A 57,671-nucleotide genomic window follows, 5' to 3' on the forward strand; every position below is an offset into this window, starting at 1 on the left:
TTGTATGATTCATGGTCCAGGTAATAAAGGAAATTTAAATTTATTGTATAAAGTAGTTTCTAAGGGAATTCCATATCCACTAGCATCTTTTGATAATAAGAGATCTTTTGTTTCTGTTACCACTATTACTGAGGTAATAGAGAATTTGTTAACTAGACTACCTAATTCTGACGTATTTAATATGGCAGACGATTATTCAATTTCTACCAATGAATTAATAAAAGTAATGGCTATAGCAATTGATAAGAAACCTAAATTGATTTCTATAAATTCTACTTTCATAAAATGGATGGCTAGTGTAGGTACTTTATTGAGATTACCTTTTAATAAAGAACGATTACAAAAGCTGACAGAATCATATGAAGTAAGTAATAAAAAGATGAAGACTGTTTTAAAAATTGATACACCTTTTGATACTAAATACGGTTTAACAACTACTATACAATCTTTTAAAACTATATAATGATCTATATTCTCGTTTTTATAGTATTAGCTATACTATCTTTTATTTATTATAAGCTAGCAGATAGATTTAATATAATCGATAAGCCTAACCACAGAAGTTCACATACTCAAATTACAATTAGAGGAGGCGGAATTATCTTTTATATAGCTTTAGTTATATATTTTATCACTAGTGGTTTTTTGTACCCTTATTTATTTATAGGAACAACGATTATAGCTTTAGTTAGTTTTGTCGATGATTTAAAACCACTACCACCATCGGTTAGGCTACCTGTACAATTTATCGCTGCAGCCATGGCTATCTATCAAGTGAGTATTGATTTTCCAGTTTTATCCCTGATTTTATTACTTATAGTAGGAGTAGGCTTTATAAATGCCTATAATTTTATGGATGGGATCAATGCTTTAACGGGAGTTTACTCGATAATAATTGTTGGTTTTTTGTATTTCTTCAATAGTAAAGAGATTTCGTTTGTTGATCCTGATTTGTTAATGTATCTATTATTTTCTTTAGTTATTTTCGGATATTATAACTTTAGAAAAAAGGCACTTTTTTTCTCGGGAGATGTAGGGAGTATTTCTATAGCAGTTATTATGCTTTTTCTAGTGTATAAATTTTATGTAGTCTTAAACGCACCAGTAGCTTTATTGTTAGTGGCAGTATATGGAGTGGATAGTGTTCTCACTATCGTGAGAAGAATTAAAATGAAAGAAAAAATATCTGAAGCGCACAGACACCATTTATATCAGATGTTTGTAGATTCAAAAAAGTATTCTCATATAAAAACATCTTTGATTTACGGTGGTACTCAACTATTATGTTGCGTGATTGTTTATTATACTTATTCCTTAGAGATGTGGACTCAAATATTAATAACACTAACGACATTAGTTTTCCTTGCTTTAAGCTATTTTTTACTGGTGCGTTATTTTTTAAACTTACGATCGAGAACTATTTAACTTCATGAAAAAACGCATTCATTTATCGCCACCTGTTTATGAACAGGGCGTTGCACTTCCGATGTCTATAGACGGTGGTGTTTATGAAGCTATTAATAAAGATATATTAACTTTTGAAAATAGGATTAAAGAATATTTAAATACAGATAAAGAGGTTGTTGCGTTAAATTCAGGTACCTCGTCCATTCATATGGCGTTAATTCTTGCAGGTGTTCAAAAAGGCGATGTAGTTTTTTGCCAGTCTATGACTTTTGTAGCTTCTGCAAATCCTATTTTATATCAAGGTGCTGTACCTGTGTTTGTTGATAGTGAAGTAGGTACATGGAATATGTCTCTTGAATTTTTAAAAGAAGCATTTTATGAATGTTGTAAAAAAGGAAAGACCCCTAAGGCAATAATAGTAACTAGTTTATATGGAATTTCTAGTAATATGGATGCTATTCTCGCTTTCGCGAAAGCGAAACAAATACCAATTATAGAAGATAGTGCAGAGGCTCTAGGCGGTAGTTATCAAGGACAAAAATTATCAACCATAGGTGATTATGGTATTCTATCTTTTAATTTGAATAAAATTGTAACTACTGCTGGTGGTGGAATATTGGTGGTAAAAACGATAGAAGAAAAAGAAAAGGCTATATCTCTAGCAACCCAAGCTAAGGAAAACTTGAATTATTATCACCATGAAACAGTAGGATACAATTACAGGATAGGTCATTTAAACGCAGGATTAGGGATAGTTCAGTTAAAAAAAATAGGAAGTAACCTGAAAAGTAAAAAAGTTAATTTTCATTTTTATAGTTCTCTTTTTGAAGATATTGATGGTGTTATTTTGCATAAAGAGCCAAGTGATGATTTTGTATCTAACCACTGGTTAAGTGCTATTCTAGTAGACGCATCAAAAACAGGTGGTATCACTAGAGAAGATATAAGACTCGCTCTAGAAAAGGATAACATAGAATCTAGACCCTTATGGAAGCCTATGCACATGCAACCACTTTATAAGGACTATCCTTATTATGGTAATAAAGTTTGTGAAACTTTATTTGAAAATGGATTGTGCTTGCCGTCTGGTTCTAATTTAACTGATGCAGATAGAGATAGAATCTCTGTTTCCATAAAGACTTTATTCAGCAAATAAAACGCTTATATTTTTTACATATGAATATAGCCGGTGTTTCAAAACACCGGCTGTATTGCTTTTACGTCGGATCAATAGTTAAAAGCATCTTTTTGTACGACAAAGAGATGTTGCTATATAGATTCTTGATCCATTTTTTTTGCAGGCATATTTCATATCTTAACGAAGAGTTAATCTAAGTAAATTCCTATAAAAAGATAATGGAATTACTTTTACGACCTTAAATAAATATTATGAAAAAAATATTACTATTAGTGGCGTTTATCGTATCAAATCTGACGATTGCGCAAACTGTTTTAAATCAAGGCGATTTGGCTTTGATAGGTTTAGATACCAATGATGAAGTTTTTTCATTTGTATCATTGGTTGATATGCTCCCAGGTACGGAAATATATTTTACTGATGAAGAATTCGGAGGAACTACTTTTTCTACAAATGAAGGTACAGTTTTGTATACTGTGCCGAGTACAGGTTATATTGCAGGAACAGTCATTATAGGAGATAGTAACGGAACGGAGGTTAATTTCTCGTCAACTTCTGATGGTGCCATGGTTTTAGGTAATAGTGGTGATGGTGTAACAGCCTATCAGGGTACTTTATCATCTCCAACTATGATTTTATTTGCTATTGGAGAAGATAGTGGAGATATTGGTAACTTTTATTCTGGACCGCAATTGTTAATTGGAGCAGATAATGGAGATTACCAAGGTGTTAGATCTGGTGATTCGGTTACATTATTTCAATTATTTCAAGACGCAGCTAATTATAACACAAACGGTAACTCGTTAGGTGGATTAAATAGTACTTCGCTAACGATTAATAATGGCCCGGCAACGACATCACTGCAGTTTGATCCTAACTCTTTAACGGTAAATGAAGATGCTGGTACTGTAGATCTTACGGTTTCTATTTCTAATGAGTCTACAAGTAATGCTACCACGGCAGATGTTGTTCTTACATCTGGTACGGCTAGTAGTATCAATAACTATACTGCTCAATCCGTTACATTTCCTGCAGGTAGTTCAATGAATCAAATCGTGACGGTAACGGTTACTGATGATATGATTGAAGAACTAGATAAAGATTTTACTTTTGAGATTCAAAATATAGTGGGTGGCGATATGGCTGCTACTGGTACAAATAATACATTTACACTAACCGTATTAGAAGATGATATTGCACCTATTTCTTTACCTTATACAGAGAGTTTTGATGATTGTGCTGATAATAAATGGGTCGCTTTTGATCAAGCTGGTGATGATGTATGGGTTTGTAGTTCTGGAGCTTATACTATGAATGGTTTTGGTGGTACGGAAGATATAGATTGGTTAATTACAGAAGTACCAGTTGATTTTCCTACGGCGGCAAGTCTTAATCAAATAGAGGTAACCACTTCAGAGCGTTATGGTAATGCTACAAATGAAGCAGGAGAATTCTTATTGAGATATTCTACAGATTATGATGGATCGGGAGATCCAACTATGGCTACTTGGACAGAACTAGTTTTTGATCCTAATAATACTTCTTCAAGTAATTCAGCTTCTGCATCTTCTACAACAATGGTTGATGCTTCTGCTATTCAAGGTCAGGCTTATATAGCATTTTTATATGATAACACAGGATTAGGTGCTGAAGAATGGGTAGTGGAAGAAATAGAGATTACTACCTTACCAGCCAGTGCAAATCTTGCACCTTCAATAGCAAATATCTCAAATAGTCCAGTTGCTCCAACTTCTACAGATGTGGTGACGGTAAATGTAGATGTTACTGATGCAGATGGTTTGAATAGTGTAGAACTGCAATATGGTTTTGCTTCTGGTGTTTATGATCAGACTCCTGTAGCTATGGTATTGTCTAGTGGTGATACTTATCAAGCAAATATCCCAGCGCAATTAGATGGGACAACTGTGTATTATCAAATAGTTGCTATAGATGCAAACGCTTCACCAGAAACAGCAACTAGTACAGAGCAGAATTACATAGTTTTAGATCCGCAACTTCAAGGTCTTCAAATAGATGTTGTAGATACAGCTTATTTAATTGATTTTGATAATACGGTTGCAAATGTGAATAACGGACCTTTTGATGGTTCAGGATTTGTAACTGTACCTTCAGTTGGACAACTAGATGCAGATGCTTTTGCAATAAATGGTTTACAAGATGCGACAACTGACTTCGGAGATGAGCAGTCAGGCAATGATTTCGGAAAAGGAGTTTCTGACGGTGGCGTTTCAAGTGGTGGTATATATGCATTTGAAGTAGCTGCAGGAGATTATGCATTAGGAGTGCAACCTACAGGTAGTGACTTTACACCTGGTACTATCTTCTTTCAGTTTACTAACAACACGGGAGCTGTAGTTACCGATTTATCTGTAGCTTATGATTTTTATGTTTTTGATAATGAGAATAGAGCAAATGATTTTAGATTTTCTCATGGTTCAGATACATCTTCTCTTACTGAGGTGACTGATGCGGCACTTTCTTCAATGCTAGGGCAAGATGCGATTGAAGAATGGAAACGCAATGCAGTAGCAATGGATCTAACAGGTTTGAATATAGCCGCAGGCGATACTTATGTGTTAGCATGGTCTTCTGCAGATAGTGGAAGTAATTCTTCTGATGAGATAGCGTTAGATAATATCCAGTTAATTGCAAATCCTTCTAGTCAAAAAATCGCTCTAAGTGGATTTTTAGAATCATTAACTTTATTAGGTGATGTGAATTTGAACAATACGACTGAATTGAATGGTTTCTTAAAATTAGTTTCAGGAGATTTAGCAACAAATGATAATTTGACTCTGAAATCTATTGATAGTAAAAGCGCTGTAGTAAGAGAGGTGATCGCTGGTACAGTAACTGGAGACGTAAAAGTAGAGCAGTTTTATCCAGCTCAAAGAGCGTTTAGATTTATAGGTTCTTCTGTGGATATGACAGGAAGTGTTTATGATAATTGGCAGCAAGCTGGCCTAAATGTAGATGATGCAGGTTATATAGCAGGAAATGGTACACATATTACAGGTGGATCAATGGCTGACGGTTTTGATGTGTCTGGTTCTAATAATCCATCTGCATTTAGCTTTAATGAAGATACACAGCTTTGGGAAAGTACTTCTGCTACAAATTCTACTAGTTTAACTGCAGGTGATGCTATACGTGTATTAATTAGAGGAGATCGCAGTGTTTCTTTAACAACAGCTGGTGCTTTACCATCTAGTACTACATTGATCTCTAACGGATCTTTGTCTTTGGGAGATTTTACAACATCAAATTTATCCACTACAGAAGGTGGTTTTAACTTTGTAGGTAATCCATACCAAGCACAAGTGAATTTAAATAGCGTTTTAAATGATGCTGCTACAGAGGATATCGATGTAAGTGAATATTATGCTTGGGATCCAACTATTGGGGCTAGAGGTGCTTATGTGACTCATAATTTTGTACTAGGAAATAGTAATGCAACATCTGAAGTTAGTGAGTTCGTACAACCAGGTCAGGCATTTTTTGTTACTACTGCCGAAGATGGAAGTAATGCTGCTGCACTTGCACCAAGTATTACTTTTAAAGAATCTTATAAGTCAACAAGCTTTGAAACGACTAATACCTATCGTAATTCTAATGTAAATGAGCAGATATCTGTTTCTCTATATACAGATCAAGAATTGGCTTCAGGTAAAGCTAGAGATGGTGTTTTAATATCATTTAATTTGAATGCATCTAGTGCAGTTAGTGCAAACGGTGCTGTAAAACTTCAGAATCCTGATGAGAACTTGTCTGTTGAGACATTAAACTCGTCATTAAGTATTGTGGAGCGTTCGGAGCCAGTAGATAATGAGTTAATACCGTTGAAATTAAATGGTTTAACTTCTACTGATTACACATTTGATATCAATACTACATTAACTAATCTACAGACTTTATTTGTAGATCATTTCTTAGGTACTGAGACTTTAATGGCAAATGGTAGTAATCTTGTCTCTGTTAGTTTTGATACTACAAACGCGGCAAGTGTGGATGAGAATAGATTTGAATTAAAGTTTTTAAACAGCACATTGTCTGTTGGTGATATCGCTTTCGCGGAAGCGGTACAAGTATATCCTAATCCAGTAAACGGAGATAGTGTTACTATCGGAAACCTAATCGCAGGTGAGTCTGTGAAAATTTCTATTTATAATACATTAGGTCAACTTATTGTTTCTTATCAAAAAGAATCGACTAACGGTAATGAAACAGTTGCAAATATGAATAGTCTAACAAATGGAATTTACTTGTTAAAAGTAGAACAAGATAAAGTAGCGACCACTAAGAGAATTATAAAAAACTAAAGATGAAAACAAATAAAATTTTACTTACAATTTTTGTAATCGTCACATTTTCAGTTGTAATAAATGCTCAAGCAGCGTTTGATCCTGAAGTAGAGGACGTGGCAGCATTACCAGGGCTATTAGCTGCTGCTATTGCAGGTTTATTGATAGGCGGTAAAAAATTGTTACGCAAATAGTAAGCTGTAAAACTTATGTAAATTAAGGGCAATGTTTAACGCATTGCCCTTTTTTTTGTGCTATTTTTGCGCCAAGGGAAAATGAAAATAGAATATTTTAAAAATAGATTGGCTCAAATCTTTTGGAATGGAGATAATTCTCTACAATTAAAAAATTTGAGGTATTTGCCACGTTGGATGGTAATCGCAATAGATGTTTTTCTAGTTGTGATATCTTTCTGTATCTCATTTTTAGTAGTAGAAAATATTGCTACTAGCTTTTATCAAGTGCTTTCTATCTTTCAACAAGCAGTATTCTTCACGCTTGTTTATTTAGCTTCTTTTTTTGTTTTTAGTACATATTCTGGGCTTATAAGGCACAGTACTTTTGTAGATATTTTTAAAATAGCATTTGCTTGTGTAGCCAGTACTGCGGTAATAGTAGTTGTGAATTATGGCTATTATCTTATATATGATCAGAAAATATTTTTAATGCCATTTTTGATTATCAACATGACAACTACCTTTGTTGCTTTGTTGTTATTTAGGGTAATGGTTAAGAGATTGTATTCTTTTGTGTCTCATGGAAAACAGAAAATTTATGATGTTTTAATAGTTGGGGTAAATGATGATAGCATTGCTCTAGCTGAAGCATTAACGACTTCTAAGACACAAAGTTTTAATCTAGCTGGTTTTATCTCTTTTAAAAACGATCATCAACGTATCAAGATTTTGGGAAAACCTATTGTTAAATATGGTAGTAAGTTTTATGATAAAATCGCACCTATGAAGGTGAATGGTCTTATTATCGCTGGCTCTCAATTATCCATAGCTCAAAAAAATGAGTTGGTGGATAAGGCGCTGGCAAATGATTTGAAAATATTTAATGTTCCTGATATTACACAGTGGACAGATAAGGAAGATGTTAGTACAAAGATTAAAGAAATTCAAATAGAAGACCTTTTAGAGAGAGAGGCTATTCATCTCGATGATAGTCAGATTTCTAATTATTTAGAAGATAGAGTTGTTTTGATAACTGGTGGAGCAGGTTCTATAGGAAGTGAGATCGTAAGACAAGTTTCTGATTATAATCCGAAGTGTGTACTTATATTAGATCAAGCCGAGTCTCCTTTATATGATCTAGAGTTAGAGTTAAAAGAAAAGTTTCCTGATGTAGCCTATAAATTTATCCTTGCAGATGTAAGGCGTAGGGAGAGGTTAGAAAGTATATTTGAAGCTAATGATATTTCGGTTGTTTTTCATGCTGCAGCATATAAACATGTCCCAATGATTGAATCCAATCCTAGGGAAGCTGTATTTGTTAATATATTAGGTACTGTTAATTTAGCAAACCTTGCAGTAAGTAAAGGAATAGATCGATTTGTAATGGTGAGTACAGATAAGGCTGTGAATCCAACTAATGTGATGGGTGCTAGTAAAAGAGCAGCAGAGATTTATGTACAATCCTTACAGCAACATTCTACTGGTACTACTAAGTTTATTACCACAAGATTCGGTAATGTGTTAGGTTCGAATGGGTCTGTAATTCCTTATTTTAAGAAGCAAATAGAAAGCGGTGGGCCTGTTACCGTGACTCATCAAGATATTATTAGGTATTTCATGACTATACCAGAAGCTTGTCAACTAGTGTTACAAGCTGGTACCATGGGTAATGGAGGTGAGATATTTGTATTTGATATGGGAAAACCTGTACGCATCATGGATCTTGCAGAACGTATGATCAAGTTATCAGGCTTTAAACCATATGACGAGATAGATATCAAAATAATAGGTCTAAGACCTGGAGAGAAATTATATGAAGAATTATTAAGTGATGATTCTAAGACCTTACCGACACATCATCAAAAGATTATGGTAGCTAAGGATGAACCTTATGGTTATGAAAATGTAACTCGTTATTTAAAAGAAATTGAGATAGCAACTCAAGATTTCAATGATGATTTAGTAGTCATGAAAATAAAGCAAATGGTGCCTGAATTTATTAGTAAAAACAGTGTATTTGAATTGCTAGACAAGAAAGTAAAATTATAGAAATAAGTATCTTTGCAAAATGAAAAATATCTTAATTAAATCATCTTTAATATTAATCTTTGTAGCTTTAGTCACCTCTTGTGTATCTAAAGATAAGATTCTTTATGTTCAAGATATTGACTCTGCGTTAACAGAAAGAGAATTGAATTACGAGTCCATTATAAAAAAGGATGATATTCTTAGAATTATTGTAACTAGCGAGAACATGAAACTAGTACAGCCTTTTAATCAAGTAGTTAACCCAACGGCTAATAACGATTTGACGATCACTTCTCAAAATAAACTACTTGGTTACCTTGTTAATAATGAAGGTAATATTTCATTCCCTTTATTAGGTGATATAAAGGCTGCAGGAATAAGCCGAAAAGACTTAACTGATACTATTCAAAATAGATTGAGAGCAGAATATGTTAAGGATGCAACAGTAGACTTGAGAGTTGTTAATTTTAAGATCACCGTATTAGGTGAGGTGACTCGACCAGGAAATTATAATTTTGATTACAACCGTATTACTTTACTTCAAGCTATAGGTATGGCTGGGGATTTAACTATTTATGGTAATAGAAATAATGTTACCGTATGGAGAGATGTGGATGGAGTTCAAAAGGTTCATAAATTGGATCTTACTAAATCTGATTTTATAGACTCAGAATATTACTACCTTCAACAAAATGATGTGATCATAGTGGAACCTAATAATGCACAAGTACAAGCAGCAGGTTTTAATAGAAACGCCTCTCTTTACGTATCGATAGCATCGGTGTTGCTATCCTTAATAGTTGTTCTTTCAAGAAATTAATTTATGAGTACTACAAATATGGAGGCTAATCAGGCTCTTTCACTTAAAGATCAGATTAATCAATACTTAAGGTATTGGCCATGGTTTATAATCAGTGTTTTCATCTTTTTATTATTGGGTTTCGTTTATTTAAGATACGCTAGTAAGGAATATGTAGCATCAACAAAAATTTTAATAAAAGATACTCAGAGTGGTGGTGGATTATCTGAGCTTTCTGCATTAGGAGATATAGATGTATTGGGAGGCTCTTTCAATACAGTAGAAAACGAGATGGAAATCTTAAATTCTAACAAGCTTATTAATGATGTGGTGTCTAATCTGGATTTGAATATTGTTTATACGCGAACAGGAAATATTAAGTCTACCAATATCTATAAGAATAGTCCTATTAAACTATCGATTTTAATTGATTCATTATCTAATACAATTTCTGAGTCGATAGATTTAATGATTAGATATGTAGATGATAATAAGTTTGAAATTAAGTATAAGGAGGACTTAAATTATGTAGTTCATGAATATGGCGCATCGTTTAAAATGAATGATTTAGACTTATTAGTCGTTCCAGATTTTAACCATTCAAGAAATGCTTCTCGATCTAATGATGTAGAACACGAAAACTGGAAAGACTTATTTATTTCTATTAAATCGATTAATGATGTTACCAAATCTCTAAAGTCTGAATTAAACATTACTAAAGCAGATAAAAGAGGTAGTGTTCTAGAAATTACTTTAGTAGATCCAGTAAAGGAGAAAGCTGAAGATATTCTTAATAATCTGGTAGTTGTTTTTAATGAAGATGCTATAAAAGATAAGAATCAAGTGGCTCAAAATACGGCCAAATTCATTGATGAACGCCTTGCCGATATTCAAAAAGACCTCGATAGTTTGGAACGTGGCATACAAAATTTTAAGACTACTGAGAAATTAACAGATTTGGTAGCTGAATCTGCCTTGAACTTACAATCCTCTGCAGGGATTACTCGAGAATTGATTGAATCTAGGACGCAGTTAGAAATAGCTAGGCTAATTAAGAATAAACTGAATAAAGAGAGTTATAACTTTATTCCTGAAAATATTGGTTTAGAAAATTTAAACATTCAACAAGCGTCTAATAGTTATAATTCATTGGTTCAAGAATATAATAGATATAAGGACAATGCTACAGCTGATAACCCAATTCTTAAAAGATTGAAAGATGAAATAGATAGTTTAAAACAAGCTATTCTTTTATCTCTGAACAATACTATTAATTCTATAGAAATTCAAAAACAAAGTCTGACTAGAGAGTTAGGTTCTGTTTCTGGTAAAATTTCTACAGTTCCTGAAAACGAACGAATAGCTAGATATATAGAAAGAGACAGAGAAGTTGTCGAAGCTATTTATTTATTATTAAATGAGAAGAAAGAAACAACTGCGATTTCTTTAGCAGTTACTGCACCTAAAGCGAAGATTGTTGATTTTGCACTTGCTTCTAAGGATCCAGTATCACCTAAACCAAAGATTGTTTATTTAGCTATGATGTTGATAGGTTTCATTCTTCCTGGTGCGATAATTTATGGAAGGTCCATTTTCTATAATAAAATTGAGTCTAGAAATGATGTAGAGAGAGGATTACCTAATGCTAATATTTTAGGTGAAGTACCTAAGTTAGATAAGGATAGTGTCGATTATATTGTGTCTAACGATAGATCTGTCTTAGCTGAGTCTTTTAGAATTATAAGAACGAACCTTCAATATAAGTTGAATGCTTTAAATCATGATGGTACTAAAATCATTTTGGTAACTTCTACCATCAAGGGTGAAGGGAAGACACTTGTTTCTTATAACATTTCAAATACATTTGCATACTCTGGGAAGAAAGTATTGCTTATAGGTGGTGACATTAGAAACCCTCAATTACATAGGTATTTACCTAACGTATCAAAGAGAACAAAAGGGGTTACAGAATACCTTACAAATGATCAACTGACTGTAGAAGAGTTAGCAATGACCTCTAAGGTTAATCCTAACCTTGATATCATTCTTTCGGGAGCTATACCACCTAATCCTGCAGAATTGTGGATGCAAGATAGAACTAAGGACTTATTTGAAGAAGCTAAGTCTTTATATGATCTGGTAATTATTGATAGTGCACCTACTATATTGGTAACCGATACATTATTGATTAATAAGTATGCTGATGTTACAACTTATGTTACAAGAGCAAATTATACAGACACTTCATTATTAGAATTTGTTGCAGATACTATTGAAGATGGAAAATTGAGTAATGTAGCGGTAGTTGTAAACAACGTTAAGTTAGCTAACTTCGGTTATGGTAATAAGTATGGATATGCTTATGGAGAGGAAAAGAAAACTTGGTTAGATCTCTTGAAAAAGAAATTTTCAAAAGGAAAATCTTTCGAATAAGATTTTCCTATATTAAATATTAAATATAAGCTTGTGGTTTTCCACAAGCTTTTTTATTGAATCAATTTGATTCTTTTTAATTTTTATAGTTTTTATTTTTTTTAGGTGTGATGGCTTGTGAGCGTCTGTTCCTATGAACTCATACATCCCTTTATCTAGAAGTGATTTTGCTTTTTGAAAAGAATCTTCTCCATAATGTTCTGTTAAGGAAAGTAAATTGAGTTGCAACTCAAATCCTCTATCTTTTAAGTCTTGATAGGCGTCTATTGATTTAATATATCGGTATCTCTCTGGGTGGGCTAGTATAGGTTTTAAATTTTTTTGACACATTTTAAAAACTAACTCCTCAAGGTTGTTAGGTTTTTGAAAATAAGATAACTCCGTCAGGATGTAGTTCTTATGGATACATAAATAATTATTAGTATCAATTAGGTTTTCAAATTCACCATCCATCATGTATTCGGAAGCAGTAGAAATAATAAAACCTCTATGATTGCTTGCATCTAAGGCTAATTTGGTTTGATTAAATTTCTCAGTAATCCCAATTGCATCATTCCCATAATAATCTTCCATGGTATGAGGTGTTGCAATACAACTTCTAAAACCTAATTCTTTAAAAGCTCCTATCATTTCTAAGGTGGTTTCTAGGTCTTTTGATCCATCATCTATACCTGGTAGTATGTGATTGTGAATATCAACGACGTCTTCTAAGAAATCGACTAAAAAAACAGATTTGTTAAAGAAAAACATAATTTAATTATTTAATAATTTTTGAACATCAAGAAGTAGGTATTCATTAGGGAATAGCTCCTCTAGAATAGTTTTGTATTCCGCATTATTTTTTAAAGCATTTTGTAAATGAAACTTTCCTTTTATTAAATCACCACTTTTTAAATAAAGGCCAGCGATTCTGTAAAGAAGTCCTGCTTCTTGTGGGTAAAATTCTAATCCATTTTCGACATTTACTATTGCGGTATCTAACTCGCCTAAAAATAATAGAAGGTCACATCTATCAATCCATGTAGAGAGTTCATAATTACCTAATTCAATAGCTTTCCTGAAGCCGTATTCTGCCTCTTCAATAAAATTGAGCCTTCTGTTTATTGATGCATACTTCGTCCAATACAAAGCATTGTCGCTGTCTACTTCTGTTGCTTTTTCAATATAAGTTAATGCTTTTTGAAAATCGAGACGTTGGGTGTAAAAATTTACTATGGCTAACCATCCCTTATCTAGCAAAGGATCTTCTTTAACGGTTTCTTTAAAATAATGTATGGCTTTTTCATCTACGCCTAGTTTTTCAAAGCATTTACCTAATCGCAAGTAAGCAAATGATGTTGGGTCATCGAGTTTTAAAGTAATTTGATAATTTTCTATTGCTTCATTATACCTGCCTAGTTTTTCAAGAACCTTTCCTTTTTCTAAATAAGCACCCACAAAATGATCATCTGATATGATAGCAAATTCAAAAGCAGCTAGTGATTTCTCATACATTTTTATGTCAAAATACTGTTTACCTACTTGGTGCCAGGCCACCTCACTATATGGGTTTTTATTTAAGAATAAGTTTAAAAAATCTATAGCCTGTTGATGTTCTTGTAAAAAATCAAAACAATAAATGATGTTGTAAAGAGCAGAGTAATCTGTGTCATCTAGCTCGAGACATTTCATAAAATTAACCTTAGCATTTGAATAATCTTCTATAAAAAGAAATTCCATCCCTATAAGATTATAGACATCTGCTTGATCTAGTGTTAAATCTAGAGCTATCTTGAGTAGATGTATCGCTTTATCATGTCTTTCTGTTTTAGAAAAAATATTAGCTTTTTGTATGTAAACTTCGGCATTTTGAGGTTCTAGTTCAAATAACTCATTAAGAACCTCTTCGGCTTGAGAGAATTGATCGTCAAAAATATACATCTCTGCTTTGAATAGCTTCAAATTTGCAGAAGATGGATGCTGTGATATACCTAAACTAATAGCTTTTCGGGCTAGAACCATTTTTCCTTCATCGAGATAATGTTCTATTATCTCTTCAAATTCTCCACTGTCAAAGAATCCAACTTCATTGGACTTTAACATGAGTTCAAACTTTTTTATGCTCAAACCTTCATCACCATTTAAATCAAAATGCATACATAGAATATTAAAAATTCTTGTTTTACTAAGTTCAATTTTTTTGCCAAATTATAGGCAAAAACAAGATTTCTCTTGTCAACAACTTATAAACAGAGTCTTTTAGGGTTAATTGGAATAGAAGTTTTCAGTAACTTCTATAAGTGTTTTACATGCAAATTCTATTTCTGAATTTGTTATAGTATACGGTGGAGTGATCCTGATAGCTCGTTTTTCAAATAATAATAAGAAAAAAATCACACCGCGATTTCTACATTCCTCTACTATTTGAGTTGTAAACTTATCATCGGGCAATAAAGCTATAAGCATAAGGCCTTTACCTCTTACTTCCTTAATGTTTTTGTGTGTTAAGCTTTCGCGAAAGCGTAACTCTTTATCTAACATTTCTAACATGTACCCACCATGTTCAACTTCTTGTAAAGTGGCTAGTGCAGCCGCTGCGATTACAGGATGTCCTCCGAATGTGGTAATGTGTCCTAACATGGGTGAGTTTGATAATTGTGACATATGTTCTCTACTCGCAGTTAATGCGCCAATGGGAAGGCCTCCTGCGAGTCCTTTGCCGGTCACGACAATATCTGGTACAATGTCTAACTGAGTGAAGTAAAACATGCTACCTGTGCGGCCTATACCAGGTTGTATCTCGTCTATAATGAGCAAGGTATTTGTTGCTTTACAGCGTTTACTTAGTTCTTGTGCCCATATTTTATTAGGTATTTTAAAGCCAGCACCGCCTTGAATACTTTCTATAATAACAGCTGCGGTATTTTTATTAATCTTCTTTAAATCTTGAAGGCAATTAAAATTGATATGTGATATACCTGGAAGTAAAGGTCTGAAAGGTGCTTTGCGCTCTTCAAAATCCATTAGGCTCAGTGACCCTAACGTATTACCGTGATAGGCGTTTCTCATAGCGATGATTTGAGATTTTCCAGTTACTTTTCGGGCTAGTTTTATAGCGGCCTCTATCGCCTCGGTACCGCTATTTACCAGATAAGTGGTTTCTAATGGAGCCGGTAGGAGAGAGGCTAGTTTTTTACACAATAATACAGCTGGTTCTTGAGCATACTCTCCATAAACCATGACATGCATATATTGATCTACTTGTTGTTTTATCGCTTTTACAACGACAGGGTGACAATGTCCTAATGGTAGTGCACTTACACCTGCAACCATATCTAAATATTTCTTGCCAGATTTATCATAGATATAATTTCCCTTTGCACTGGATATCTCTACTCCTGGTGCATAGGGTGTGGTTTGTGCTTGGTATTTATAAAAATCATCCTTCATTTTCTTTCTCTTCCTTTATAGCATCAGGAGTATCTGTAGATCTGGTTTTAAGATCTTCTTCTTTTAATCTTGAGTTCTTATTGATGTTAAATGGTGTTTCTTTTTTGAAGAAATCCTCTTCGATATCAGGTAATGGTATCCCTTGAATTGGGGTTAAAATAGGTTTTGGTTTGCCTCTGAAAAGATCTTCTTTTGATATTATTCTTTCATCGCCTCGCCATTTAAAGCCTCTTAAAGTTCGAGCATTTTCAGGTAATTCTTCTGGAGGGTATGTCTTATCGTCTGGATCATCATAATTTGTGATAACGGTCATTTCTTTATTTTGAAAAAGAATCTCCATCCTACCGCTAGTACCTTTGTTTATACCTATTAATTCTTGTTTGTCATTGCGTGAATAGATTAAATTTTCAACATTCTTATTAATATTGACGACTTCTAATTGACTAGAATCATTAAATTTACCAATAAGTTCTTTTCCTTTTATTTGATTAAAACCACCGCTACTATCTTGGTCTACTATAAATGCATTATAGAAGACGTGCAAACTGTCCAGACGCTCTGTTAAGGTGTTGCTTTGAATATGTATGCTATCTCCTGTCATCTGGCTGTTACCACTCCACAATACTGGTTTAGTAATCATTTTAGTAAGTCCAGTACTTTGCCTAGTGACTATCGAGTCACATCTACCACTGAGGTTGCTTTTAAATAAACGTACATCATAAAAACCTCTTACTATTCTATCATTTTCGGGACCTGTGACCATGAGTCTATCTGCATGTATGTATACACTATCTTGATCTTGAATAGAAATTGCAACGGCTCTTTTAGTTATAAAGACAGAATCTTTTGCTCGATACACTTCTGCATAGTGTCCTTTAATAATAGATTTATTTATTGTGTCGGTTACGACTATGTTATTAGTCGCACTAGCAAATGATCTGCCTCGATTAAAGTATAGGCTATCTCCAGTGACGGTTCTATTGTTGTAGTCTATCCTAGAGTTCTTTATGAAGTAACCTTCGTCATTTCTAGTGTCATAAAAACCTCTTTCACAATATACAGTGCTAGTTTTTCCCTTTATAGTAGATGGTCCATACATTCTAGTATGCCCAGTGTCGGTATAGAAGTTAAGGTGATTACTATCTATGGTGTATTCTGGATTTGTCACTTTTACGTCATCAAGAAACTGGTAACGTTTTTCTTTAATAAAATAACGACCGATTCTGCTTTCTAAAGTACTAGCAGTGTCTTTTACAGTACCGCCACTTCTATAATAAGCTTCTTGCTTTGCACGATCAAAGAATAAGGTGTCTGTTTTGAGTGTCGTCTCTGGGTTTCTCATAAAAACATCACCACTGGCAAATGCTAGTTGAGAAGTACCATTATATTCTGCATATTCAGAGCTCATTTTTATAGAATCACCTTGATGTATACGTACGTTTCTAAATATTCTTATAAAGTTATCTTTCTGATATAAAACAGCTCGGTCACACCACATTTCTATGCCTTTGTGTTGTACAAATACTTGTTTTCTATCATTACCAGAATAAATTACTGCGCCAGGAAAAAGGTCTTCATTAATTTCTCTTAGACCACCAGTTACATTAATTAAAGAATCATTTACTGTTTCCTGTGCAATGGCAGTATATGAAAGTGACATGAATATAAAGAAAAGAAGTTTTTTCAAGATTGTGTTTTTAGAGAGTTCAAAATTACGAAAATGCATAATGCTTTAACTAAACGTTTCTTTATAGATTAATTATATTATAAACAAAAAAAAAGCGTCCTCAAGGACGCTTTTTAAATTTATGTAAGAGTTGAATCTTTATAATTTAATACTAGTTATCGTTAGAGATTCCTCCTGTCCCGCAATCATCTTTGCAGAAAGAGTTAGTAGTACCTACTGAGTCACCAACTTGATCACCATCTAGCCAGATACCTTTGCTTTCGCTGATACCACCATTACTATTAAGTCTATATAAAACAGCATAAACAGAGTTGCAAGTGCATTCGTCTATACAACTGTCAGAAAAAGTATAAGTTACTTTAGTTTTTCTACTACCGAAACAGTTTCTAATGTTAAAACGACATACGTTAGGAGTACCGTCTGCAGTTAGTGGAAGATCATCACAATCTTCATCGATGTTCATAAATACAGAGTAAATAAACCATCCATCTGTTGATTCTAATGTATATGTAAATTTTGTGTTATTGCTGCTTATAGGACCTCCTAAAATACCATCTTGTACTTTAGCTATTTTTAGGTTAAGAATGCTTTCTCCAGTTGCAGGGTCAATACCATCTTGATCTACACAGTTACCAAATTCTGGGTTAGTAATAGGTAATAATTTATTTAAATCACTTACAGCAACAATAGACTCGATATCATAAGGGTAAACAGATGCGTCTGGATTAATTGCCTCAGGAACTAAACCGTTAGATAACGCGTCTTCTTCCATAAAGTTGATAAATCTTTCTTCGCTTAATGCTGTTACATCTACAAGATCTGCTCTATCTTCATTAGTCTCTTCTACAGAACAAGAAATGATAGTAAATGCGGCTATAAATAAAAGTAATAATTTTTTCATCATGTTTGTTTTACATGACAAAACTACAATAAAACAGAAGTTAGATTTTAAAATAATTGTTTTTTTCGACCTAAGGTGTTATTTATTCGACTTTCAACAATTATATTCATAAACATCTGCTTTTCAAATATTTAACAAATGCATTTTATCGATATAACATGCGTTTAACGTTTTTCTAGGTACTTTTTTGATCTATTCAATCTGCCAGGTCATTTTAGTACTTGTTAAATCTTCTGTAGATACTTCAGTTTCTGTAATAGCAGCTTTTCCAGTTGAGCTATTCTTTAAAGAAAGTACCTCGTATTTAATTAAATTCCATCCTTCCTGAATGTCTAATTGATAAGAATCTATTCTAGAATAAATTTCGTTAGAGTTATCTTCAAAAAGATTTTCTGAAACTTGTTCACCTATGATAGAGATAGGACCTTTGGCATAAATGTAATAATAGTGATATCCTTTTTCTGGAGTAGCATCACTTTTTCCAACTGCGTAGTCCACAAAGTTTTTGCTCGAACTAGAAAATATATAATGAGTTTTTTCTGGTGATATTATTTCAAATCTAAAGAACTTACCAGCATAGGCTATTAATTCTTTTTTACCAGTAAAATCTAGCTCGCTAGCATTTGGAAAACTATCTAATGCGCTAGTGAATTCTAGGTTGTATTCTGCATCAGGAGAAGAGTTATAGGTGTTAAAAGAATTACGTGTGATGGCATCAAAATCCTGAGGTAATTCAATTTTAAAAGTACCATTATTAGCTATTTCTCCACCTATTATAGGTTCAACAAAATAACCCATAATATTGATTTCACCATTTATTCCTTCTGGATTAGAGACTTTACCTTCAATAAATAATACGTTTTCTGTGTTGTCTTCAATGCTATCTTCTTTTTCTTTTTCGGTTGTTTTACAGCTGGTTAAAATTATGAGAAATGCTAGCAATAGGTGTCTTTTAATCATCTTGTTTTATTTGATTTAAACATAGAATCTAATATAAGATTGATTCCTTGAAATATAAATACTATGGCCAGTAATGCAAATGCTATTCCTGGCATTAAAAAAATAATAGGGTGTTCAGACCCTGCTCCTATATATATAAGGATAGGGCCAGCAAATAGAAAAAGTACGCTTATAGCAAGCTTTTTAATTCCTTTACCTAAGACTTCTCTATCTGTTGATGTTTGCGACATAATGTTAGCAAATTCCTTGATGTTCAATAGCGTTTCTTACACTACCATGATCGATTAATAACTTTCTAGCAATTTCATAATTTACACCTGTCGCTTCCATAATCATACGTGTACCTCGATCTACTAGCTTATCATTACTTAACTGCATATCGACCATTTTATTACCTTTTATATGGCCTAGTTGAATCATAACACTGGTACTGATCATGTTAAGAATCATTTTTTGCGCTGTACCAGCTTTCATCCTGCTGCTGCCGGTAATGAATTCAGGGCCCACAATTACTGCTATAGGATGTGTGGCAACTTGATCTAATGGACTGCCTGGATTACAAGTAATGCATCCAGTGGTAATTCCCATTTTATTGCAACTTTCTAGACCGCCTATGACATATGGTGTAGTGCCGCTAGCTGCTATTCCTATAACTACATCTTTATTAGTTATTTGGTAGTTTTCTAGATCTTTAAATGCTTGTTTTTCATCATCTTCAGCATTTTCTACAGCTTTTCTAATTGCTGTATCACCACCGGCAATAATACCTATGATTTTATCATAAGAAACACCGAATGTCGGTGGACATTCACTAGCGTCTAGTACACCTAAACGACCACTAGTTCCAGCGCCTATATAAAATAGACGGCCACCAGTTTTCATTTTAGAAACAATTTCTATTACGAGTGACTCAATAAGTGGTATTACCTTTTCTACAGCAATTGCTACTGTTTGATCTTGTTCATTAATACTACTTAATAACTCTCTAGGACTCATCTTTTCTAGATGATTGTAATGAGAATCTTGCTCTGTTATTTTATTAAATGCCATGATGTTGGTATCGCTTTCGCGAAAGCGGTATTTTAATTAAACTAATAAGATATGGTATCCATGATTTCTAATCCATAACCTATAATTCCTATGCGTTTACTTTGCTCAGAGTTAGTCATCAACTTAATTTTAGTAATGTCTAAATCATGAAGTATTTGCGCGCCTATTCCATAATCTTTATTATCAAGATTGCGTCTAGGAGCTTTAATACCACCGTTTTCTTGTAGATCTTTAAGCTCTTCTAATCTACCTAACATGTTTTCTGGCTCAAACTGCTGGTTAATGAATACTATCGCGCCTTTCCCTTCTTTGTTTAATTGATTAAACATTGCATCTATCTTTCTGTCGGCATCGCTAGTAAGGGTAGAGAATAGGTCATTATTTACCTGTGTAGAATTCATACGTGTAAGAACGGTTTCTTCTTTTTCCCAATCACCTAGAGTAAGTGCTATGTGAATTTGATCGTTAGTTGTTTGTTGATATGCACGTAAACGGTACTCACCAAAACGTGTTTTTAACATAAAGTCCTCTTTCTTTACGATAAGGCTATCATGTTTCATCCTGTAAGCAACAAGATCTTCTATAGATACTAATTTAAGGTTGTGTTTTTTTGCAACCTCTATTAATTGTGGTAGACGTGCCATGCTACCATCTTCATTCATGATTTCTACTATAAACCCTGCAGGTTCATGACCAGCAAGTCTTGCAAAATCAATGGCTGCCTCTGTATGTCCTGTTCTTCTTAGAACACCGCCATCTTTTGCCTTAAGAGGAAAAATATGTCCAGGTTTACTTAAATCGTGTGGTTGTGTGTCTTTATCAATAATCGCTTGTAGAGTTAAAGCTCTATCTCCCGCACTTATTCCAGTGGTCACACCGTGACCTCTTAAATCTACTGAAACGGTAAAAGCCGTTTCCATAGGATCAGAATTATTTACTACCATCATGGCTAGATCTAGTTCTTTACATCTAGATGCGGTAATAGGTGCGCAAATTAATCCACGCCCATGTGTGGCCATAAAATTCACTAATTCTGGTGTTGCAGATCTAGCGCTGGCAACAAAGTCACCCTCGTTCTCACGATTTTCATCATCTACAACTATAATGGCTTTACCATTTTTTATATCTTCTATAGCATCTTCTATGCGGTCTAATTGAAAGGTAGGAGCGGCTTTTTCTTGAGTAATCATAAGGAGTTATTGATTTAAAAAAAACATCTTAAATACGATTATTTAAGTATTTAAGACTTCCTTACAAAGATAATGATTAAGGTGCAGCGTGAGGCGATTTTGGGCGTTTTTTAAACTTTGAGAACAGCTTCTTAAAGCTGAATTCATTACTAAAGATACCCTGGTCTGTCGTTGCTCTGTAGGTAAGGTAGATACCTATAGGGAATAGAATAAATGTACTCAACCATGCACCTAACCATGCAGGAAATGCGCCCTCAGTAGCTGCTTTTTCTGCAAAAATACCAATGAAATGATAGGTTAAAAAGAATAAGGTAGCGACTACTAGTGGCAGTCCCATACCACCTTTTCTTATAATTGCACCTAGTGGAGCACCTATAAAAAACAGTATAATACAGGCTACACCTAACACGTATTTCTTGTGAATTTCTATTTCATGTTTTGCAAGTCTAGATTTCTCACCTTTAATTTGATCTTCTCTATTTTGAACTGCTGCTTTCTGGCTGCGCACTTTACTCATCGCGACATCTAGTGCTCTACGCTGGTCAAATATTTTAAGGCTGGCAAGCAAATCTTTAGGGTTTTCTCTAATGGTATCTAACGCAGCAGTACGATCCATAGTACTGGGTGCCCACGTTCTATGCTGGTTACTTCTATATATTTTATAGTTATTAGTAAGTGCAAGAGAGAAAGTGTCGATACGATTATACAGCTCATTAATTTTAAGCATTCTATGATTATCAGTCACTGACTCATCATCTATATCGACTTGATTTAATTTAGATACATCTATGTTTAGAGCATATTCTTTAAATTCTGTTTTTACAAATGGAGACGTTTTCGCTTTTTTAGGCTCTGTTATAAAAAGGTCTTCATAATAATTTCCATCTTCTAGAACCAGTTGAATGATATTAGATTTTAAAGAACTTTTTAACTCACCGCTTTTACTTTTGATAACGGTATAATTACCGTTTTTCCTTGGATTTTTTTTATGGATAATCACGTCGGTTAAAAACTCACCGTTTTCTCCGGACTTTTCTCCCACTTTAATATTTATATCACCTAATTGATTAAATGTTCCCTGACCTATAGCCATGGCAGGTTTCATTTTTGCAATATTACCTCGCAGATTTCTCTGTTTAAAATATCCCCATGGAATGACAGAATTAGCAAATAAGAAAGAAGTAATTCCTATACCTAGAATAACAAAGGTTAGGGAGCGCATAGCTCGTTGCAGTGAAATCCCGTTAGATTTCATAGCGGCAAATTCATAATTCTCTGCCATTTTACCAAAAACCAATATGGCTGCCAATAGCACACTTAAAGGTAGAGCGATAGGCACCGCAACAGGAGTAGAGTAGTATAAAAATTTTGCAATAGTTAATACATCGAGATCTTTACCAGCCAGCTCTTTGATATATAACCATATAGCTTGCAGGATAAGAATAAACATTAACACAATAAAGACGCTTAAAAACGTCTTTATGTATTGGCTTAATATGTATCGATCTAATATCTTCAATTTAGTTCATCTCTTGAATCAACCAGTTTTTGTACTGATTTTTATCAAAGGTAAAAGAATTCTTAGGTAAAGGTTCATTAGTCTTTAAAGACTTTAATGTAAATGTAGCTACTGTTCCAGAGTTTTCTGTAATAATGACTTTGTAAATATGCTTTGTGTTTGCATCTATACCTAGTAAAACATTTTTATATTCAGAGTTAGATTTTATAGGAGTAAGTCTTATGAATTGAATTTTTCTACCACCTTCATTTTGTACGATATCCCATTTTTTAGAATAACCTTTTTCATAAAAAGTTAAGATATTAGATGGTGTGATCATTTGGTCACCATCATTACTTACTTTAGAAATTGTCACTTCTTCATCTTCAGAGTTTACCGCATATTGTTTTGCACCGTCAAATATGTAAGTAGTACCTAGAAAATTCACATTGTACTTTTCTCCTTCTAGCTTTGCATCACCTTGCACATCCATGTCTGTGCTCGTTTTAGGGTTTTTAAAATTGCCTTTATAGGTAAATGCTACATTTTTGTAAGACTTGAATTTTTGGGCTACTTCACTTAATAATTTATCTGCCTTAGCATCTTGTGCTGTAACCGCTTGCGCGAAAGCAAAAATCATAAAAACAGAAAGGAAATAATTTTTCATTGTACTTATTTATTTGTTTTGTTCTTCATTTAAAAATACTTCTAGAGACGTGAGATCTGGGATTAAAACCTGTCTAGCTTTACTACCTTCAAATCCACCGACTATACCAGCAGCTTCTAATTGGTCTATAATTCTACCAGCACGATTGTAACCTAGTTTCAATTTACGTTGTAATAAAGAGGCACTACCTTGTTGGGCAATAACTATTATTTCTGCTGCGTCTCTAAACTTAGCATCTCTCTCATCAATATTATTATCAATACTCGTGCCACCATCTTCACCTACATATTCAGGTAAAATATGCGCATCAGGATATGCTTTTTGATTACCTATAAAATCGGTAATTTTTTCTACTTCTGGTGTGTCAACAAATGCACATTGTATACGTATCAATTCGTTTCCAGCGGTGTAAAGCATGTCTCCACGACCTATCAATTGGTCTGCACCACCGCTATCTAGAATAGTGCGAGAATCGACTTTTTGCATCACTCTAAAAGAGATACGTGCTGGGAAGTTAGCCTTAATCATACCTGTAATCACGTTTACAGATGGACGTTGCGTTGCGATAATTAAGTGAATACCTATCGCACGAGCTAGTTGTGCAAGTCTCGCAATAGGGGTTTCTACCTCTTTACCAGCCGTCATGATTAAATCGGCAAATTCATCTACTACCAGAACTATATAAGGTAGAAATTTATGACCATTTGCAGGATTTAACTTTCTAGCTTTAAACTTTGCATTATACTCCTTTAAGTTACGGCACATGGCATCCTTAAGAATGTCATAACGTTGATCCATCTCTATACAAAGGCTATTCAGGGTATTGATTACCTTAGAGTTGTCTGTGATAATAGCCTCTTCACTATCAGGTAACTTAGCTAGATAATGACGTTCTATTTTGTTAAATAAAGTAAGCTCTACCTTTTTAGGATCTACGAGTACAAATTTAACCTCGGCAGGGTGTTTTGAATAGAGTAGTGAAGTAAGAATAGCATTTAGTCCTACTGACTTACCTTGTCCTGTTGCACCGGCCATAAGTAGGTGAGGCATTTTTGCAAGATCTACTACAAAGGTCTCGTTAGAAATAGTTTTACCAAATGCGATAGGTAATTCCATCTCGGCATTTTGAAATTTAGGAGACGCAACCACAGATCTCATCGATACTATAGATGGATTCTGGTTAGGGACTTCAATACCTATAGTTCCTTTTCCTGGAATAGGAGCGATAATACGTATACCTAATGCGGCAAGAGATAGCGCAATATCATCTTCTAGATTCTTAATTTTTGAAATACGTATTCCTGCCTCAGGTACTATTTCATATAGAGTAACCGTAGGACCTACCGTGGCACTTATTTTTGCAATACCTATTTTATAATTCTTAAGAGTTTCTACAATACGGTCTTTGTTGGCTTGTAACTCTTCTTCATTAATAGTTATCGTTTTACCTTTAGTATAATCTTTTAAAAGATCTAGTGGTGGAAACTGGAAGTTGCTTAACTCTAGAGTAGGATCAAACTCTCCAAAATCTTCTACTAATTTATTAGCTTTATTATCGATTACCTCTTCCTCATCTAGCGTTTGCTCGATTTCCATTCCTATGTCATTCTCATCTTTAGGAGCAACAACTTTTTTAAGAACAGGTTCTGGAACAGTTTCTTCTTCTGGTACCGTAACTTGCATAGCATCGTCCGACAGCTCTACAGTATTTTTAGGCTCTTCTGTCGCTGTTGCTGGGGCAGTGGTTTGATCTATGTCCGGAGCAGGATTACCTTCTACAGTAGCTTTTTCCCAATCGCTTTCTTCGTCTGTAGTCTCTATGTTTTCAAAACCTTCCTTAACCTCTGTAGCTTTTTTAGAGAAATAAGCAGTTATCAACTCTGGTGTCAGTTTAAGTCTCAATACTACATAGACTATCGCTATAAAGAACATGACAAGTATAGCGCCTAATAAGCCTAAATAGTCTTGTAAGAAATCATTTAATTCATAACCTACCTTACCACCTAATAATGCATTTGTATTGTGAAAAAATCCTAAAAAGATAGATAGCCAGAGCATTAATAATAATCCCCAGAACCATAGATTTGAAATTCGCTTTCGCGAAAGCGAGAACACTTTATCACCAGTTGCAAATAAAAATATTCCAGAGATCATGGTTAGAACCGAAATGGAAAAAGCAGGGATACCAAATCCTTTATAAACAAAGGTGTGTCCTAGCCATGCACCTAACTGGCTTATCCAGTTCTTAGTTTCTGTACTACGGCTGCCTAATTCTACCAGTACACTTTGATCTTGTGCGCCAGTGAATAGATAAGATATAAAAGAAAAAAGCAGTAATAAACCGACTACTATTAGTGCGCTCCCTACGATTACCTCTTGTAATCTATTGAGCTTTAAATTAGGTAGCTGGAATGGTTTACTGGCCTTTGCAGTAGTTTTCTTAGATGTTGTTTTTTTACGCGCCATGTATGATAGTGAACGAGCAAAAATAAGAATATTGCACGGTAATAGTAGAACACATTTAACTTGATTGTTAACAGTTGTGTTTTATGCCGTAAAACAGCTATTAATTAAACAGCGCAAGGATATAAGGAATATAAATAATACCGCCCACAATACTAGATGCGATGGCAGTAATTACCACGGCACCAGCGGCTATATCTTTAATGTGACCTATTTTCTCATGAAAATCTGGATGAATAAAGTCGGCAATAGCCTCTGCAGTGGTGTTCATACCTTCTAGTCCCATAATAAGTCCTATGCACAAGGTTTGAGCAATCCACTCGGTTGCAGTAATGTTAAAATAAAAGCCGGCAATAGTCATAATAATGGCTATTGCGGCTTGTACTTGTATGCTGGCTTCTGTTTTGATAAGGATGATGGCGCCTTTAAGGGCATATCCCATCGCTTTACATCTACCAATAATAAATTTTGATGCACTCAATTATAATAACGTTTTAAGTGCAGCAAGATAGTTAGGTTCGTCTGCAATTTCAGGAACTTGTTCATTATAAATTACTTTTCCTTCTTCATTAAGAACAACTACTGCTCTAGAATGAAAACCAGCAAGTGGTCCAGAAATCATAGTAAGTCCATAGTCGTTACCAAATGCACCGTCTAGCACATCGCTTAAATTCTCTACATTCTCTAGTCCTTCATCACTTGCAAAACGCTTTTGTGCAAAAGGAGTATCTCTAGAAATACATAAAACCGCAGTATTATCTAGCTCTGTAGCTCTTTTATTGAAATTTTTTACAGATGTTGCACAAACGTCTGTATCTATACTAGGGAAAATGTTAAGTACAACTCGTTTTCCTTTATAATCATTTAAAGAAGCCTCAGATAGGTCTGCTTTTTTAAGTTTAAAATCTGGTGCTTGTGATCCTACTGCTGGTAGTGAACCGCTTGTAGATATCTCGTTACCTCCTATAGTAATAGTTGCCATGTGTTTTATTTAGTTATTAAGACGATAAAGTTACAATTTACCTATCGATGCTGTATGAATGTCTTGTTAATTCTTAGAGGATTCTATATAATCTAGAATAGCGTCTATATCTTCTTTAGTTAGATTAGGAAAAGAATTCATATTAGCCTGATTGTATTCATTATATAAAGCAACCGCTTGTGTATCTCCGGATTTTATGAGTGCAGCGCTATTATTGATCCATTTGTAAAGCCATTCTTTTTCATAACGATCTGTGACACCGTATAATACTGGTCCTACGGCTTTTTTAAAAAGTTTATGACATGCTGCACAATTGGTTTTAAAAAGCGACTTGCCTTTTTTTTGTTGTTCAGTTAAAGCTATTTTAGGTACTGTATCTATGATCTGTTCTGGTGATTCTTGCTTGTAATATGTAGATTCTTCACCAGAGATAATAAATGCCGTGCTAAAAATCACAACGATCATGGCGAGTACGAGTGCACAAATGGTACCTAGGGTTCTTGATAATTCTTTAAACATAGTTGTTTGAATTTAAGAAGGTTATTGTTGTTGGTCTCGCTTTCGCGAAAGCGGAATACAATCCATCATAAAGATAATCCCCAAAGCTCATTTAACTAAATAAAATAGATTGATATCGTAATAGATTTATCAAATGACATTACTTATTTTTGTTTAAAATATCTATCATGACGATTACCCAGTTAAAATATGTTCTTGCTGTTGCTCAATATCAAAATTTCACCAAAGCGGCAGATAAGGTTTTTGTAACACAGCCTACATTAAGTATGCAAATACAGAAGCTAGAAGATGAGCTAGATGTTCAAATATTTGATAGAAGTAAAAAACCTATCGAGCTTACAGAAACTGGTAAGAAGATCGTTAACCAGGCGCGTAATATAGTTAATGAAAGTGACCGTATTCAAGACATAGTAGATCAAGAAAAAGGTTTTATAGGTGGCGAGTTTAAAATAGGAGTGATACCTACGGTAATGCCTACGTTATTACCTATGTTTCTAGCTAATTTTGTAAATAAATATCCTAAGGTAAAACTGCGCATAGAAGAACTTACTACAGAGAGTATTATAGATAGCCTACTTGATGGAAGTATCGATGCTGCAATAGCTGCTACTCCTTTAAAAAATGACTTTATTAAAGAAAGAGTTCTATATTATGAGCCTTTTGTAGCTTATGATCCTAGATTATCTGGTAAGCCTAAAACAAAAATTAAGGTAGATGAGATTAATGTAGATGACTTGCTTCTATTAGAAGACGGGCACTGTTTTAAGGATAGTATTCTTAATTTATGTCGTAATTCTAGAGATACAGATGGAGAGCGTTTTATGTTAGAGAGTGGTAGTTTTGAAACCTTAATAAAACTAGCTGACGAAGGTCTAGGAATGACTTTATTACCTTATTTAAACACGATGGATTTACCAGAGCATAAAAAGGAGAATCTTAGATTTTTTGAAGATCCTTCTCCTGCTCGTGAGGTAAGTCTTATTTTTCATAAAAGCGAGTTGAAAATGCAAATTATAGAAGCGTTACAAAATGTAATAACCGGAGTTATTAAAGGTGCTATTGCTTTTCAAAACGTGCAAATAGTCAGTCCTATATCAGGTAAATAAATCTTATTATTGAATAAAAAAAAGGCTAGTTACTTCATGTTTAAATGAAGTAACTAGCCTTTTTAAGTTTTAATAAATAGGCGTTTATTCCTTTGATATCAGTACACAAGTTTGCAAGTCTGGATTTTGTAATACAAGCTGTTTTATCCAGATTTCAAGTTCTACTATTTCAAAAGGTAATAGACGATCAACTGCTTTTTGTAATTCCTTGCAAAATAGGGTTGGGTTAAAACTTACTTTCTCGAGTATTGTTTTGGTATACTCAAACATAGCTCTAGCCATAATTTTCAAGATTTTTAGTTAAAGTAGTTTTGTTGAATAGGGGTGTTTTTTATTGTAGTTAAAGATACGTTCTAATACTATTATGCTGTGAATAGTAAATGTTAAATTTGTTTAAAATTTTAAACTAAAGGTTAACATAAGTATCAACGCTTTAACTGCTCTAATTAGAAACAATAGGTTATAAATGTTAAAATAGTAGTGTTAATTCACTCTTAATGCCTTGTAATTACGGCAACACTTATAATACATAAAACCGCAAAAAAGAAGGTAGAAAGCGCTACTTTCTTCAACTCAGGATCGAGTAGAGCTGGAGACTCTGTTCTTTTTACTTTAAATAAATGTATGAATAATGGGATGAAGGCTAGGAGTGGTAAGAAAGCGATGAGAGTTATCCCAAATTCTGGATTGTAATTTGTGATCGAGAACCAGTTATATTCAATCTGATTAGCATTTTTACCGATTAAACTGTTTATTCTATTAGTTTCGTGTAATTGATATTTCAAATAAACTTGAAAAAAATAGGTGTTTGTAGTTGCAAAAACCGCACATAAAAAAGCAATAATTAGAAATCCATAATGAACCAACTTAGCCTTAGCAAGTCCCATCTTCACCACAATTGTATTTTTTCCAGCTTTCTTATCGCTCTCTATATCTCTCATGTTATTGAGATTAAGAACAGCAACACTTAGCAGCCCCACTGTGATAGAAGGGAAAATCATTTCCCAGTCTAGACTCTTAGTAATTAGAAAATAAATACCCATAACACTAACAGGGCCGAAAAATATAAAAACAAACACATCACCTAGACCTCGATAACCATAAGCGTTATCGCCTACGGTATATTTAATCGCTGCCCAAATAGCTGCAATACCTAAAACTAAAAAGAATAGAGAGATTAATAATTTTTCAACCCCTAAACTTACATATATAAGGAGTATGGCACTTATTAAAGTAAGAACAGCTGTTATTATCATAGCGTTTTTCATCTCTTTAGGAGAAATGATACCGCTTTGAATCGCACGCATAGGACCTATTCTATCTTCATTATCAGTTCCTTTAACGCCATCGCCATAATCGTTAGCAAAATTAGAAAGGACTTGGAAACCTAAAGTGGTTATTAAAGCAAGTATCGGAATGTAAAAATTGAAATTAAAGTTGTATTCAAAAACATTTGCTAAACTTGATATACCGGAGTTTTCATTAGATGAATTTTTAAGCCATTTACCCATAGCTTTTAAATATGATAAGTTCAAATAAGCAAAAGCACTACCTACAAGAATCCCACTTATGCTCAAAGGCAAAGTTCTCAATCTCGCAGCACTTATCCAGGCTTTTAATTTACTTGTTTCAGCCATTATTTAGACATAATATTTACCATTACTTCTTTCAATAAATCGTGATGATTTGCTTGATGTGTTCCTACACCTTTTGACTTTACGTCCATATCTCTGATGAGTTTTATGGAGCGACTGCAGTATTTCATAGGGTAATTCTTTGCAGCAGTGATAATTTCTTGAACAAAAAATGGATTCACACCAGCAGCCTTTGCCACCGCTTGCGGATTCTTATCCTTAATAGTGTGCACTTTCAACAGCTGAGTAAAAAAACTATACAACTGTGCAGTAGTCAGCACCAGCGGATTATCCTTTGGGTTATCTGCAAAATAGTTGATGATTTTATGAACCTTAACCACATCACGCATTCCCATGGCTTTGCGCAATTCAAAATTGTTATAATCCTTAGAAATACCTATGTTATCCTCGATTACTTGTGGGGTGATAGGTCGGTCTTTAGAATGTACTATCGCGAGTTTAGAAAGTTCGTTATTTATTTTTCCTAGATCAGTTCCTAGAAATTCAACTAACATTCTAGTCGCATTAGGATCGATTTGATATCCCATTTCTTTTAAACGACCAGTTACAAAAGCAGGTACTTTATTTTCATAAAGAGGTTTGCTTTCCATGTAAACCGCGTGTTTTTTAAGCAATTTAGTTATTTTGCTACGTCCGTCTGGTGTCTTGTATTTGTAAGCAAAAACGAGAATAGTAGTAGTTTGCGGTTGCTCAATGTAACTTTCTAGTTGTGCTAGTTGTTTAGTTAAATGTTGTGCTTCTTTAACTATAATAACTTGATGCTCTGCCATCATCGGGAAACGCTTTGCGTTTTCTAAAACCTCGGACATGGTAGTATCTTTACCATAAATAACCGTCTGGTTAAAGCCTTTTTCACCTTCGTCTAAGACGTTGTCCTCTATATAATCACTAACTTGATCTATAAAATAGGGTTCGCTACCGCATAAAAAGTATACAGGAGCATATCGCTTTTGTTTTAAATCGGCAAGAATGTTTGTAGCGTCACTCATCGAGAGCTGTTGTGGTTTTTGTAATATTGCGTTATGAAGCCATTGCGACTACCAGCTGGAAATTTCAGAGTCAAAAGTACTGAAAAAGGACGTGCTATCTTTGACCAGATCAGGAAAAAATTTATCATTCTAACACCAGAAGAATGGGTGAGACAACATGTTGTTTTGTTTCTGCTTACGCAAAAACGAATACCGCATAATCTCATTAACGTAGAAAAGCAGTTGATAATCGCAGGAACTACAAAGAGATATGACATTATCAGTTATAACACAGATGGTTCTATACATTTAATAGTAGAGTGTAAAGCCCCAGAAATTAAGATAGATCAATCTGTTTTTGATCAAATTGCGCGATATAACCTGGCGTTAAATGCTAAATACTTAATGGTGACTAACGGTCTGGAACATTATTTTTGTACTATGGATTACGAGAATCAAACCTATAATTTTATAGCAGACTTACCAGAATACGTTTTATGAAAATAGCAATAGTCATATTAAATTGGAATGGGGTAGACCTGCTCAAGACCTATTTACCTAGCGTTGTAGAGCACAGTAAAGATCACGTTATCTATCTAGCAGATAATGCCTCTACAGATAACTCTATTCCATGGACTACAGCCACCTATCCAGAAGTTAAAATAATTGCGATGGATAAAAATCGCGGTTATGCAGGTGGATATAACGTCGCCTTGAAAAGTGTTCAAGAAGAGGTAGTCTGTTTGTTAAATAGTGATGTCGCTGTAACTGCAGGCTGGTGTGACGTGATTGCAAATAGGTTTCAAACAGACAGCAGTCTAGCTGCGTGTCAGCCTAAAATTTTAGATGATAAGCGCAAAGATTACTTTGAATACGCGGGCGCAGCAGGTGGATTCTTAGATCGTTATGCTTACCCATACTGTAGAGGCCGCATTTTTGATACCATAGAAAAAGATCTAGGACAGTATAATGATGCTATAAACCTGCATTGGGCGAGTGGAGCATGTTTGTTTTTAAGAGTAAGTTCTTATAATGAAGTACATGGGCTGGACGAAGATTATTTTGCACATCAAGAAGAGATAGATTTATGCTGGCGATTGCGTCACGCAGGTTATACAATTAGTTATCAGCCAGACTCCGTAGTTTATCACTTAGGTGGTGGCACGCTGGCAACAATTAATCCACGCAAGACCTTTTATAATTTTAGAAACAGTTTATATAATATAATAAAAAATGACCGTTCTAGTTTCTGGATTGGTACCTTGTTTATTAGAATGGTGCTCGATGGGATAGCTGCTTTTAAATTTCTAATAGAATTTAAATTGGCTCATTTTATGGCTGTTCTCAAAGCTCATTTTTACTTCTACTTAAAGTTAATACCACTGTTTAGAAAGAGAAAATCAGTAAAACGATTAATAAAAAATAATAGTGCTCAAAACGCACAATTAAGTATTGTTTATCAGTATTTTGTAAAAGGTAATAAGCAGTATAGTAATAACCTTAAATAACTTAAATCCTTGTTAATGATCATGTACAACAGTTGAATATCATTAATTTTGATCTGTTATTTAACATTAATAACATTAATAAAACAACACATAAAATCTCATATTAAAATGAAAAAAATATTTTTAATGTTGCTTGCAGGTGGACTTTTAGTGTCATGTGCATCTAAAAAAGATCTTGAGGCAGCACTCGCAAAACAGCAAGAAACTAAAGAACTATTAGATACCGCTACAGTAAAATTAAATGCATGTCTATCTGATGAAAAAGCATCACAAGCTAGACTAGAAGCACTTAAAGACCAGATAGCTAATTTAAAGAATTCTAATAGCGCACTTTTAAATAACCAAGGTGAGTTAGTAACGTTATCAACACAAGGTAGTCGTAATTTAGAACGTTCTTTAGAGAGTATCAGAGAAAAAGATCTACAAATCAAATCTTTAAACGATGCCATTACAAAGAAAGATAGTGTAACACTTGCGCTAGTTACTAGTTTAAAGAGCTCTCTAGGTAATCTACAAGATGAGGATATTAATGTTAATGTAGAAAAAGGTGTGGTTTACATCTCTATTTCTGATAAATTATTGTTCTCTAGTGGTAGCGATAGAATTAATAACAATGCAAAAGTGGTTTTAGGTAAGGTTGCAAAAGTAGTTAACGATAAGCCAGAAATAGACATCATGGTAGAAGGTCATACAGATAACCAGCCTATATCGTCTGCAAAATTTTCTGATAACTGGGCGTTAAGTACAGCTAGAGCAACTGCCGTAACTAGAGTATTGCAAGAGGAGTTTAGTGTAGCGCCAGAGCGCATGACTGCAGCAGGTAGATCTTACTACATTCCAGTTGCCAGTAACGACACTGCAGAGGGACGTTCTAAGAATAGACGTACTAGAATCGTTGTTCTTCCTAAGTTAGACCAATTCTTTGATATGGTAGAAAAAGGAATGGAAGAAGCAAAAGAAAATGCAAAGAAAGAAACTGAAATGAACAAGAACTAATTAGTTCTTATTCTTCTAGATGAATAGAAAGCACCTACGCAAGTAGGTGCTTTTTTTGTTTAAGAATTTTCTAACCTATAACACATAGAGCAAATTTCCAAAATAATTCTCAATGGCAGTTTATAACTAACTACTATAGGAAATGCTGTTAAAACCTTAATGGGGTTGAAATGTATGCGAGAATAAAGAGTGTAATGGTATTGTTTAAAATCACTAAATTTCTCAAAAGTCAAATACATAAATTTACACGCAGTCTATAATGCTTAATTATACCAAACTTGTAAAAAGCTTATTACGTTCTTTTAACTAAGGATTTATGACATCTAGAAGCTATTCGTGAGATTTTCATTGAGATTAACGCACGTGAGTACAAAACCTGTAGAGGCGATTTACGCTTCTTAAATATTAGTTTTAAAGAAAAGTCAGAATAATTTTCTCGCTTTCGCGAAAGCGGAACCGCATTAAATCTATACTAAAGAAAATATAGCTGCACCATAAAGAGCAAAACGTATAAAACGCAGCAAACCTACAAGTGCCCAATTTTTAACTGGATAACGTAACATACCAGCGACCAGACTAGCCATAGAAAAAGGAAGTGGTAATAAAGCACCTACAGCTATAAGAACGCCACCCCATTTTCTAGCCATAACAAGTTGTTTGGCCATTTTTACTTCTAGGTAATTATGTAAACTAGGTATTTTTAAAGCTCTTCTTCCGATCCAGTACGATGTAAAACCACCTAGATATGAAAACAATGCGATAAGAAATAGATTAAGTACAGGAGTAGCCGTCTCTCCAGCCCATGCTATAAATAATTCTGGTGGGATTAATCCTAAAACAGTTTCTGATACATAGAAAAAACCTAAAACACCATAGTCAGGTAGCTTTTCTACAGCAAGTTCTAGTAAGCCCATTAAACCACCATCTACGGTAAAATGAACAACAGCTAGAATAGCAACCACGACTAAAACAGGTGGCATGGATTTCTTGATACTATCGACCACAAATTTATAGAAGCCGGTAAGCTTATAGTATTTATGAGCGCGATCTGGTTGAAACCATGGTTTTTTCTTAGTCGTTGAATGTTCCACTTATCTGTTTGTTTTGGTAAGACAAAATTACTACTAAAACCTATTTTATCACGTTAAAATCTTATCAATTAAAATTATCTAAGATTCTTAACAGTAAACAAAGGATAATAACCTTAAAAAAGCAGTATTTTTGCAAATCTCAAAAATGAAATCCAGAGTAATGACGATGAAAAAAGAAAGTAAGATTAAATCTTTATACGATTATCAAGAACGCGATCTGGAAGCGATTTTTGATCGTATAAACAATCAAAAAGACGATTATAACCTTCTATATCAGTTGCCTACAGGTGGAGGAAAAACAGTGGTCTTTTCTGAAATTGTACGCAGGTACATCAGAGAAAAAGGTAAGAAAGTGGTTATCCTTACACACCGTATTGAGCTGTGTAAGCAAACGTCAAAAATGCTTAATGGTTTTGATGTAAAGAACAAAGTGATTAATTCTAAGGTTAAAGAATTAGATGACCAGAAGGATTATGAGTGTTTTGTAGCCATGGTAGAGACCTTGAATAACCGTATTCAAGATGATAAACTAGAACTAGATGACATAGGTCTGGTTATTATTGATGAGGCGCATTACAATAGTTTTAGAAAATTATTTAAGTACTTTGATCACTGTTTCATGCTAGGTGTTACAGCGACACCTTTAAGTTCTAACTTTAAGTTGCCTATGAAGGATAACTATAGAGAGCTTATAGTAGGTAATAGCATTACATCTCTAGTAGAAAAAGGGTTTCTAGCACAAGCAGTAACGCATACTTATGATGTAGGTTTAAGTGGGCTTACCATAGGTATGAATGGAGATTATACGGTAAAATCAAGTGAAAAACTTTATACTGCGACAACCATGCAGGATAAATTGATCCAGTCGTATAATGAAGTAGCAAAAGGTAAAAAGACTCTTATTTTTAATAACGGTATTAGAACCAGTATTGAGGTAGAGGACACCTTCAGACGTGCGGGAATAGAGATAAGACACTTAGATAATACTAATACTAAGGAAGAGCGTAAAGAGATTCTAAGATGGTTTAAAGAAAAGCCAGATGCGGTTTTAACCTCAGTAAGTATATTAACTACTGGATTTGATGAGCCTAGTGTAGAGTGTATCGTTTTAAATAGAGCGACAAAGTCACTGACTCTTTATTATCAAATGATAGGTCGTGGTTCTCGTGTTCTTAAGGATAAAAAAGAATTCCAAATCATTGATTTAGGTAACAATGTTGCTCGTTTTGGTTTATGGAATGAGCCTGTAGACTGGCAGCAAGTGTTTAGATCTCCAGATTTCTATGTGGAGAACATTGTGTCTGACGAAGAGATAGAACGCAACTTTGTTTATACTCTACCAGATTCTACAAAAGCAGAATTTCCTAATACTACAGAGTTTACCTTTGATATCAAAGGAGCCTATAAACGTATTACCAAGGAAAACCGTAAGTCTAAAGACGTACTGGATGAGTCTATCGCACAACACGTGCAGTGGTGTGTAGAGAATAGTGAGGACGTTTTTGACGCTCGTATTTTAGCAAAATTACTGAAAGAAGATATTAAAGATCGTATTAGACGTTATGCATACTGTATTATCAATAATACTAACAACTATAAGGATTGGTTAGAAGAAGACTATTACCGTCGTCTTAGGATGTCTATACAGCAAGAATTTGCAGGTATAGAGGCCGCAGCAGAATCTGATTCAGAATAATTGTATTTATACCGCTTTCGCGAAAGCGGAACACATATCAAAAAAAGGTGCGATGTAAATCGTGCCTTTTTTTATGCCACATATATAAGCCAGAAAAATAAATTTAAAATTAATAGAAGTGTCATAAGACGTTTAAGAAAAGGGCTTTTATTTCTTTTAGAGATCATTTCTTTTTGAAGTCGAAAAGTGCGTAGTCGGAGTAAATCAACTTCAGGATGTTCTCTGATTGATTTAGGGTCCCAAAGCAGGAGTAGTGCAAAAAGGTAACTTATAGAGCTTCTATGTAGAAAATCAATGGTTACTTCTGTTTTAGGAACTCCTTTTAATAAGCCGATAAATAAAATTGCCGTGTATAGCATGCAAATCATTAAGAATAGGCTCGCTATAAAATTTACTGCCTTATGAAACCAGTATAACATAATGTAAAATGAAAAAAGCGCTAACTTAAAAGTTAACGCTTTGTGTTGTATCAAATATAATACTTCTTATTTATCTGTAAGTGCAGGTCTTTTATCTGCATTTGCCACATCCCATGCGGTTACAAAAATTAACTTAGCTCTTCTTTGATATAATTTGTATTCAATTTTATCAGGAGTATCAGTTGCTTTGTGATAATCTTCATGAGTACCGTTAAAATAGAAAATTACAGGCACGTCGTTCTTTGCAAAATTGTAATGATCACTACGGTAGTAAAAACGATTAGGGTCGTCCTTACCGTTGTAAGAGTAATCAAGTCTCATATTAACAGATTTCTTGTTTGCTGCCTCAGAGATATCGTGTAAGTCTTGAGAGAGCATGTCACTACCTATTAGGTAAACGTAATCAGGACTGTCCTTTTGTGCAGGGTCTATTCTACCTATCATATCTATATTAAGATCTGCAATGGTGTTAGCCATAGGGTAAATAGGGTTGTTTGCATAATACTTACTTCCTTTAAGACCTATTTCTTCTCCAGTTACATGAAGAAAAAGAATGGATCTTTTAGGACCATAACCGTCATTTGCCGCTTGTTTAAAGGCTTCAGCAATTTCTAGTAGAGCGATGGTACCACTACCATCATCATCAGCGCCATTAAAAACTTTTCCATCATGCATACCTACGTGATCAAGGTGAGCAGAGATGACAAGGATTTCATCAGGAAATTCAGTTCCTTCTATAAAAGCAAGTACATTTTCTGAAGAAAGTTCTGGTTTTCCAAATGCTTTTCCAGGTACGATTTGAAAATAATCTCCATTTTCTCCACCGCCTGCAACGCCCATTTTTTTGTATTGCTCTCTTAAGTAGTTTACAGCTCTTTTTTGACCTGGACTACCAGTAGCGCGGCCTTCCATTTCATCACTTGCATAAAAATAGAGTTGTTCTTTTAATTCCTTTTCAGTAATCGTGTTTGCATAAGACATGATGTCTACTTGCGAGTAATCTCTAACGGTATTTCCAGACATGCCATCGGCACCATCTTCTCCAGTTTGTCCATTAATTCCAGGCTCTCCACTTTTTCCAGGTTCGCCGTCTTTTCCTTTCATGTTAATGCAGCTGGTTAAAAGGGTAGCTGCAAGAGCATAAGATAATAGGTGTTTGTAATTCACAAGTTTGATTTTGGTTATTTTTTATTTTTGTCTTTAGAAGTCTTCAATATCTTGTATTCTTCATAACACTCGCTGATAGCATCTAGTATTTGAAGATCGTTTGCAGTTTCAATAAACTGCTTAGAATATTGGCAATTTCTAAGGATTCCATCTATATCAACTTTGTCTAGTTGAAGTAAGTTCATCAGAGTCTCTCTGTCGTATTTACTTTGTAGTAAGTTTCTAATCTCGTCTTGTTGTTTTACCTGTCTTAGCTTGCGCATAGATTTTCCTTTTTTACCAAAGGTGTTGTAAAGGAAATCTGCAGGATTAAATACACTTTCTAGTACATTTGTAATAGCACCAGGCTCACTGTCACCAGCTTCATAACCTTTAGGTAAACCGCTTATTTTGTACCTTCTAGTAGCATAAATAGGAGCACGCTTTGCGTCTATTTCTAAGAAACCAGTAAGAGAAGTCTCTGTAACCGTTACTTCGTCTAGTGCGATACCTTTTTCTGTCATAGAAATAGTAACATCACCAAATTTTAACCAATCCTCAGTAACTCTTACATTAATGGTTTCAAAACCTAAATAAGAAAAGTATAACGTATCATTTACCTTGGCAGCGATTTTAAATAGTCCTTCCTTAGTGGTAATGGTACCTTTGATCTGATTTAAGTTAACGATGTTAACGTTCTCAAGAATGGTATTATCTTTTGCGTTAAGAACTTTTCCCTTTACCATGCCAGATATGGGAGAAGTAGTTTTGCTTTCTGATTTCTCTTCTTGAGCATTACTAATTGAAATACTTAAGGTAAAGCAGAATAGTAGGATGTAGTGTTGTAATTTCATAATTATCTGAGCTAAATTAAGCTAATGTGCTTATTTAAAGTGAATTTATAATTTAATTAACTTCTTTCAGGTAGTCTATGAGCTTTCTCAGAGCCTTTGCTCTATGACTTATAGCACCTTTTTCTGTAAGAGTCATTTCTGCAAAGGATTTTTCATAGCCGTCTGGCTGGAAAATAGGGTCGTAGCCAAAACCTTTTGAACCACTTCTTTCTAACAAAATAGAACCTTCACAAACTCCTTCAAAGAGAGTTTGATTATTATTCAAATCTAAGGCAATAGCAGTGACAAAGCGCGCAGATCTATTGTTATTGTTTGTTAACTTTTTAAGCAATAAATCCATGTTGTCTTCGCTGCTTTTTTGTTCACCTGCATATCTAGCACTGTACACACCAGGTTCTCCATCTAGTGCTTCAACCAGCAGTCCAGTATCGTCTGCAAAAATGGGCTGTTGAAATCTGTTTTTTAAATACTCCACCTTTTGAATGGCGTTACCAGCAATTGTACCTGATGTTTCTGGTATGTCCTCATCAAAACCTAGATCTTCTAAGCTTATAAGTTTGATGTAAGAAGGCATTAACGCTTGTACTTCTTTTAATTTATTCTGATTATGTGTAGCAAAGATGATTTCCATGTTTATAGACTTTTAGCAATTTCTAAAATAAGTGGTACGTGTACCACATGTTTAATTTCTGGTTGGTATAACTCACATTTTGTACCAAAGAGAAGTTCTATCTTTTTACTTTCCCTTTTTATTACTTCTTCATTAGAATATTCGTCTAGCGTGCCTGCTATGTGAATGAATCTAGAACAGGTGTCTCTAAAATGCTTGCCATCACTAGTGTCTAGTTCTGCCGGTATGCTGCCACTATGCATAATTAGGGCTTTTATTTTATGATGGTAAGATTTTAAAAATCGAGTAGCGATAGATACTCCTTGAGAGTATCCCATTAATAAAATGCGTGGATCACCTACGAGATTTTCGGTTTTGAGTACTTCATGAATATAGTTGAGGTTGTTGCCCATTTCTTGAGTCGTGTCCACCTTTGTTAACCAGCATGCACCTACGTGTTTAAAGCCTTTACCTATATAAGATTTAGACGGAGCCTGTAAAACGATTACATAGTTCTCTTGAGAATCTAAGCCTTCAAAATAACGTTTAAAATAGGTAGCTAGATAACCTAAACCATGAAAGCATATCCAGATATTTTTAGTCTTATCTGTTAATTCAAAAAGTGTCTCGTAAGAATTAGTATGTGTATAGGAAACTGTTTTTACCATTTTTTCTATCGGTATGACTTATTTTTGGTAAAGATATGGACAAAGAAGATATACTACAGCGTTGTAATGCTATTTGCCGCAATACACTCATGGAGACGTTAGACATCGATTTTATTGATGTAGGAGAAGATTTTTTAACGGCTAGAATGCCAGTAACTCCCAAAGTGCATCAGCCAGATGGAGTGTTGCATGGAGGTGCAAGTGTTGCTCTTGCCGAGAGTGTAGGTAGTGCTGCTAGTTATATGTTTTTAGATACCGAAAACTTTGCGATTAGAGGTCTAGAAATAAGTGCAAATCATACACGATCTAAGAAGGATGGACACGTGTTTGCAACGGCCCGTTTTTTACATAAAGGAAGAACAACACAGCTCTGGGAAATCAAAATTACAGATGAAGAAGAGAGGCTTATTTCTATATGTAAATTAACCACTATAGCTCTCAAAAAATAACACTTTTACTCACTATTATTCCTATACCGCTTGCGCGAAAATTTACTCTCATACACGGCATTACTACTTAAAAAAGAACTACCTTTCTTGTTAATTAGACAGGTGAATAGCGATACTGTGCGCATACTCTCACAACGAGATCAAAAATGGTATAAAAGCGCACCTGACAACATGACTTATGGTGTTTTTTCAAAATTTCAAAAATCAGAATACCAGGTTTTTATAATAGCTCAAGAAGATTATAACTTTACTTATAAAAATACGAACTCAACGCCCAAAGAACTTTTAAATGCAGTACGTTTAGTAGATGCCGAGGAGCAAAAAAGGTACACAAATTTAGTGGCAAAAGCGGTTCTTAGATTAAAAGAATCTAGTTTGAAAAAGGTTGTTCTTTCGCGCAAGCAATCTTTTCAAAATTCAAAATCAGATACAGAGATTTTAACTGATTTACTAGATGCATATCCAGCAGCAAATTGTTACTTTTTTTATCATCCTAAAGTAGGGAAATGGGTAGGTGCAACTCCAGAAGTTTTGGTCCAAATAGATGGTGTAAAACTTAAAACAATGTCTCTAGCTGGTACGGCTCTTTATCAAGAAAATGAAGAACATATTTGGGGTAAAAAAGAGCTAGAAGAACAACGATTAGTTACCGATTTTATAATTCATAATTTACAAGAAAGTGGTGCTGATAACATTCAAGAATCAGACGTTAAAACGGTGCGTGCTGGTAAACTTATTCATTTAAGAACAGATATCACTGCCACGGTAAATTCTAAGGATAAGAATATGTTTATCGATGCATTGCATCCTACACCTGCGGTATGTGGTATGCCTAGAAATGAGTCTCTGGACTTTATCAATAAGAACGAAAATTATGATCGTTCTTTCTACACTGGTTATTTAGGTATGGTGGACAAGGGCAGCGCGAGTTATTTTGTGAACTTAAGATGTATGGAGCTGCATGATGATCAAGTAGATATCTATGTAGGTGGTGGTATTACAGCATTGAGTGATCCAAATGCAGAATTTGAGGAAACGCTCAACAAGCTATCTACTATGAAAAAGTTAGTATAAACAGTGCTGTTAAAGAATACTTCTAAATGCTGTTCGTAACAGTGTCGTTTTAAAACCTACTACCTGTCCTTGCTCATTACGACTTTCATTTAACGATCTAATGTAGTTTATAGCTGCTCTTATAGAAGACTTTATAAAAACTGTAGACTGATAGAATCCTACAAACGTATAAAAAACAAGATATTTAATTATAATCATAGTTAGGGCTGGTTTAATAGAACTTAAACTTAGTTATTTTTAATGAAATAAACTAGGGCAAATTTCTAAATCTTGTATTTGAACTTTTAATACTCAGTATAATATAGATAAAAAGACAATTGTATAGCTGAGTAGTAACGGACTAAGTGATTGATTGATGGTAGAGACTAGGTTTACGGTCAATATTCCTGTGCATCACTTGTTTAATAGCTTATTTTTGAGGTGATTTCTTACACGATAATGCCATATGGAGGTGCTGTAACGCAGGATACTGGTGAATTTGTTAACGTTTAAAAATAGGAATCTAATTTTATGAGAAGAAGCTGTTAAGTATGTTGTATGCGGCGACTGGCATCTTTACCTTTGTTATATATGTATCCAGAAATTCTACATGCCCAGCAGGTTGTACTTCTTTTTAAAGAAAGAGGTATTAAAAACATTGTCATTTCTCCAGGTTCTAGAAATGCGCCTTTAACAATAGGTTTTTCAGAAAACGATTATTTTAATTGTTACAGTATTGTAGATGAGCGTTGTGCAGCTCATGTGGCATTAGGTATGGCGCAACAATTACAAGAACCTGTTGCTGTATTATGTACTAGTGGTAGTGCACTTTTAAATTACTACCCTGCGGTTACAGAAGCTTATTATTCTGAAATCCCCTTAATAGTTCTCAGTGCAGACCGCCCGCCTCATAAAATCGATATAGGTGACGGTCAGACTATAAGACAACAAGGAGTGTATGCAAATCATATTTTATATGATACGCAGTTAGAGATGTTATTATCTATCGATAACCAAGAAAGTATTGCGACTAACGAGCGACTAATCAACAAAGCTATCAACACCGCTATTTCACAGCATGGACCGGTTCATATTAATATACCATTTGAAGAACCGCTATATAATAAAGTAGAAAAGCCATCTTTAGAGGTTAAAGTTATTGATTTATTGAAGAATGAATCTAGCGAGATACCAGATAGCTTTATAGAACAATGGAAGAGCGCTCAAAGGAAACTAGTCATTCTCGCAACGTTGAATCCGCCGGTGTTTGATAATGCAGACCTAGATATACTTACTAGTGACCCTAGTGTTCTGGTAATGAGTGAGGTGAGTAGTAATGTAGTTCATGATAAGGTAATATGGGGAATAGATACCTTAATTGCTCCCATAGAAAAGGAAGATGACCAGATAAAAGACCTGCAGCCAGACCTAGTTATCACTATAGGCGGTATGATTGTCTCTAAAAAGATAAAACAATACCTAAGACGCTTTGAGACTAAAGTACATTATCATGTTGGTAAAAGACGTGCCTATGATACGTTCTTTAAGCTAGCAGGACATATTAAAGTAAAACCACAAAAATGGGTACAACAGCTACCTAAAGACTATATAGATAGTAACTATCAAGATAGATGGCTGTCACATTTCAAAAATTACCTAGTTAAAAGGCAGGATTACTTTGCGCAAATGCCGTGGTCAGATTTTAAAGCTTTTGAACATATTTTCCCTAGTTTACCAGATAATAATATAGTACTACAGTTAGGTAACAGCAGCACGATAAGGTATGCGCAGTTATTCCAGATGAATGAGTCACACACTGTTTTTTCTAATCGAGGTACTAGTGGTATAGACGGTAGTACGAGTACAGCGATAGGAGCGGCAATGGCTAGCGATAGGCAAGTAGTTTTTATAACAGGAGATTTAAGCTTTTTCTATGATTCTAATGCGTTATGGAATAATTATATACCTGATAACTTTAAGATTATAGTCATAAATAACTCTGGTGGTGGGATATTCAGGATTTTACCAGGTCATAAAGAGACTGATGAGTTCCAGACTTATTTTGAAACTCAACATGATTTAACGGCAGCGCATCTTTGTAAAATGCATGGCGTGAATTATCAAAGTGTTAGTGAAGAGTCCGCTTTCGCGAAAGCGTGCAACCTATTGTTTACTAGTAATAAAGGACCGCAGTTGTTAGAAGTGTTTACACCTAGACAGATAAATGATACCGTTCTTCTAGATTACTTTAAATTTTTAAAATAAAATTTAATCTATTATATTTAAGGCATATTTTTAACTAAATAACTAACATTTCAATATAAAAATTATGAGTAAATTTGACGAAAGAGTAGAAAAATACATCGCAGCTTACAAAGATAAAGTAGGAGGTAAATTAGATGAAGAGCTACTCAGAAAAGTAACTAAAGGATTAGGTCCATCTATTTATAATAGAGATGCTGAAACTGTAAGTGCTGAGAAAACAGAAATGGAACGTGTAGTAAAAAATTATTTACAGAAAAAATTAGGACTTACTGGAGATGACCTTATGGGATCTGTAGAAGCTGTAATTGAGAAGTATGGTAAAAGTGAGCGTGCTAAGTATCGCGCTATTATTTATTACATGCTTTGTGTACACCACGGTAAAGAATCTATCTATAACTAGAACTAGATATAATTATATAGTAAAAATCCCATCTCTTGAAAAGAGATGGGATTTTTTATTATTAGCTAATATGATGTTTTACATCAGTGAGAATCACCTTTTTTTAAATTACTTCTCCACAGCTTTAACCTCTTCTTCTGTAACCATATCTCCGGTGTTCCAGGTCTGTATGGCATAATTCATAACATCTGCTACTTCTTTATCATCCAGTCCTAATGGCAGCATGACACTATTATACGCAGCACCATTAACGGTAATTTCTCCTCTAAGACCATATTTTACAGCATGTATACTAGCGATACGTTTGTTAGTTAACCAGTCCGATGGGTTAAGTGGTGGGAACGCGCCAGGGACACCTTTACCAGTAGGCATGTGACAGGTAACACACAACTCGCCGAAGATATCTTCTCCACGTTTTACACTTTTTTCTAGTGGCGTGGTAGGTGTAGTGTTTGCGTTATTACTGCCTAATGTAGATTTTCTTTTATCATTACCACAGCTAGTTATAGCAATGGCTAGTAGTAATAGATATACGTATTTCATAATGGTTTTCTTGATGTTTAAAAATACAATTCCATTTATAAATTTCTAGGTTTAAAAGTGATAATTTTTAAAGTAGAAATTTATGTTACTAGTTTGTAACGGTATGCTTTTATGTATTAAAGATTTGTTTTATATACTAAGCGCAACCCACAAGTGAAATAACTTTATTATTTAATGACTCAAAAGAATTCCCCTCCATAGGGTATTGTGTGATTAAAACTTAATAAATAATTTTGAATTGAACTCAACTAGCTAATTAAGTAAGAAAATGAAATATATATTATTAATAATTGCGTTAATCTGCATATGGGGTGGTTCTCAAGGAGTTTATACATCTATAAATAACTCTTCACCTACCGTATATGATGTTAATTCTTTTGTAAATGGAATAATTCCAAAAGAAGAATGGCTGCAACTAGAAAATTGTAATATAAACTTGATGGAATCAATTTATTTTGAAAGTGCCTTTGGAAATGGTCTTGCTGAAGAATTATTCATACCATTAAATACTCAGAATGATTCTATTACTGTTTTTATATCTGAAAAATCTCAAAATGTCTTAGATGTGTTTAATTTAATTAATACACAAACAGACCCTGAGAAAGCACAAAATTATTTTGAGAAATATGAACATCTTATTTTTAAAGATAGCATTACTTATAGTGGTATTGTAAAATATGGAATAGACTTAGATAATAAGCAATGGAGGCAACTGTCATCTACATCACCTAAAATAATTAGCAAGTTTTTAATTTTAGATAATAACACTACACCAGACAGCATTTTTTCTTATTTTATATTAGGACTAGGTGTTTTACTACTACTTTTATCTATTAAAAGTTTTTTAAAGAAAGAAACAGAATAAACGTATTATTCCATTTAGTAATATAAAGCTCCTTTATTATAGAATGACTAGTAAAAATAGATGGTATATGTTTCATCATAATTTTTAAACTTCAAGTCACACTATCGTGTGATTTTAAAAATACCTTTCCCCTCTACACTTATATAAATAAAACCATCGGGCCCTATTTTTACATTGCGTAGACGTCCTATACCGTCTACTATTTTTTCTCTTTTTGTAACTGCATTATCATTTACATAAAGCATTTCTAAGTATTGAAATTTTAAAGAACCTACTAAGTAATTTCCATTCCAGTCGCCATAAGCCGTGTTATCTAGAATAGCAAATCCGCTAGGTGCAATACTAGGTACCCAATAATAGAAAGGTTGTTCCATTCCTTGCTTGGCAGTACTTTCGGCAAATTTTCCACCGCCATAGTTCTCACCATAGCTTATTACTGGCCAGCCATAATTGCGACCAGGTTTGACAAAATTTATCTCGTCACCACCTTGTGGACCATGTTCATGACTCACTATTTTACCTGTTTTAGGATGTACGGTCATCCCTTGCGGATTTCTATTTCCATAAGTAAAAGCAGCAGTTTTTGCACCAGCTATATCTATAAAAGGGTTATCAGCAGGCACGCTACCATCGTCATGCAGTCTGTATATTTTACCACCATCGCGACTCAAATCCTGCGGATTCACATCTCGTTCTCCGCGCTCACCTATAGAAAAGTATAAATAACCATCACTATCCCAAGCAAATCGAGAGCCAAAATGCTGTCCTTTTCTAGTATTAGGTGTCGCTTTGTAAAGTACTTTTAAATCTGTTAATTGATCGTTTTTAAGAACAGCCGCAGCAATAGCCGTGTTCCCGCCAGATCCTTCACCCTCAGAACTTGCATAAGAAATGTAAATGCGCCCATTTTTATCAAATTCTGGATGTGTTATTACATCGAGTAAACCACCTTGACCACGTAAATATACCTCAGGTAAACCAGTGATTTCTATAGATTTTGTACCATTATATCGATAGAGTTTTCCTTCTTTTTCTGTGTAGATAAGATCACCATTAGGCAACCATGTCATTCCCCAGGCATTGTTTAATCCCTCAATTACAGGTGTAACCGTATACTTTTTTTGATCTTCAATAAGTGGTATGTTTTCAACAAGTGGTACTTGTTGATTACTATTTATACTAGTAATGGTGTTGCTATTAGTCTGTATAGCCACAATAGCTTCATTTGATTTAGATTCATTTTTACAACTTAAAACAAGAGTAGCAAGTAGTAAAAGAGTGAAGAGATGTTTCATAATCAGTAATTTGGCTTAAAAATAATTGTTACCAGCTGCCAAAACGTTAATAAAAGTAAAAATCCCTTAGCGCTAACTAAGGGATTCAGTTGTTTTTGGTGGTTTTGTGAAGTCTATCAGGCAAAGTAAAAAGATGTAAGAAGGCTAATTCAAAATTATCTAGATGTCTTTGCGGCTTCATGCTGCCTAGCATAAAAAGAAGGTATTTGTTGCTTCCATGTTTTCATTAAAAGGGTTATTCTCATCTATAGATCTATTTCTAGATAGGATAGGAAAGTCAGAGTTAAGGCTCAATATTTTTTGTGAAATTTTCATAATAAAAGTTTTAAGAGTTGAGGTTTAAATTATCTATAACGACGTCTAGAGTTCCATGAATCAGAAAAAGTAGTTGCATTGCTTGTTCTGTTAGTAGTCTGTTGGTTTCCGTTTAAAAATCCTGTTGAAGTTTTCATAATATTGTTATTTTGTGGTTATATCTAATAGACGACCACGCTTTTCAATTGTTACAGTAAAATAAACAAATAATATTCGAATTTAATTTATAATACTGTTATTCAGTTGTTTGTGCTGCTAATATTTTTAGCTATAAAATAAAAAAGCGATTCTTTTTAGTAAAGAATCGCTTTGATTGTGTTTGTTTCGCTTTCGCGAAAGCGGAATAAGTACCGTTTATTCCTTTATTTCAAAAATGATAGGTAAAGCATAAATAGTGGTTACTGCTTTTCCTTTTTGCTTACCAGGAATCATTTTTGGTAGTTTGTTAATTACACGGGCAGCCTCATTTTGTAGCTCAATGCTTTTAGCTTTAGACTGTACACCTGTGACATTACCATTTTTATCGATTTTGAATTGAACCGCAATTTTATGGCGTCCTGGTAAGTCTTTTGCAATCTCTGTATTGAAATTCTCATTCACAAATGAAGTGATTTTATCTACGGTACATTTTTTAATTTCTACTTGCGTACCAGTGCAGTCTTCAAAATGAGGTACTTCTTCTAATTTAGAAAAAGGAATATCAAAATCAACCGCTTCAATACCATCATTGTAACCATCAGTATATGAATGAGTAGTATTAGGGTAGTTGATTGATATATATTTCACAAAATTTGCATATTCCTTTTTTGTCATATTTAAATGATATTCCAAAGGGAAACCATCAAATCTCACATCTTTATCAAAAGGGCTTTCATGAGCGCTTATTATACCGGTATTATCTATATCATCAAGGATAATAGTTGTTCCGTTTTTCATTAGAATAGGAAAAAGAGTCGCTAATTTTCTTATTTTAATAGAGTCTTCTTTTTTTATTTCAAAAGAATTATTGTTTACAATTTCTTCTATAAATTTTTTATCTTCTTTACTTATATTAAGATAATAATCTTTTAGACCAGCTTTAAATTCAGATCGTTTTACAATCCCATAATTATTAGAGTCGTCTAGAACTATAGTTTCTTCTATAAATTCTGGCTCTTCATTACAAGCTGTAAAAATCAAACTACCCAATACTATAGGCAGTAAGAAAGCTAGTTTAAATAAAGCTTTTGCGGTACTTTTCTTTTTTTGTAACATAAGGATTCGGTTTTTTAAAAGTGATTTATTGAAATAAGAACTAGCAAGTGAAAATTGTTCTGTGCCAAAAACAGTTTTTAATAAAGACTCTTGATAGGTTATTGATTCTTGATTTTTAATTAGAACATCATCCACGATGTATTCATGGACTTGTTTTAATTCTTTTTGTGCGATATAACAAATAGGGTGGAACCAGAAAATGATTTTATACACCTCAAAAGCCATCAGGTCCCAAGAATGGCATTGTTTTACATGGATAATTTCATGATTTAGTATTTCATCTACCTTTTTAGAATCTAGATTTTCATCTATCACTATATTTTTAAAAAATGAAAAAGCAGTAAGTTTTTGAGATGTTTTAGTGATCCATATTCCATCTTTGAAATGAGTTGTTCCTAACCTAATAATCTCTTTTATGCTAGACACATTATATAGAAAAAAGAGAAGACTGATAAATGCACCTATACTATATATACTCACGGCGATCATTTTGTAATCAATAGGTTTTGATGTCTTTATGGTAATAGGTTGTTCACTTATCATAGATACATTACCTATATCTACCGATGCGAGTGGTACTACCTCATCGATTACCGTTGGAGTCATGTCTATAGAAAAAGGCGCGCTCAAAAACGGAATGGTTATGCTAAGCAAAGGAATAGCTAGTAAATAAGCTCTATTCCATTGAAAAAACGTTTCTTTTCTTAGAAAAAGATGGTAAACACCATATAATAATACGGCAAGTAAAGAGCTGTGTAAGATATGTTGTATCATGATTTTATTTTAAATTCCGCTTTCGCAAAAGCGGAATAATAATTTTAATTATGGAGCAAATCAATTTTCTGTAGTTAATGGATAGTTAGTTTTTAGGATTTACAGATATTTTCATATTTGAGGTATCGATACTATCGTTTAGCCATTTTATAAATTCTAGATACTCCTTACTATTTATATCTTTTGCCTTTAAACTTTTTAAAATAGCATCATCCATTTTTCTATTAGATGCGATACTATCTAATTCTAATTGAAAAGCAATTCCTTCTGGGGAATTTATATATGCTTCATGATCGTAAGGTTCTCCTTTATATATTTGAGCATATTCATCACCTTCTTCAAATGAATATCCACTGATAGTTAATTTTTCCAAAGCTTCCATATCTTTAAAACTTATAGAATCAGTTTTTTTAAGTGTTTCTTGAAGGTTACTTATTTGTTCTTCAAGACTCATTTCTTTCTCTTTTGCAGTAGTACATGAGGTATAAACAACGGTAGAAAGTAGTAGTATTAATAGAGTTGCATATCGTATTTTGGAAATTTTAGGTGTAGATTCTTTGTGTAACATAGATATTCTAGTTTTAATGGTTTTAAAATTGAAAAACATATTGGCAAATGATATAGAATTGGTATCAAAGGTTTCCTTTAATAAAAGCTGAGCATAGTTTTTAGTTCCTACTTGTTGTGCAACAGCACGATCTGCTAGAAGTTCGTGCGTTAATTTTAAACGGTTTAAAAAGAGGTAATGAAATGGTTGAAACCACATTACGATACCTAACAATTGAAAGAAAATCAAGTCAAAATGATGGTTCTGCTCGATATATACTTGCTCATGAGCGATTATTGACTCTAGATCTTCATTTTTTATTTGATCACCTATTAAAATAGAGCCTACAAATGACAGTGCTATTTTACTATCATTGATTTGATAGTATCTAACACCGTTAAGTTTTTTTAAGGTTCCTTTATTTTTCACCTTTTTTAAATTATAATATGATTTTATAAAATAAGTCAGAGATATACCTACTCCTAATAAGTAAACCCACCACCAAGAAAAAGTAATTGAACCTTCTTCTTTAGTCTTCAATTCAGTAGGAATTTCAATAGCTTGATAATCTACAGGACTTATGTTAAGCTCTTCTTGTATTGTAGAATTTTGAAATAGAACTTCTTCTGCAATTGGTTCTTGATTCAAAGAATCAATATTTATAAGAGGGATAAACCATAATATTACTGGAACGATCAAAAGATAGGAGCGATTGCTATTTAAAAAAGTGGTTGTTTTAAGAAGCAATTCATATATGGCAAATGCACAAACATGTAATATGAGAACAGTTAATAAGTAGTCTATCATGATTTCTTTTTATTAATATCATTTAATATCTCTTCTAGATCTTGTACGCTTAGGTCTTCTTGTTCCATAAAAAACGAAACCATATTTTTAAAAGAACCTTTAAAATAATTACTAGCTAGTTTTCCGGCAGTGGCAGCAGTGTAGGTTTCTTTATTTACTTTAGGAAAATAGATATGTCCACGACCTTCTTTGCGATAATCCACAAAACCTTTGTTTTCTAAAATTCTAATTATGGTAGAAACGGTATTGTAGGCAGGTTTAGGAGATTTCATTTTTTCTATAATGTTCGCTACGTTTGCTTCTTTAAGCGACCATAGGTGTTGCATTATCTCTTCTTCGGCAGTGGTGAGTGTTTTCATATTTAACTAAGTTCTTAGTTCAAAATTAAACTAACTATTTAGTTTAAACTAAATAGTTAGTTATAAATTTAATAAAGTGACTTATTTCTTCTTTTTTATAAATATTAAAAGCAGTATTTTGCGATGTAATAAACTATGACATGAGCAAATCAACCGCATTAATTATCCTAATAGTCTTTGTAATCATAACAAGTCCTTTTTGTTTTGTAGGCTTCATTATCGTTTTGTTTTTATACAATAGTATAGTTAGACAAAAGAATAGGGTAGGCATGAGTTATAGCGGTATAGATGTGGTTCTTAAAAAACGATATGACCTGGTGCCTAATCTAGTAGCTAGTGTAAAAGAATACATGAGTCATGAAAAGGAGTTGTTTGAAAAGATCACTTCATTAAGAAGTAAAATTCCTAATGCTACTTCTAAAGAAGAGCGTTTTGAAATGGAAAATCAAATGTCACAACTTCTAGGAGGCATCAATGTATCGTTAGAGAACTATCCAGATTTAAAATCTAGTGAGAACATGATACAACTGCAAAGAACTCTTACAGAGATGGAAGAACAAATAAGTGCGGCAAGAAGAGCTTATAATTCTAATGTTTTAGCACTTAATGATAAAATAGTAACTGTACCTTCTAATGTCTTGGCTGCATTTTTAGAATATAAACCTGCTATTTATTTTGAAACAACTGATTCTGAAAAGATTAATCCAAACGTTTCATCCCTATTTAGATAAAATAATATGAGATCTGAATTAATAGAGTTACTTCGTCAAAATTCTATTCAATTAGAAAAAAAGAGAAGGAAACTTAAACCGCTTGCTTTGTTATACGGTTTTACTGTTGTACCTATTCGTTTTTTATTAAAAGTGGCGGCAGTTTTAATTGTTATTATAGGGCTTTTTTTTCCTCCTATTGTGTTATGGTTATTCTTAATAGGAGCTATTTATATAGGATTAATTTTTATACCTAACCCTAAGGAAATTTATCACGATTATATAAAGGAAGGTATTTTACCAGAAATTTTTAAGGCAGTTAATTCAAATTACAAATATGAGCCTTTTGGTTATAATCAAGAAGATTTACACAGTAGTGGTTTTTTTAATAAAACTTTTTTTAGAAATAATGTAAGAATCACAGGTGAGGATCGAGTAAAAGGTGTGATAGAAAATGTAGAAGTTGATTTCAATGAAATTTCATTTTTCAGAGAAGATATTAATTGGCCAAAGTCAATAGGTGTTTTTTTATTAATAATTTTTTTATTACCTGTCATTATTTTCAGGTTGATTACTAGTGAAGGTGGTGATATTAATGCAGGTTGTGGTGGTTCATTATTTGTACGAGATACTATTCAATACTACAGAGGACTTTTTTTGTGTGCGGATTTTAATAAAAACTTTGAGGGTAATGTAATTATGATGCCCAAAAGTATTGAAAGTAAGTGGGATAGATTTACTGATTCTGTTTTTGGATCTTCGTTTTCTAAAATTCAAATAGAAAACCAGTTAATAAATAGTAAATATTCTATTTACACAACTAATTTGCAAACAGGGTTCTACGTATTGTCTCCTAATTTAATTGAAGCCATTGCTCAAATAATTGAAACTGAAAAGGTGTTACCTATGATTTCTTTTAATTCTGGTAAAATTTATATGAGTATACCATGGAATCGAGATTATTTTAGTGTAAATATAAATAAATCAGTAGAAGGAGTAGAATATTTTACTAACTATATTGATGATATTCAGTCTTTTGAGAAAATAATAAAACATTTGAAATTAAATGTTAAGATATGGTCTAAAACCTAGTCTTCCTTTTCTTCCCAGAGTTTTTCAGAAGTAAGTCTATAGGTACCCACAAAATCCCAAGAACATTCTGATGGATCTATGACAGATAAGAATGGCTGTCCATCTTTGTGTCCTTTATATAGATGATAAATTTCGCCTACTATAGGTTCAAAAGAGAATTTTGCTCCATAGATCAATTGGTTATCCTCAAATTTTTTAACCATAGCATCATATTGCTCTTTTAAGTTGGTCAAATTGGGATTTGATCTCATGGTTGACTTTATTAATGTTAGTCTGTTTCCATGAGGTAATATCTGGAGTGGTAATTTTAGGAGCGGCAACACCGCTAGAATAGGGAAGAAGTGCCGCGTTATAAGTGCCTGTCTCTTCATCATATACTACGTAATCTGGTTTTTTATCCTCGCTCATATTACAAATTTACGACTTGAAATTCTGTTTTGTAGAACATTAACATGAATTTCTTAAACAAAAAATCGAGACAGATGCATCTGCCTCGATTATGTTAATTCATCAATCCCCTACAACTGATGAACTCCTATGCTAAATTACTGACAGATAAGGTTCTTACACACGGTGATTAGATGATTGTACTTTCTGATTCTATGAACGGTAAGGATGACTTGATGAAACTCGCTTTCGCGAAAGCGTAACAATTATCATTTTACCGATACATATAAAGTATGACAAACGAAATACACTTTATAGATTTTGAGCCTCAGGTTACTGGAACAACTTTCTGGCAAGGAAAAACTTACGAATCTAAAGAGTTGGTTCTAGAACGTGCCAATCAATGGATTCGTAAAAATTACAATAATAAAATTGTTAATGTTGAGACCATACTTTTACCTGTAAGTAATAAGACAGGTAAAAAGAATACAACTTCAAAAATTAATATGCATGCTGGTCATGTGTACTTGATTCAAGTCATGCGAGTATGGTATCAAATAGGATAGACCTTATATTTGTATAAAAACTGAATCATATGTCCATTAACTGGAAAACTGCGATAGAATTTGAAGATATTACTTATAAAAAAGCTGACGGTATAGCCCGTATTGCTTTTAATAGACCTGAAGTACGCAACGCTTTTAGACCTAAAACGGTGAGCGAGCTTATAAAGGCTTTTTATGACGCACAAGAAGATCTTTCTATAGGTGTGGTTATTCTCACTGGAGAAGGACCTTCTAAGAAAGATGGTGGTTGGGCTTTTTGTAGTGGTGGTGATCAAAATGCTCGTGGACACGATGGCTATAAAGATGACTCTGGGACTGGTAGATTAAATATTCTAGAAGTACAGCGCATGATACGTTTTATGCCTAAAGTGGTTATTTGTGCAGTACCTGGCTGGGCTGTAGGTGGTGGACACAGTTTACATGTGGTATGTGACATGACTATAGCTAGTAAAGAACATGGTGTTTTTAAACAAACAGATACGGACGTAGCTAGTGTAGATGCTGGTTATGGTAGTGCATACCTAGCAAAAATGGTAGGGCAGAAAAAAGCTCGCGAGATTTTCTTTTTAGGTCGTACGTATAGTGCTCAAGAAGCTATGGATATGGGAATGGTAAATGCGGTTGTACCGCATGAAGAACTGGACCAGACGGCTTATGACTGGGGACAAGAAATACTTAAAAAATCTCCTATTGCTATAAAAATGGCAAAATTTGCTATGAATGCGACTGATGACGGTATGGTAGGACAACAGGTGTTTGCTGGAGAAATGACACGTCTTATCTACATGACTGACGAGGCAAAAGAAGGTAGAGAAGCGTTCTTAGAAAAACGTGCTCCAGAATGGGGTAATGATCGTTATATTCCATAATTTTTTTAGAAAAGATAGAAATTACAAAGTGTCAATTTAAAGAATTGGCACTTTTTTATTTTACGGTAAAAAAAGAGAGCTTTTTGTATCCCAGATTTTACCTGTAACTACATAGATTGTACTTAGTTCCATGAGTTTTTACTTACATTAGCACTAGATATAGCTTACAACTATATCTAGCCCAACCACACACTTATGGCAGATCAACAAGATGTTATTAATCAGCTAATTGAAAAATTAGCAATTCTTTCTAAAAAGCAAGAGGCTTTTAAGTACGAGATATATGAGTTAAAAACACAGCTTAATCAATTACAGTCTGCTGCACAAGCTAGCAATGAGCAAGAAAAATTAGAGGTAGAAAAACCTACCGTTACAGAAACAGATGCTGTATCTAATAATCCCATGGCAGATTGGGAATTTTCTAATCAACAGCAGCAGCAGCAGCAGCAGCAGCAGCAGCAGCAGCAGCAGCAAAATCAGTCGAAGCAAAGTCAGTCTGCATCAAATGATAATTGGGATGCAGTACCTAGTAAGAAGACTGTAAATTATCAAAAACCCATACAGCAACCTAAAAAGAAATCACCACTTCAAAAATCTAATCTAGAAAAATTTATAGGTGAAAACTTATTGAATAAAATAGGTATTCTTATAACGGTTATAGGTGTAGGGATAGGAGCAAAGTATTCTATTGAGAATGATTTAATAAGTCCACTAACTAGAATTATTTTAGGGTATTTGTCTGCAATAGGTTTGTTTGGTTTTGGAATGAAACTAAAACAGAAATATGAATCTTATAGTGCTGTGTTGGTAAGTGGAGCGATAGTAATACTTTACTTTATTACTTTCTTTGCCTACAGTTTTTATGAACTAATACCGCAAACAGTCGCCTTTATTCTCATGGTGGTGTTTACTGGGTTTACCATAGTCGCCTCGCTTAATTATAATAAACAGATTATCGCGCATCTAGGACTGGTGGGCGCTTATGCAGTTCCATTTTTACTAAGTAATGGTTCTGGTCAGGTAGAAATATTGTTTAGTTATATAGCGATTATTAATATAGGGATACTCATTCTAGCCTTTAAAAAATACTGGAAACCTTTATATTATTCTTCGTTTGCTTTCACTTGGTTAATTTTTATCTCTTGGATGATAATGGATTATAAGGATCAAGAACACTTTACTCTTGCGTTAGGGTTTTTACTTGTTTTCTTCATCATATTCTACCTTACTTTTCTCTCGTATAAACTGGTTAAGAAAGAATCGTTTGCAGTTTCAGATATTGTTTTACTGCTCTTAAACTCTTTTGTTTTCTACGGTTTAGGATTTGCTATCTTAAGTGATAATGAAACAGGAGAACATTACCTAGGTCTATTTACATTGTGTAACGCGGTAGTTCATTTTGCGGTGGCAACAGTCATTTATAAACAGAAGAAAAGCGATAGAAAATTGTTTTACCTAGCAACAGCACTAGTACTTGCTTTTATATCTATTGCCATACCAGTTCAGCTAGATGGTAATTGGGTGACTTTATTATGGAGTGCACAAGCTGTGTTGCTTTTCTGGTTAGGGACCTCAAAGAAAATTGAGATTTATGAAAAGCTATCTTACCCCATTATGCTACTGGCGACTTTAAGCCTGTTTCAAGATTGGGATAATGATTATAATATTTATGATATAGAATCTTATAGCGATATTATTCCTTTGTTGAATATAAGTTTTATGAGTTCTATGCTATTTGTAGCGGCACTAGGATTTATAGTTTATCTTCAAAGGAAAGAAACTTTTCTATCGGCACTTTCTAAAGACGGTATTTTTTATAAAATGGCTATGTATGCCATACCTTCTGTTTTAATTTTCACCTTGTATTGTGCGTTTAGATTAGAGATAGAATTTTACTTTGATCAATGGTATGATACTTCTCGAGTTCAACTACCAGAAGGATCTAGTCCTTATGCAAATAGTGTATTTGATTCTAGTATCAAGGATTTCAAATCTATATGGATAATTAATTACACACTCTTATTTATAGGTTTATTATCTTATTTTAATTACAAGAAAATTAAAAATAACGTTCTAGAAAACGCCGGATTGATATTTACGGTATTAACTGTATTTATCTTCCTAGTACAAGGTTTGTATTCTTTGAGTGATTTAAGAGAAGCCTATCTATCCACATCAGAATATTATAATAGAGGTATTTTCTATTTACTTATACGTTATATATCATTTGCTTTTGTAGCCTTTGCGATGCTCACTTTATATCGATTTATAAAGAAGCCAGAAATAGCCAAAGGCTTTAAAATCACCTATGATCTTATTCTACATATAAGTATAGTATGGATAATAAGTAGTGAGTTAATACACTGGCTCGATATAGCAGGCGCAACAGATGCTTATAAATTAGGTCTGAGTATATTATGGGGCGTCTATTCTTTCTTATTGATAGGTTTTGGAATATTAAAAAACAAACCTTATTTAAGAATAGGAGGCATGGGATTATTTGGTATTACCCTAATAAAACTATTCTTCTATGATATTGCGCATTTAAACACCATTTCAAAAACTATAGTATTTGTATCTCTAGGAGTATTGCTTTTAATAATCTCATTCCTTTATAATAAATACAAGAACCAAATCAATTATAATGAAAAGGAAGATTAAACTTTTTACTGTTTTAACGCTGTTAGTTAGCGTTATATCATTTGCTCAATTAAAAGAGTACGATTATAAAAGATCTCTAGATGCTGTAAAAGAG

At 33.7% G+C, this 57,671-nt stretch carries 56 protein-coding genes (2 of these 56 cut by a window edge); 24 read left to right on the forward strand and 32 right to left on the reverse strand.

The features are described from left to right. The 8 genes from LY01_RS12640 to LY01_RS12670 form a co-directional block, all read left to right on the forward strand. Window positions 1–463, forward strand: partial view of an NAD-dependent epimerase/dehydratase family protein gene (locus LY01_RS12640; RefSeq protein ID WP_104516224.1) — the end only. It extends 470 nt beyond the left edge of the window; only the last 463 of its 933 coding nucleotides appear in the window; its start codon lies beyond the left edge, outside the window; the stop codon is at window positions 461–463. Continuing rightward, window positions 463–1,425 carry an MraY family glycosyltransferase gene (locus LY01_RS12645; protein ID WP_104516225.1) on the forward strand — a complete coding sequence of 321 codons (963 nt, stop codon included), beginning with the start codon at window positions 463–465 and terminating at the stop codon, window positions 1,423–1,425. The genes LY01_RS12640 and LY01_RS12645 overlap by 1 nt, the downstream gene beginning before the upstream one ends. Before the next feature lie 4 nt (window positions 1,426–1,429). Continuing rightward, window positions 1,430–2,563, forward strand: a complete 1,134-nt coding sequence (locus tag LY01_RS12650) for a DegT/DnrJ/EryC1/StrS family aminotransferase (RefSeq protein WP_104516226.1) — start codon at window positions 1,430–1,432, stop codon at window positions 2,561–2,563. Window positions 2,564–2,796: 233 nt separating this feature from the next. Further along, window positions 2,797–6,885: a T9SS type A sorting domain-containing protein gene (locus LY01_RS12655; protein ID WP_104516227.1), complete on the forward strand. Its 4,089-nt coding sequence runs from the start codon at window positions 2,797–2,799 to the stop codon at window positions 6,883–6,885. Window positions 6,886–6,887: 2 nt separating this feature from the next. Next, the gene (locus LY01_RS15175; RefSeq protein WP_170034644.1) at window positions 6,888–7,061 is read left to right on the forward strand and encodes a hypothetical protein; all 174 of its coding nucleotides are present in this window, start codon (window positions 6,888–6,890) and stop codon (window positions 7,059–7,061) included. Between the two features lie 81 nt (window positions 7,062–7,142). Then, window positions 7,143–9,092: a polysaccharide biosynthesis protein gene (locus tag LY01_RS12660; RefSeq protein ID WP_104516228.1), complete on the forward strand. Its 1,950-nt coding sequence runs from the start codon at window positions 7,143–7,145 to the stop codon at window positions 9,090–9,092. 19 nt (window positions 9,093–9,111) lie between these two features. Beyond that, on the forward strand, window positions 9,112–9,891 hold the full coding sequence (locus tag LY01_RS12665) for a polysaccharide biosynthesis/export family protein (RefSeq protein ID WP_104516229.1): 780 nt from the start codon (window positions 9,112–9,114) through the stop codon (window positions 9,889–9,891). Between the two features lie 3 nt (window positions 9,892–9,894). Then, window positions 9,895–12,303 carry a GumC family protein gene (locus LY01_RS12670; protein ID WP_104516230.1) on the forward strand — a complete coding sequence of 803 codons (2,409 nt, stop codon included), beginning with the start codon at window positions 9,895–9,897 and terminating at the stop codon, window positions 12,301–12,303. A gap of 12 nt (window positions 12,304–12,315) precedes the next feature. On the opposite strand, the gene LY01_RS12675 is transcribed toward LY01_RS12670, so the two are convergent. The 15 genes from LY01_RS12675 to LY01_RS12745 form a co-directional block, all read right to left on the reverse strand. Beyond that, window positions 12,316–13,053 (reverse strand): tyrosine-protein phosphatase, encoded by a 738-nt coding sequence (locus LY01_RS12675; protein WP_104516231.1) that lies wholly within the window; start codon window positions 13,051–13,053, stop codon window positions 12,316–12,318. 3 nt (window positions 13,054–13,056) lie between these two features. Next, complete coding sequence (locus LY01_RS12680; RefSeq protein ID WP_104516232.1) at window positions 13,057–14,439, reverse strand: tetratricopeptide repeat protein; 1,383 nt, start codon at window positions 14,437–14,439, stop codon at window positions 13,057–13,059. Window positions 14,440–14,547: 108 nt separating this feature from the next. Then, window positions 14,548–15,732, reverse strand: coding sequence for an aspartate aminotransferase family protein (locus tag LY01_RS12685; RefSeq protein WP_104516233.1), 1,185 nt, complete (start codon window positions 15,730–15,732; stop codon window positions 14,548–14,550). Beyond that, window positions 15,722–17,419 (reverse strand): OstA-like protein, encoded by a 1,698-nt coding sequence (locus LY01_RS12690; RefSeq protein WP_245890727.1) that lies wholly within the window; start codon window positions 17,417–17,419, stop codon window positions 15,722–15,724. Before LY01_RS12690 ends, LY01_RS12685 begins: the two co-directional genes overlap by 11 nt. Window positions 17,420–17,570: 151 nt before the next feature. Then, complete coding sequence (locus LY01_RS12695) at window positions 17,571–18,320, reverse strand: hypothetical protein (RefSeq protein ID WP_104516235.1); 750 nt, start codon at window positions 18,318–18,320, stop codon at window positions 17,571–17,573. 192 nt (window positions 18,321–18,512) lie between these two features. Beyond that, a complete protein-coding gene (locus LY01_RS12700; protein WP_104516236.1) occupies window positions 18,513–19,280 on the reverse strand; it encodes a PH domain-containing protein in 768 nt (255 codons plus the stop codon). Then, on the reverse strand, window positions 19,277–19,510 hold the full coding sequence (locus LY01_RS12705) for a DUF6095 family protein (protein WP_104516237.1): 234 nt from the start codon (window positions 19,508–19,510) through the stop codon (window positions 19,277–19,279). Before LY01_RS12705 ends, LY01_RS12700 begins: the two co-directional genes overlap by 4 nt. Window positions 19,511–19,514: 4 nt before the next feature. After that, window positions 19,515–20,330 (reverse strand): N-acetylmuramic acid 6-phosphate etherase, encoded by an 816-nt coding sequence (murQ, locus tag LY01_RS12710; protein WP_104516238.1) that lies wholly within the window; start codon window positions 20,328–20,330, stop codon window positions 19,515–19,517. 41 nt (window positions 20,331–20,371) lie between these two features. Continuing rightward, on the reverse strand, window positions 20,372–21,520 hold the full coding sequence (gene ribB, locus LY01_RS12715) for a 3,4-dihydroxy-2-butanone-4-phosphate synthase (protein ID WP_104516239.1): 1,149 nt from the start codon (window positions 21,518–21,520) through the stop codon (window positions 20,372–20,374). Between the two features lie 76 nt (window positions 21,521–21,596). Further along, the gene (locus LY01_RS12720) at window positions 21,597–23,039 is read right to left on the reverse strand and encodes an LptF/LptG family permease (RefSeq protein WP_104516240.1); all 1,443 of its coding nucleotides are present in this window, start codon (window positions 23,037–23,039) and stop codon (window positions 21,597–21,599) included. A 1-nt stretch (window position 23,040) separates the two neighbouring features. After that, the gene (locus LY01_RS12725; RefSeq protein ID WP_104516241.1) at window positions 23,041–23,685 is read right to left on the reverse strand and encodes a LolA family protein; all 645 of its coding nucleotides are present in this window, start codon (window positions 23,683–23,685) and stop codon (window positions 23,041–23,043) included. Between the two features lie 9 nt (window positions 23,686–23,694). Further along, window positions 23,695–26,151, reverse strand: coding sequence for a DNA translocase FtsK (locus tag LY01_RS12730; RefSeq protein WP_104516242.1), 2,457 nt, complete (start codon window positions 26,149–26,151; stop codon window positions 23,695–23,697). A 100-nt stretch (window positions 26,152–26,251) separates the two neighbouring features. Beyond that, on the reverse strand, window positions 26,252–26,629 hold the full coding sequence (locus LY01_RS12735; RefSeq protein WP_245890730.1) for a diacylglycerol kinase: 378 nt from the start codon (window positions 26,627–26,629) through the stop codon (window positions 26,252–26,254). Then, entirely contained in the window at window positions 26,630–27,130 is a 501-nt protein-coding gene (tpx, locus tag LY01_RS12740) for a thiol peroxidase (protein ID WP_104516243.1), read from the reverse strand. A gap of 66 nt (window positions 27,131–27,196) precedes the next feature. Continuing rightward, window positions 27,197–27,649, reverse strand: a complete 453-nt coding sequence (locus LY01_RS12745) for a cytochrome c (protein WP_245890731.1) — start codon at window positions 27,647–27,649, stop codon at window positions 27,197–27,199. A gap of 167 nt (window positions 27,650–27,816) precedes the next feature. Between LY01_RS12745 and LY01_RS12750 the strand changes: the two genes are divergently transcribed. Beyond that, window positions 27,817–28,755, forward strand: coding sequence for a hydrogen peroxide-inducible genes activator (locus tag LY01_RS12750; protein WP_104516245.1), 939 nt, complete (start codon window positions 27,817–27,819; stop codon window positions 28,753–28,755). Window positions 28,756–28,839: 84 nt separating this feature from the next. On the opposite strand, the gene LY01_RS12755 is transcribed toward LY01_RS12750, so the two are convergent. The 3 genes from LY01_RS12755 to holA form a co-directional block, all read right to left on the reverse strand. Next, window positions 28,840–29,037, reverse strand: coding sequence for a hypothetical protein (locus tag LY01_RS12755; protein ID WP_104516246.1), 198 nt, complete (start codon window positions 29,035–29,037; stop codon window positions 28,840–28,842). Window positions 29,038–29,249: 212 nt separating this feature from the next. Then, the gene (gene menA / locus LY01_RS12760) at window positions 29,250–30,392 is read right to left on the reverse strand and encodes a 1,4-dihydroxy-2-naphthoate octaprenyltransferase (protein WP_104516247.1); all 1,143 of its coding nucleotides are present in this window, start codon (window positions 30,390–30,392) and stop codon (window positions 29,250–29,252) included. Beyond that, window positions 30,392–31,399: a DNA polymerase III subunit delta gene (gene holA / locus LY01_RS12765; protein WP_104516248.1), complete on the reverse strand. Its 1,008-nt coding sequence runs from the start codon at window positions 31,397–31,399 to the stop codon at window positions 30,392–30,394. Before holA ends, menA begins: the two co-directional genes overlap by 1 nt. 33 nt (window positions 31,400–31,432) lie before the next feature. Between holA and LY01_RS12770 the strand changes: the two genes are divergently transcribed. The 3 genes from LY01_RS12770 to LY01_RS12780 all read left to right on the forward strand — a co-directional run bounded on the left by LY01_RS12770 (window position 31,433) and on the right by LY01_RS12780 (window position 33,882). After that, entirely contained in the window at window positions 31,433–31,879 is a 447-nt protein-coding gene (locus tag LY01_RS12770) for a type I restriction enzyme HsdR N-terminal domain-containing protein (protein WP_104516249.1), read from the forward strand. After that, window positions 31,876–32,886, forward strand: a complete 1,011-nt coding sequence (locus LY01_RS12775; RefSeq protein ID WP_104516250.1) for a glycosyltransferase family 2 protein — start codon at window positions 31,876–31,878, stop codon at window positions 32,884–32,886. The genes LY01_RS12770 and LY01_RS12775 overlap by 4 nt, the downstream gene beginning before the upstream one ends. Window positions 32,887–32,994: 108 nt before the next feature. Next, window positions 32,995–33,882 (forward strand): OmpA/MotB family protein, encoded by an 888-nt coding sequence (locus LY01_RS12780; RefSeq protein WP_104516251.1) that lies wholly within the window; start codon window positions 32,995–32,997, stop codon window positions 33,880–33,882. A gap of 467 nt (window positions 33,883–34,349) precedes the next feature. On the opposite strand, the gene LY01_RS12785 is transcribed toward LY01_RS12780, so the two are convergent. After that, window positions 34,350–34,973, reverse strand: a complete 624-nt coding sequence (locus LY01_RS12785; protein WP_104516252.1) for a YqaA family protein — start codon at window positions 34,971–34,973, stop codon at window positions 34,350–34,352. Window positions 34,974–35,118: 145 nt separating this feature from the next. Here LY01_RS12785 and LY01_RS12790 point away from each other — a divergent pair, with 145 nt between their 5' ends. Further along, window positions 35,119–36,669 carry a DEAD/DEAH box helicase gene (locus tag LY01_RS12790; protein ID WP_245890732.1) on the forward strand — a complete coding sequence of 517 codons (1,551 nt, stop codon included), beginning with the start codon at window positions 35,119–35,121 and terminating at the stop codon, window positions 36,667–36,669. A gap of 485 nt (window positions 36,670–37,154) precedes the next feature. Here LY01_RS12790 and LY01_RS12800 read toward each other — a convergent pair whose 3' ends face one another. From LY01_RS12800 to LY01_RS12815, 4 genes are all read right to left on the reverse strand, one after another. Further along, window positions 37,155–38,111, reverse strand: coding sequence for a M28 family metallopeptidase (locus tag LY01_RS12800; RefSeq protein ID WP_170034648.1), 957 nt, complete (start codon window positions 38,109–38,111; stop codon window positions 37,155–37,157). Between the two features lie 158 nt (window positions 38,112–38,269). Next, window positions 38,270–39,088, reverse strand: coding sequence for a carboxypeptidase-like regulatory domain-containing protein (locus tag LY01_RS12805; RefSeq protein ID WP_104516256.1), 819 nt, complete (start codon window positions 39,086–39,088; stop codon window positions 38,270–38,272). 52 nt (window positions 39,089–39,140) lie between these two features. Next, window positions 39,141–39,719 (reverse strand): non-canonical purine NTP diphosphatase, encoded by a 579-nt coding sequence (locus LY01_RS12810; protein ID WP_104516257.1) that lies wholly within the window; start codon window positions 39,717–39,719, stop codon window positions 39,141–39,143. Window positions 39,720–39,721: 2 nt separating this feature from the next. Next, complete coding sequence (locus LY01_RS12815; protein ID WP_104516258.1) at window positions 39,722–40,366, reverse strand: alpha/beta hydrolase; 645 nt, start codon at window positions 40,364–40,366, stop codon at window positions 39,722–39,724. A gap of 35 nt (window positions 40,367–40,401) precedes the next feature. Here LY01_RS12815 and LY01_RS12820 point away from each other — a divergent pair, with 35 nt between their 5' ends. Both LY01_RS12820 and LY01_RS12825 read left to right on the forward strand, forming a co-directional pair. Then, complete coding sequence (locus LY01_RS12820) at window positions 40,402–40,815, forward strand: hotdog fold thioesterase (protein WP_104516259.1); 414 nt, start codon at window positions 40,402–40,404, stop codon at window positions 40,813–40,815. A gap of 30 nt (window positions 40,816–40,845) precedes the next feature. Then, window positions 40,846–41,889 carry an isochorismate synthase gene (locus LY01_RS12825; protein WP_104516260.1) on the forward strand — a complete coding sequence of 348 codons (1,044 nt, stop codon included), beginning with the start codon at window positions 40,846–40,848 and terminating at the stop codon, window positions 41,887–41,889. A gap of 9 nt (window positions 41,890–41,898) precedes the next feature. On the opposite strand, the gene LY01_RS15035 is transcribed toward LY01_RS12825, so the two are convergent. Next, the gene (locus tag LY01_RS15035; RefSeq protein ID WP_105023025.1) at window positions 41,899–42,087 is read right to left on the reverse strand and encodes a hypothetical protein; all 189 of its coding nucleotides are present in this window, start codon (window positions 42,085–42,087) and stop codon (window positions 41,899–41,901) included. Window positions 42,088–42,459: 372 nt separating this feature from the next. Here LY01_RS15035 and menD point away from each other — a divergent pair, with 372 nt between their 5' ends. Continuing rightward, the gene (menD, locus tag LY01_RS12830) at window positions 42,460–44,133 is read left to right on the forward strand and encodes a 2-succinyl-5-enolpyruvyl-6-hydroxy-3-cyclohexene-1-carboxylic-acid synthase (protein ID WP_104516261.1); all 1,674 of its coding nucleotides are present in this window, start codon (window positions 42,460–42,462) and stop codon (window positions 44,131–44,133) included. Window positions 44,134–44,197: 64 nt separating this feature from the next. Further along, window positions 44,198–44,533, forward strand: a complete 336-nt coding sequence (locus tag LY01_RS12835) for a DUF2853 family protein (protein ID WP_104516262.1) — start codon at window positions 44,198–44,200, stop codon at window positions 44,531–44,533. 108 nt (window positions 44,534–44,641) lie between these two features. On the opposite strand, the gene LY01_RS12840 is transcribed toward LY01_RS12835, so the two are convergent. After that, a complete protein-coding gene (locus tag LY01_RS12840; RefSeq protein WP_104516263.1) occupies window positions 44,642–45,076 on the reverse strand; it encodes a c-type cytochrome in 435 nt (144 codons plus the stop codon). Window positions 45,077–45,344: 268 nt separating this feature from the next. Between LY01_RS12840 and LY01_RS12845 the strand changes: the two genes are divergently transcribed. Beyond that, on the forward strand, window positions 45,345–45,941 hold the full coding sequence (locus tag LY01_RS12845; RefSeq protein ID WP_104516264.1) for a hypothetical protein: 597 nt from the start codon (window positions 45,345–45,347) through the stop codon (window positions 45,939–45,941). A gap of 101 nt (window positions 45,942–46,042) precedes the next feature. Here the strand turns inward: LY01_RS12845 and LY01_RS12850 are convergent, their stop codons facing one another. The 5 genes from LY01_RS12850 to LY01_RS12865 form a co-directional block, all read right to left on the reverse strand. Continuing rightward, the gene (locus LY01_RS12850; RefSeq protein ID WP_104516266.1) at window positions 46,043–47,236 is read right to left on the reverse strand and encodes a PQQ-dependent sugar dehydrogenase; all 1,194 of its coding nucleotides are present in this window, start codon (window positions 47,234–47,236) and stop codon (window positions 46,043–46,045) included. A gap of 186 nt (window positions 47,237–47,422) precedes the next feature. Next, window positions 47,423–47,551, reverse strand: coding sequence for a hypothetical protein (locus LY01_RS15350; protein ID WP_262497522.1), 129 nt, complete (start codon window positions 47,549–47,551; stop codon window positions 47,423–47,425). A gap of 354 nt (window positions 47,552–47,905) precedes the next feature. Next, window positions 47,906–49,579, reverse strand: coding sequence for a M56 family metallopeptidase (locus tag LY01_RS12855; protein WP_104516267.1), 1,674 nt, complete (start codon window positions 49,577–49,579; stop codon window positions 47,906–47,908). A gap of 85 nt (window positions 49,580–49,664) precedes the next feature. After that, window positions 49,665–50,933 carry a M56 family metallopeptidase gene (locus LY01_RS12860; RefSeq protein WP_104516269.1) on the reverse strand — a complete coding sequence of 423 codons (1,269 nt, stop codon included), beginning with the start codon at window positions 50,931–50,933 and terminating at the stop codon, window positions 49,665–49,667. Continuing rightward, window positions 50,930–51,292: a BlaI/MecI/CopY family transcriptional regulator gene (locus LY01_RS12865; RefSeq protein WP_104516271.1), complete on the reverse strand. Its 363-nt coding sequence runs from the start codon at window positions 51,290–51,292 to the stop codon at window positions 50,930–50,932. Before LY01_RS12865 ends, LY01_RS12860 begins: the two co-directional genes overlap by 4 nt. A 140-nt stretch (window positions 51,293–51,432) precedes the next feature. Between LY01_RS12865 and LY01_RS12870 the strand changes: the two genes are divergently transcribed. After that, a complete protein-coding gene (locus LY01_RS12870) occupies window positions 51,433–52,023 on the forward strand; it encodes a LemA family protein (protein WP_104516273.1) in 591 nt (196 codons plus the stop codon). Between the two features lie 6 nt (window positions 52,024–52,029). After that, on the forward strand, window positions 52,030–53,094 hold the full coding sequence (locus LY01_RS12875; protein WP_104516275.1) for a DUF3137 domain-containing protein: 1,065 nt from the start codon (window positions 52,030–52,032) through the stop codon (window positions 53,092–53,094). Here LY01_RS12875 and LY01_RS15370 read toward each other — a convergent pair. Next, entirely contained in the window at window positions 53,091–53,345 is a 255-nt protein-coding gene (locus LY01_RS15370) for a DUF2452 domain-containing protein (RefSeq protein ID WP_317044705.1), read from the reverse strand. The two genes, LY01_RS12875 and LY01_RS15370, sit on opposite strands and share 4 nt — an antisense overlap. Then, window positions 53,302–53,502 carry a hypothetical protein gene (locus LY01_RS15375; protein WP_317044706.1) on the reverse strand — a complete coding sequence of 67 codons (201 nt, stop codon included), beginning with the start codon at window positions 53,500–53,502 and terminating at the stop codon, window positions 53,302–53,304. The genes LY01_RS15370 and LY01_RS15375 overlap by 44 nt, the downstream gene beginning before the upstream one ends. A gap of 272 nt (window positions 53,503–53,774) precedes the next feature. Here LY01_RS15375 and LY01_RS12885 point away from each other — a divergent pair, with 272 nt between their 5' ends. The 4 genes from LY01_RS12885 to LY01_RS12900 all read left to right on the forward strand — a co-directional run. Beyond that, entirely contained in the window at window positions 53,775–54,047 is a 273-nt protein-coding gene (locus LY01_RS12885; protein ID WP_104516277.1) for a hypothetical protein, read from the forward strand. Window positions 54,048–54,076: 29 nt separating this feature from the next. Then, on the forward strand, window positions 54,077–54,916 hold the full coding sequence (locus tag LY01_RS12890; protein WP_104516279.1) for a 1,4-dihydroxy-2-naphthoyl-CoA synthase: 840 nt from the start codon (window positions 54,077–54,079) through the stop codon (window positions 54,914–54,916). 195 nt (window positions 54,917–55,111) lie between these two features. After that, the gene (locus LY01_RS12895; RefSeq protein WP_104516281.1) at window positions 55,112–57,577 is read left to right on the forward strand and encodes a DUF2339 domain-containing protein; all 2,466 of its coding nucleotides are present in this window, start codon (window positions 55,112–55,114) and stop codon (window positions 57,575–57,577) included. Then, window positions 57,561–57,671 carry the beginning of a DUF3999 family protein gene (locus LY01_RS12900; RefSeq protein WP_104516283.1) on the forward strand. The gene runs 1,140 nt beyond the window's last position, so 111 of the gene's 1,251 nt are visible here — the first part of the coding sequence; the start codon lies at window positions 57,561–57,563; its stop codon lies beyond the right edge, outside the window. The genes LY01_RS12895 and LY01_RS12900 overlap by 17 nt, the downstream gene beginning before the upstream one ends.

Origin of the sequence: Nonlabens xylanidelens (genome assembly GCF_002934445.1) — a bacterium.
GTDB lineage: Bacteria > Bacteroidota > Bacteroidia > Flavobacteriales > Flavobacteriaceae > Nonlabens > Nonlabens xylanidelens.

Coding starts and splice junctions, on each gene's coding strand:
- LY01_RS15370 (WP_317044705.1), bottom strand. CDS start 53,345: ATGAGATCAAATCCCAATTTGACCAACTTAAAAGAGCAATATGATGCT.
- LY01_RS12660 (WP_104516228.1), top strand. CDS start 7,143: ATGAAAATAGAATATTTTAAAAATAGATTGGCTCAAATCTTTTGGAAT.
- LY01_RS12885 (WP_104516277.1), top strand. CDS start 53,775: ATGACAAACGAAATACACTTTATAGATTTTGAGCCTCAGGTTACTGGA.
- LY01_RS15175 (WP_170034644.1), top strand. CDS start 6,888: ATGAAAACAAATAAAATTTTACTTACAATTTTTGTAATCGTCACATTT.
- LY01_RS12780 (WP_104516251.1), top strand. CDS start 32,995: ATGAAAAAAATATTTTTAATGTTGCTTGCAGGTGGACTTTTAGTGTCA.
- LY01_RS12810 (WP_104516257.1), bottom strand. CDS start 39,719: ATGGAAATCATCTTTGCTACACATAATCAGAATAAATTAAAAGAAGTA.
- LY01_RS12670 (WP_104516230.1), top strand. CDS start 9,895: ATGAGTACTACAAATATGGAGGCTAATCAGGCTCTTTCACTTAAAGAT.
- LY01_RS12790 (WP_245890732.1), top strand. CDS start 35,119: ATGAAATCCAGAGTAATGACGATGAAAAAAGAAAGTAAGATTAAATCT.
- LY01_RS12745 (WP_245890731.1), bottom strand. CDS start 27,649: ATGTTTAAAGAATTATCAAGAACCCTAGGTACCATTTGTGCACTCGTA.
- LY01_RS12820 (WP_104516259.1), top strand. CDS start 40,402: ATGGACAAAGAAGATATACTACAGCGTTGTAATGCTATTTGCCGCAAT.
- ribB (WP_104516239.1), bottom strand. CDS start 21,520: ATGATTACTCAAGAAAAAGCCGCTCCTACCTTTCAATTAGACCGCATA.
- LY01_RS12890 (WP_104516279.1), top strand. CDS start 54,077: ATGTCCATTAACTGGAAAACTGCGATAGAATTTGAAGATATTACTTAT.
- LY01_RS12875 (WP_104516275.1), top strand. CDS start 52,030: ATGAGATCTGAATTAATAGAGTTACTTCGTCAAAATTCTATTCAATTA.
- LY01_RS12860 (WP_104516269.1), bottom strand. CDS start 50,933: ATGATAGACTACTTATTAACTGTTCTCATATTACATGTTTGTGCATTT.
- LY01_RS12755 (WP_104516246.1), bottom strand. CDS start 29,037: ATGGCTAGAGCTATGTTTGAGTATACCAAAACAATACTCGAGAAAGTA.
- LY01_RS12695 (WP_104516235.1), bottom strand. CDS start 18,320: ATGAAAAAATTATTACTTTTATTTATAGCCGCATTTACTATCATTTCT.
- LY01_RS15035 (WP_105023025.1), bottom strand. CDS start 42,087: ATGATTATAATTAAATATCTTGTTTTTTATACGTTTGTAGGATTCTAT.
- LY01_RS15350 (WP_262497522.1), bottom strand. CDS start 47,551: ATGAAAATTTCACAAAAAATATTGAGCCTTAACTCTGACTTTCCTATC.
- LY01_RS12770 (WP_104516249.1), top strand. CDS start 31,433: ATGAAGCCATTGCGACTACCAGCTGGAAATTTCAGAGTCAAAAGTACT.
- LY01_RS12685 (WP_104516233.1), bottom strand. CDS start 15,732: ATGAAGGATGATTTTTATAAATACCAAGCACAAACCACACCCTATGCA.
- menD (WP_104516261.1), top strand. CDS start 42,460: ATGTATCCAGAAATTCTACATGCCCAGCAGGTTGTACTTCTTTTTAAA.
- LY01_RS12845 (WP_104516264.1), top strand. CDS start 45,345: ATGAAATATATATTATTAATAATTGCGTTAATCTGCATATGGGGTGGT.
- LY01_RS12665 (WP_104516229.1), top strand. CDS start 9,112: ATGAAAAATATCTTAATTAAATCATCTTTAATATTAATCTTTGTAGCT.
- LY01_RS12835 (WP_104516262.1), top strand. CDS start 44,198: ATGAGTAAATTTGACGAAAGAGTAGAAAAATACATCGCAGCTTACAAA.
- LY01_RS12650 (WP_104516226.1), top strand. CDS start 1,430: ATGAAAAAACGCATTCATTTATCGCCACCTGTTTATGAACAGGGCGTT.
- holA (WP_104516248.1), bottom strand. CDS start 31,399: ATGAGTGACGCTACAAACATTCTTGCCGATTTAAAACAAAAGCGATAT.
- menA (WP_104516247.1), bottom strand. CDS start 30,392: ATGGCTGAAACAAGTAAATTAAAAGCCTGGATAAGTGCTGCGAGATTG.
- LY01_RS12815 (WP_104516258.1), bottom strand. CDS start 40,366: ATGGTAAAAACAGTTTCCTATACACATACTAATTCTTACGAGACACTT.
- LY01_RS12865 (WP_104516271.1), bottom strand. CDS start 51,292: ATGAAAACACTCACCACTGCCGAAGAAGAGATAATGCAACACCTATGG.
- LY01_RS12870 (WP_104516273.1), top strand. CDS start 51,433: ATGAGCAAATCAACCGCATTAATTATCCTAATAGTCTTTGTAATCATA.
- LY01_RS12750 (WP_104516245.1), top strand. CDS start 27,817: ATGACGATTACCCAGTTAAAATATGTTCTTGCTGTTGCTCAATATCAA.
- LY01_RS12895 (WP_104516281.1), top strand. CDS start 55,112: ATGGCAGATCAACAAGATGTTATTAATCAGCTAATTGAAAAATTAGCA.
- LY01_RS12800 (WP_170034648.1), bottom strand. CDS start 38,111: ATGTCTGGAAATACCGTTAGAGATTACTCGCAAGTAGACATCATGTCT.
- LY01_RS12730 (WP_104516242.1), bottom strand. CDS start 26,151: ATGGCGCGTAAAAAAACAACATCTAAGAAAACTACTGCAAAGGCCAGT.
- murQ (WP_104516238.1), bottom strand. CDS start 20,330: ATGGCATTTAATAAAATAACAGAGCAAGATTCTCATTACAATCATCTA.
- LY01_RS12675 (WP_104516231.1), bottom strand. CDS start 13,053: ATGTTTTTCTTTAACAAATCTGTTTTTTTAGTCGATTTCTTAGAAGAC.
- LY01_RS12855 (WP_104516267.1), bottom strand. CDS start 49,579: ATGATACAACATATCTTACACAGCTCTTTACTTGCCGTATTATTATAT.
- LY01_RS12775 (WP_104516250.1), top strand. CDS start 31,876: ATGAAAATAGCAATAGTCATATTAAATTGGAATGGGGTAGACCTGCTC.
- LY01_RS12680 (WP_104516232.1), bottom strand. CDS start 14,439: ATGCATTTTGATTTAAATGGTGATGAAGGTTTGAGCATAAAAAAGTTT.
- LY01_RS12805 (WP_104516256.1), bottom strand. CDS start 39,088: ATGAAATTACAACACTACATCCTACTATTCTGCTTTACCTTAAGTATT.
- LY01_RS15375 (WP_317044706.1), bottom strand. CDS start 53,502: ATGAGCGAGGATAAAAAACCAGATTACGTAGTATATGATGAAGAGACA.
- LY01_RS12655 (WP_104516227.1), top strand. CDS start 2,797: ATGAAAAAAATATTACTATTAGTGGCGTTTATCGTATCAAATCTGACG.
- LY01_RS12850 (WP_104516266.1), bottom strand. CDS start 47,236: ATGAAACATCTCTTCACTCTTTTACTACTTGCTACTCTTGTTTTAAGT.
- LY01_RS12645 (WP_104516225.1), top strand. CDS start 463: ATGATCTATATTCTCGTTTTTATAGTATTAGCTATACTATCTTTTATT.
- LY01_RS12705 (WP_104516237.1), bottom strand. CDS start 19,510: ATGTCGCAAACATCAACAGATAGAGAAGTCTTAGGTAAAGGAATTAAA.
- LY01_RS12700 (WP_104516236.1), bottom strand. CDS start 19,280: ATGATTAAAAGACACCTATTGCTAGCATTTCTCATAATTTTAACCAGC.
- tpx (WP_104516243.1), bottom strand. CDS start 27,130: ATGGCAACTATTACTATAGGAGGTAACGAGATATCTACAAGCGGTTCA.
- LY01_RS12840 (WP_104516263.1), bottom strand. CDS start 45,076: ATGAAATACGTATATCTATTACTACTAGCCATTGCTATAACTAGCTGT.
- LY01_RS12725 (WP_104516241.1), bottom strand. CDS start 23,685: ATGAAAAATTATTTCCTTTCTGTTTTTATGATTTTTGCTTTCGCGCAA.